At 54.9% G+C, this 55,763-nt stretch carries 64 protein-coding genes and 1 pseudogene (1 of these 65 cut by a window edge); 14 read left to right on the top strand and 51 right to left on the bottom strand.

Going from position 1 to position 55,763, the window contains the following annotated elements:
* The 7 genes from B3K78_RS03295 to B3K78_RS03265 all read left to right on the top strand — a co-directional run.
* Positions 1-415, top strand: the 3' end of a protein-coding gene (locus B3K78_RS03295; RefSeq protein ID WP_286694270.1) for a flavin-containing monooxygenase. The gene continues 908 nt to the left of window position 1, outside the view; only the last 415 of its 1,323 coding nucleotides appear in the window; the start codon falls outside the window, past its left edge; the stop codon is at positions 413-415.
* Positions 405-1,307: a bile acid:sodium symporter family protein gene (locus B3K78_RS03290; protein ID WP_204995079.1), complete on the top strand. Its 903-nt coding sequence runs from the start codon at positions 405-407 to the stop codon at positions 1,305-1,307. The genes B3K78_RS03295 and B3K78_RS03290 overlap by 11 nt, the downstream gene beginning before the upstream one ends.
* Positions 1,300-2,232, top strand: coding sequence for an SDR family oxidoreductase (locus B3K78_RS03285; protein WP_286694269.1), 933 nt, complete (start codon positions 1,300-1,302; stop codon positions 2,230-2,232). Before B3K78_RS03290 ends, B3K78_RS03285 begins: the two co-directional genes overlap by 8 nt.
* Positions 2,229-3,014 (top strand): SDR family NAD(P)-dependent oxidoreductase, encoded by a 786-nt coding sequence (locus B3K78_RS03280; protein WP_286694268.1) that lies wholly within the window; start codon positions 2,229-2,231, stop codon positions 3,012-3,014. Before B3K78_RS03285 ends, B3K78_RS03280 begins: the two co-directional genes overlap by 4 nt.
* A complete protein-coding gene (locus tag B3K78_RS03275; protein ID WP_286694267.1) occupies positions 3,014-3,745 on the top strand; it encodes a sulfite exporter TauE/SafE family protein in 732 nt (243 codons plus the stop codon). Before B3K78_RS03280 ends, B3K78_RS03275 begins: the two co-directional genes overlap by 1 nt.
* Before the next feature lie 48 nt (positions 3,746-3,793).
* Positions 3,794-6,157 carry a TonB-dependent receptor gene (locus B3K78_RS03270; RefSeq protein ID WP_286694266.1) on the top strand — a complete coding sequence of 788 codons (2,364 nt, stop codon included), beginning with the start codon at positions 3,794-3,796 and terminating at the stop codon, positions 6,155-6,157.
* Between the two features lie 116 nt (positions 6,158-6,273).
* A complete protein-coding gene (locus B3K78_RS03265) occupies positions 6,274-7,281 on the top strand; it encodes a cytochrome-c peroxidase (RefSeq protein ID WP_286694265.1) in 1,008 nt (335 codons plus the stop codon).
* Positions 7,282-7,346: 65 nt separating this feature from the next.
* Here the strand turns inward: B3K78_RS03265 and B3K78_RS03260 are convergent, their stop codons facing one another.
* The 16 genes from B3K78_RS03260 to lpxL form a co-directional block, all read right to left on the bottom strand.
* A complete protein-coding gene (locus B3K78_RS03260; protein ID WP_286694264.1) occupies positions 7,347-9,497 on the bottom strand; it encodes a PQQ-dependent dehydrogenase, methanol/ethanol family in 2,151 nt (716 codons plus the stop codon).
* Positions 9,498-9,580: 83 nt separating this feature from the next.
* The gene (locus tag B3K78_RS03255; RefSeq protein ID WP_286694263.1) at positions 9,581-11,017 is read right to left on the bottom strand and encodes a coniferyl aldehyde dehydrogenase; all 1,437 of its coding nucleotides are present in this window, start codon (positions 11,015-11,017) and stop codon (positions 9,581-9,583) included.
* Between the two features lie 158 nt (positions 11,018-11,175).
* The gene (locus B3K78_RS03250) at positions 11,176-12,024 is read right to left on the bottom strand and encodes a universal stress protein (RefSeq protein ID WP_204995072.1); all 849 of its coding nucleotides are present in this window, start codon (positions 12,022-12,024) and stop codon (positions 11,176-11,178) included.
* The gene (locus B3K78_RS03245; protein WP_286694262.1) at positions 12,024-13,517 is read right to left on the bottom strand and encodes a SulP family inorganic anion transporter; all 1,494 of its coding nucleotides are present in this window, start codon (positions 13,515-13,517) and stop codon (positions 12,024-12,026) included. Before B3K78_RS03245 ends, B3K78_RS03250 begins: the two co-directional genes overlap by 1 nt.
* A 178-nt stretch (positions 13,518-13,695) precedes the next feature.
* A complete protein-coding gene (gene rffA / locus B3K78_RS03240; protein WP_286694261.1) occupies positions 13,696-14,835 on the bottom strand; it encodes a dTDP-4-amino-4,6-dideoxygalactose transaminase in 1,140 nt (379 codons plus the stop codon).
* Entirely contained in the window at positions 14,835-15,728 is an 894-nt protein-coding gene (locus B3K78_RS03235; RefSeq protein ID WP_286694260.1) for a methionyl-tRNA formyltransferase, read from the bottom strand. The genes rffA and B3K78_RS03235 overlap by 1 nt, the downstream gene beginning before the upstream one ends.
* Positions 15,725-16,789, bottom strand: a complete 1,065-nt coding sequence (locus tag B3K78_RS03230) for a TDP-N-acetylfucosamine:lipid II N-acetylfucosaminyltransferase family protein (RefSeq protein ID WP_286694259.1) — start codon at positions 16,787-16,789, stop codon at positions 15,725-15,727. The genes B3K78_RS03235 and B3K78_RS03230 overlap by 4 nt, the downstream gene beginning before the upstream one ends.
* Complete coding sequence (rfbA, locus tag B3K78_RS03225) at positions 16,786-17,655, bottom strand: glucose-1-phosphate thymidylyltransferase RfbA (protein WP_286694258.1); 870 nt, start codon at positions 17,653-17,655, stop codon at positions 16,786-16,788. Before rfbA ends, B3K78_RS03230 begins: the two co-directional genes overlap by 4 nt.
* Positions 17,652-18,728 (bottom strand): dTDP-glucose 4,6-dehydratase, encoded by a 1,077-nt coding sequence (gene rfbB / locus B3K78_RS03220; protein WP_286694257.1) that lies wholly within the window; start codon positions 18,726-18,728, stop codon positions 17,652-17,654. Before rfbB ends, rfbA begins: the two co-directional genes overlap by 4 nt.
* A gap of 20 nt (positions 18,729-18,748) precedes the next feature.
* The gene (locus B3K78_RS03215; protein WP_286694256.1) at positions 18,749-19,681 is read right to left on the bottom strand and encodes a glycosyltransferase family 2 protein; all 933 of its coding nucleotides are present in this window, start codon (positions 19,679-19,681) and stop codon (positions 18,749-18,751) included.
* Between the two features lie 14 nt (positions 19,682-19,695).
* Positions 19,696-20,739: a glycosyltransferase gene (locus tag B3K78_RS03210; RefSeq protein ID WP_036256965.1), complete on the bottom strand. Its 1,044-nt coding sequence runs from the start codon at positions 20,737-20,739 to the stop codon at positions 19,696-19,698.
* Complete coding sequence (locus B3K78_RS03205) at positions 20,736-21,482, bottom strand: YrbL family protein (protein WP_286694255.1); 747 nt, start codon at positions 21,480-21,482, stop codon at positions 20,736-20,738. Before B3K78_RS03205 ends, B3K78_RS03210 begins: the two co-directional genes overlap by 4 nt.
* A complete protein-coding gene (locus B3K78_RS03200) occupies positions 21,479-22,519 on the bottom strand; it encodes a glycosyltransferase family protein (RefSeq protein ID WP_027874910.1) in 1,041 nt (346 codons plus the stop codon). The genes B3K78_RS03205 and B3K78_RS03200 overlap by 4 nt, the downstream gene beginning before the upstream one ends.
* Positions 22,520-22,619: 100 nt before the next feature.
* Positions 22,620-23,768: a glycosyltransferase family 4 protein gene (locus B3K78_RS03195; protein ID WP_286694254.1), complete on the bottom strand. Its 1,149-nt coding sequence runs from the start codon at positions 23,766-23,768 to the stop codon at positions 22,620-22,622.
* Positions 23,761-24,684, bottom strand: coding sequence for a mitochondrial fission ELM1 family protein (locus B3K78_RS03190; RefSeq protein WP_286694253.1), 924 nt, complete (start codon positions 24,682-24,684; stop codon positions 23,761-23,763). Before B3K78_RS03190 ends, B3K78_RS03195 begins: the two co-directional genes overlap by 8 nt.
* Positions 24,685-24,690: 6 nt before the next feature.
* A complete protein-coding gene (gene lpxL, locus B3K78_RS03185; RefSeq protein ID WP_204995056.1) occupies positions 24,691-25,581 on the bottom strand; it encodes an LpxL/LpxP family Kdo(2)-lipid IV(A) lauroyl/palmitoleoyl acyltransferase in 891 nt (296 codons plus the stop codon).
* 148 nt (positions 25,582-25,729) lie between these two features.
* Between lpxL and B3K78_RS03180 the strand changes: the two genes are divergently transcribed.
* Both B3K78_RS03180 and rpsT read left to right on the top strand, forming a co-directional pair.
* The gene (locus B3K78_RS03180; RefSeq protein WP_374961441.1) at positions 25,730-26,104 is read left to right on the top strand and encodes a diacylglycerol kinase; all 375 of its coding nucleotides are present in this window, start codon (positions 25,730-25,732) and stop codon (positions 26,102-26,104) included.
* Between the two features lie 130 nt (positions 26,105-26,234).
* The gene (gene rpsT / locus B3K78_RS03175) at positions 26,235-26,507 is read left to right on the top strand and encodes a 30S ribosomal protein S20 (protein ID WP_204995055.1); all 273 of its coding nucleotides are present in this window, start codon (positions 26,235-26,237) and stop codon (positions 26,505-26,507) included.
* A gap of 64 nt (positions 26,508-26,571) precedes the next feature.
* Here the strand turns inward: rpsT and proB are convergent, their stop codons facing one another.
* The 4 genes from proB to rplU all read right to left on the bottom strand — a co-directional run bounded on the left by proB (position 26,572) and on the right by rplU (position 29,601).
* Positions 26,572-27,702 (bottom strand): glutamate 5-kinase, encoded by a 1,131-nt coding sequence (proB, locus tag B3K78_RS03170; RefSeq protein ID WP_204995054.1) that lies wholly within the window; start codon positions 27,700-27,702, stop codon positions 26,572-26,574.
* A gap of 9 nt (positions 27,703-27,711) precedes the next feature.
* Positions 27,712-28,914, bottom strand: a complete 1,203-nt coding sequence (gene cgtA, locus B3K78_RS03165; protein WP_204995053.1) for an Obg family GTPase CgtA — start codon at positions 28,912-28,914, stop codon at positions 27,712-27,714.
* Between the two features lie 99 nt (positions 28,915-29,013).
* A complete protein-coding gene (rpmA, locus tag B3K78_RS03160; protein ID WP_204995052.1) occupies positions 29,014-29,271 on the bottom strand; it encodes a 50S ribosomal protein L27 in 258 nt (85 codons plus the stop codon).
* A gap of 18 nt (positions 29,272-29,289) precedes the next feature.
* Complete coding sequence (gene rplU, locus B3K78_RS03155) at positions 29,290-29,601, bottom strand: 50S ribosomal protein L21 (RefSeq protein ID WP_027874901.1); 312 nt, start codon at positions 29,599-29,601, stop codon at positions 29,290-29,292.
* Between the two features lie 271 nt (positions 29,602-29,872).
* Between rplU and B3K78_RS03150 the strand changes: the two genes are divergently transcribed.
* Entirely contained in the window at positions 29,873-30,832 is a 960-nt protein-coding gene (locus B3K78_RS03150; RefSeq protein ID WP_286694252.1) for a polyprenyl synthetase family protein, read from the top strand.
* 117 nt (positions 30,833-30,949) lie between these two features.
* On the top strand, positions 30,950-32,587 hold the full coding sequence (gene pgi, locus B3K78_RS03145) for a glucose-6-phosphate isomerase (protein ID WP_286694251.1): 1,638 nt from the start codon (positions 30,950-30,952) through the stop codon (positions 32,585-32,587).
* A 75-nt stretch (positions 32,588-32,662) separates the two neighbouring features.
* Here the strand turns inward: pgi and B3K78_RS03140 are convergent, their stop codons facing one another.
* On the bottom strand, positions 32,663-34,012 hold the full coding sequence (locus tag B3K78_RS03140) for a phosphohexomutase domain-containing protein (protein ID WP_286694250.1): 1,350 nt from the start codon (positions 34,010-34,012) through the stop codon (positions 32,663-32,665).
* Between the two features lie 3 nt (positions 34,013-34,015).
* The gene (galU, locus tag B3K78_RS03135; RefSeq protein WP_286694249.1) at positions 34,016-34,852 is read right to left on the bottom strand and encodes a UTP--glucose-1-phosphate uridylyltransferase GalU; all 837 of its coding nucleotides are present in this window, start codon (positions 34,850-34,852) and stop codon (positions 34,016-34,018) included.
* Between the two features lie 228 nt (positions 34,853-35,080).
* Between galU and fabA the strand changes: the two genes are divergently transcribed.
* Both fabA and fabB read left to right on the top strand, forming a co-directional pair.
* Positions 35,081-35,605, top strand: coding sequence for a bifunctional 3-hydroxydecanoyl-ACP dehydratase/trans-2-decenoyl-ACP isomerase (gene fabA / locus B3K78_RS03130; RefSeq protein ID WP_286694248.1), 525 nt, complete (start codon positions 35,081-35,083; stop codon positions 35,603-35,605).
* 65 nt (positions 35,606-35,670) lie between these two features.
* Positions 35,671-36,894, top strand: a complete 1,224-nt coding sequence (gene fabB, locus B3K78_RS03125; RefSeq protein ID WP_204995047.1) for a beta-ketoacyl-ACP synthase I — start codon at positions 35,671-35,673, stop codon at positions 36,892-36,894.
* A gap of 76 nt (positions 36,895-36,970) precedes the next feature.
* Here fabB and B3K78_RS03120 read toward each other — a convergent pair whose 3' ends face one another.
* The 5 genes from B3K78_RS03120 to B3K78_RS03100 form a co-directional block, all read right to left on the bottom strand.
* Complete coding sequence (locus B3K78_RS03120; RefSeq protein ID WP_286694247.1) at positions 36,971-38,161, bottom strand: molybdopterin molybdotransferase MoeA; 1,191 nt, start codon at positions 38,159-38,161, stop codon at positions 36,971-36,973.
* Between the two features lie 2 nt (positions 38,162-38,163).
* Positions 38,164-38,685, bottom strand: coding sequence for a molybdenum cofactor biosynthesis protein B (gene moaB / locus B3K78_RS03115; RefSeq protein ID WP_286694246.1), 522 nt, complete (start codon positions 38,683-38,685; stop codon positions 38,164-38,166).
* Positions 38,672-39,532, bottom strand: a complete 861-nt coding sequence (locus tag B3K78_RS03110) for a sugar nucleotide-binding protein (RefSeq protein WP_286694245.1) — start codon at positions 39,530-39,532, stop codon at positions 38,672-38,674. Before B3K78_RS03110 ends, moaB begins: the two co-directional genes overlap by 14 nt.
* Positions 39,533-39,611: 79 nt before the next feature.
* Positions 39,612-40,139, bottom strand: coding sequence for a single-stranded DNA-binding protein (locus B3K78_RS03105; protein ID WP_286694244.1), 528 nt, complete (start codon positions 40,137-40,139; stop codon positions 39,612-39,614).
* A 78-nt stretch (positions 40,140-40,217) separates the two neighbouring features.
* A complete protein-coding gene (locus B3K78_RS03100; protein ID WP_286694243.1) occupies positions 40,218-41,567 on the bottom strand; it encodes an MFS transporter in 1,350 nt (449 codons plus the stop codon).
* A 153-nt stretch (positions 41,568-41,720) separates the two neighbouring features.
* Here B3K78_RS03100 and uvrA point away from each other — a divergent pair, with 153 nt between their 5' ends.
* Complete coding sequence (gene uvrA, locus B3K78_RS03095; RefSeq protein WP_286694242.1) at positions 41,721-44,546, top strand: excinuclease ABC subunit UvrA; 2,826 nt, start codon at positions 41,721-41,723, stop codon at positions 44,544-44,546.
* A gap of 81 nt (positions 44,547-44,627) precedes the next feature.
* On the opposite strand, the gene rplQ is transcribed toward uvrA, so the two are convergent.
* From rplQ to B3K78_RS02975, 24 genes and pseudogenes are all read right to left on the bottom strand, one after another.
* Positions 44,628-45,017, bottom strand: a complete 390-nt coding sequence (gene rplQ / locus B3K78_RS03090; protein WP_027874887.1) for a 50S ribosomal protein L17 — start codon at positions 45,015-45,017, stop codon at positions 44,628-44,630.
* Between the two features lie 56 nt (positions 45,018-45,073).
* Positions 45,074-46,075 carry a DNA-directed RNA polymerase subunit alpha gene (locus tag B3K78_RS03085; RefSeq protein WP_027874886.1) on the bottom strand — a complete coding sequence of 334 codons (1,002 nt, stop codon included), beginning with the start codon at positions 46,073-46,075 and terminating at the stop codon, positions 45,074-45,076.
* Between the two features lie 33 nt (positions 46,076-46,108).
* Positions 46,109-46,729, bottom strand: a complete 621-nt coding sequence (gene rpsD / locus B3K78_RS03080) for a 30S ribosomal protein S4 (protein ID WP_027874885.1) — start codon at positions 46,727-46,729, stop codon at positions 46,109-46,111.
* A 23-nt stretch (positions 46,730-46,752) separates the two neighbouring features.
* Entirely contained in the window at positions 46,753-47,145 is a 393-nt protein-coding gene (rpsK, locus tag B3K78_RS03075) for a 30S ribosomal protein S11 (protein ID WP_022960548.1), read from the bottom strand.
* A 74-nt stretch (positions 47,146-47,219) separates the two neighbouring features.
* On the bottom strand, positions 47,220-47,576 hold the full coding sequence (gene rpsM, locus B3K78_RS03070) for a 30S ribosomal protein S13 (protein WP_027874884.1): 357 nt from the start codon (positions 47,574-47,576) through the stop codon (positions 47,220-47,222).
* A 132-nt stretch (positions 47,577-47,708) separates the two neighbouring features.
* Positions 47,709-47,825, bottom strand: a complete 117-nt coding sequence (rpmJ, locus tag B3K78_RS03065) for a 50S ribosomal protein L36 (RefSeq protein WP_084495682.1) — start codon at positions 47,823-47,825, stop codon at positions 47,709-47,711.
* Between the two features lie 32 nt (positions 47,826-47,857).
* On the bottom strand, positions 47,858-49,186 hold the full coding sequence (gene secY / locus B3K78_RS03060) for a preprotein translocase subunit SecY (RefSeq protein ID WP_027874883.1): 1,329 nt from the start codon (positions 49,184-49,186) through the stop codon (positions 47,858-47,860).
* Between the two features lie 13 nt (positions 49,187-49,199).
* Positions 49,200-49,634 (bottom strand): 50S ribosomal protein L15, encoded by a 435-nt coding sequence (rplO, locus tag B3K78_RS03055; RefSeq protein WP_204995350.1) that lies wholly within the window; start codon positions 49,632-49,634, stop codon positions 49,200-49,202.
* A gap of 12 nt (positions 49,635-49,646) precedes the next feature.
* Positions 49,647-49,823: a 50S ribosomal protein L30 gene (rpmD, locus tag B3K78_RS03050; RefSeq protein WP_027874881.1), complete on the bottom strand. Its 177-nt coding sequence runs from the start codon at positions 49,821-49,823 to the stop codon at positions 49,647-49,649.
* Positions 49,824-49,842: 19 nt separating this feature from the next.
* On the bottom strand, positions 49,843-50,355 hold the full coding sequence (gene rpsE, locus B3K78_RS03045; RefSeq protein WP_027874880.1) for a 30S ribosomal protein S5: 513 nt from the start codon (positions 50,353-50,355) through the stop codon (positions 49,843-49,845).
* A gap of 10 nt (positions 50,356-50,365) precedes the next feature.
* Positions 50,366-50,716, bottom strand: coding sequence for a 50S ribosomal protein L18 (gene rplR, locus B3K78_RS03040; protein WP_027874879.1), 351 nt, complete (start codon positions 50,714-50,716; stop codon positions 50,366-50,368).
* A gap of 10 nt (positions 50,717-50,726) precedes the next feature.
* Positions 50,727-51,260, bottom strand: a complete 534-nt coding sequence (gene rplF, locus B3K78_RS03035) for a 50S ribosomal protein L6 (RefSeq protein WP_027874878.1) — start codon at positions 51,258-51,260, stop codon at positions 50,727-50,729.
* 26 nt (positions 51,261-51,286) lie between these two features.
* Positions 51,287-51,682, bottom strand: coding sequence for a 30S ribosomal protein S8 (gene rpsH / locus B3K78_RS03030; protein ID WP_027874877.1), 396 nt, complete (start codon positions 51,680-51,682; stop codon positions 51,287-51,289).
* Positions 51,683-51,734: 52 nt separating this feature from the next.
* Entirely contained in the window at positions 51,735-52,040 is a 306-nt protein-coding gene (gene rpsN / locus B3K78_RS03025) for a 30S ribosomal protein S14 (RefSeq protein ID WP_027874876.1), read from the bottom strand.
* Positions 52,041-52,052: 12 nt separating this feature from the next.
* Positions 52,053-52,592 (bottom strand): 50S ribosomal protein L5, encoded by a 540-nt coding sequence (gene rplE / locus B3K78_RS03020; protein ID WP_027874875.1) that lies wholly within the window; start codon positions 52,590-52,592, stop codon positions 52,053-52,055.
* 13 nt (positions 52,593-52,605) lie between these two features.
* Positions 52,606-52,923 carry a 50S ribosomal protein L24 gene (rplX, locus tag B3K78_RS03015; protein WP_027874874.1) on the bottom strand — a complete coding sequence of 106 codons (318 nt, stop codon included), beginning with the start codon at positions 52,921-52,923 and terminating at the stop codon, positions 52,606-52,608.
* 34 nt (positions 52,924-52,957) lie between these two features.
* Complete coding sequence (rplN, locus tag B3K78_RS03010) at positions 52,958-53,326, bottom strand: 50S ribosomal protein L14 (protein WP_027874873.1); 369 nt, start codon at positions 53,324-53,326, stop codon at positions 52,958-52,960.
* A gap of 59 nt (positions 53,327-53,385) precedes the next feature.
* A complete protein-coding gene (gene rpsQ / locus B3K78_RS03005; protein WP_027874872.1) occupies positions 53,386-53,652 on the bottom strand; it encodes a 30S ribosomal protein S17 in 267 nt (88 codons plus the stop codon).
* 1 nt (position 53,653) lies between these two features.
* Positions 53,654-53,845 carry a 50S ribosomal protein L29 gene (rpmC, locus tag B3K78_RS03000; protein ID WP_027874871.1) on the bottom strand — a complete coding sequence of 64 codons (192 nt, stop codon included), beginning with the start codon at positions 53,843-53,845 and terminating at the stop codon, positions 53,654-53,656.
* Entirely contained in the window at positions 53,845-54,258 is a 414-nt protein-coding gene (rplP, locus tag B3K78_RS02995; RefSeq protein WP_027874870.1) for a 50S ribosomal protein L16, read from the bottom strand. The genes rpmC and rplP overlap by 1 nt, the downstream gene beginning before the upstream one ends.
* 11 nt (positions 54,259-54,269) lie before the next feature.
* A complete protein-coding gene (gene rpsC, locus B3K78_RS02990; RefSeq protein WP_027874869.1) occupies positions 54,270-54,944 on the bottom strand; it encodes a 30S ribosomal protein S3 in 675 nt (224 codons plus the stop codon).
* 13 nt (positions 54,945-54,957) lie between these two features.
* Positions 54,958-55,296 carry a 50S ribosomal protein L22 gene (rplV, locus tag B3K78_RS02985; RefSeq protein WP_027874868.1) on the bottom strand — a complete coding sequence of 113 codons (339 nt, stop codon included), beginning with the start codon at positions 55,294-55,296 and terminating at the stop codon, positions 54,958-54,960.
* Between the two features lie 25 nt (positions 55,297-55,321).
* A complete protein-coding gene (gene rpsS, locus B3K78_RS02980; RefSeq protein WP_027874867.1) occupies positions 55,322-55,597 on the bottom strand; it encodes a 30S ribosomal protein S19 in 276 nt (91 codons plus the stop codon).
* Positions 55,598-55,625: 28 nt separating this feature from the next.
* Positions 55,626-55,763: pseudogene (locus B3K78_RS02975) on the bottom strand (50S ribosomal protein L2); the annotation flags it as partial.

Genomic DNA, 55,763 nt, shown 5'->3' with positions numbered 1-55,763 from the left:
TTTGCAGGCGACCGGTTATCAGCTCCACTACCCATTTATCGACCGCAAGCACCTCAACTGGCAAGACGGCGGTGCGCCCTCACTGTATTTAAATGTGTTCCATCCCGAGCACCGCAATTTGTTTGTGATGGGCATGATTGAAGCAACGGGGCTTGGCTGGGAGGGTCGTAGCGAGCAGGCCGAGATGGTCGCTTTGTATATTCGTCAGCAATTAGTCGGCGGCAAAGCCGCCCAGCAATTGGAGCGCGACATCAAACGCCACTGTGGCCAGCGCCTCGATGGCGGCTATCGCTATTTGCAACTAGAGCGCATGGCCTACTACGTGCACAAAGACAGCTATCGGCGCAGCGTGAATCGGCATATTCAACAACTGCAACGAGACCTGCCACAGAGCGACGCCGCGTATGTACGCTGATATTCAAGTCGCGTTTAGCCCCCAGAGCCTGATCCTGCTTAACGGGATTCTAGCGGGCATGATCTTTGGTGTGTCCATGGGCCTGCGCCGTGACGACTTCGTTCGCGTATTGCGGCAACCCCACGCGCCCGCTGCCGGCTTGGTGGCGCAGTTTCTTCTACTGCCAGCAGCGACCTGCCTGGCGACAATCGCCTTCGCCGTGCCCGCAGAATTAGCACTGGGTATGATACTCATCGCCTCCTGCCCCGGCGGGACATTCTCCAATATTATGACCTGGCTGGGCCGCGCCAGTGTGCCCGTCTCGGTCAGCATGACCGCCGTTTCGAGCTTGGCGGCCATCGTGATGACCCCCCTTAATTTTGGCCTTTACGCGCAGCTCAACCCCGCCACCCGGGAGTTGCTGCGCGGCATTTCTCTGGAGCCAATGAATATCTTGCTGCTGGTCGCATTGGTACTAGTGCTGCCCATGCTACTGGGCATGGCCGTTGGCAAACGCCACCCTGAATGGGCCACCCGCGCCGAAAAGCCCATGCGCGCGGTCACCCTGCTGGTATTTCTGTGCTTTGTCGTGATCGCCTTCTCCCGCAACCAGCAGCTATTTATGGAGTACGCCGACCGCATCTTGCTGCTCGTTGCCCTGCAAAACGCTGGCGCACTGCTGCTTGGCGACTTGGCAGGGCGCGTTATCAAACTTCCCCAGGCCGAGCGCCGCGCCGTCACCATGGAGGTCGGCATACAAAATTCAGCACTCGGTCTGTCGATCATTTTCACGTTTTTCCCCCAGGCGGGCGGCATGATGCTTATCGCAGGCTTCTGGAGCTTCTGGCATTTGGCTGCCGGCCTTTGTTTGGCTTTTTACTGGTCGCGCAGCGCGGAGACTATTCATGCCTAAACGTATTCTCATTACCGGCGCCGGCGGCTATATCGGTCGCCAACTCAGCCAGCGACTCAGTGAAGATTACTCCGTGATTGGCGTTGATATTCGCCCTACTGACGACGCGAATCACATCCAGTGCGATATTCGCGACCCGAAGCTGGCTGACATTCTGAGCGAGCACCAGGTCAGCCACGTTGTGCACCTCGCCTCAGTACTCGAAGCCAGCGGCGACGAGCAGCGCGACTACGATATCGACGTGAACGGCACACGCAATGTTGTGCAATGTTGCCTGAAGGCCGGTGTACAACACCTCACCGTCACCAGCTCCGGCGCAGCCTATGGCTACCATCCCGACAACCCCAGCTGGATCGATGAAAGCGACCCGCTGCGCGGCAATGACGAATTTGCCTATGCCCGCCACAAGCGTTTGGTTGAAGAGTATTTAGCCGAGCAGCGCCGCGCGCACCCGGAGCTCAAGCAGCTCATTTTGCGCCCTGGCACCGTACTTGGGCGCCAAACCCACAATCAGATTACCCAGCTGTTTGAAAAGAAACGCCTGTTGGCTATTCGCGGCTCTGACTCGCCCTTTGTCTTTATCTGGGACGAAGACCTGCTCCGAATTGTGGAGAAAGGCATTATTGAATCCCAGGTGGGCATGTTTAATCTCGCCGGTGACGGCGCCCTGCGCATTGATGAAGTGGCAAAGCGTTTAAACAAACCCCTGTTGCGCTTACCTGCGGCGCTGCTTAAAACCGCTCTCGCGGTGGGCCATCGACTCGGCCTAAGCCGCTACCGGCCCGAGCAGATTAACTTCTTGCGCTATCGCCCGGTACTGAGCAATCGCCGCTTGAAAGAAGAATTTGGCTATCAACCGCAGTTGAGTTCAGCGCAAGTATTGGAACTGTTTATCGACCACGCCCGCGCCCGGGGGCAGCTATGAAGACAGTACTCATTACCGGTGCCGCCAGCGGTCTAGGCTGGGCGATGGCGCAACAGTTTTATCAACGCGGTGACTGCGTGTGGCTCGTCGACCGCGACGCCGAGGGACTGCAGCAACGCAGCGCAGCACTCGGCAACGAGCGTGTGCACACCGTTGTTGCCGACCTTGCCGATGCAGCCGCTATCGACGCTGTCGCTCAGGCCATCACCGCAAGTGGACGCCTGGATATCCTGGTGAATAACGCCGGTATTACCCACCGCTCTCTCGCCGGCCACACTGATCCGGCGGTGTTTAGAAAGGTAATGGCTATCGACTGGCAAGCCCCTGTATCGCTTAGCATGGCCTTACTCCCGCTGCTGCGACGCAGCCGCGGCAGTATCATTAACATTGGCTCAATGGCGGGCTGGATGCCGGTGCTCGGCCGAGCCGCGTATTGCAGCGCTAAATCTGCACTGAGTCAGTTCTTTGAAGTACTACGCGGCGAAGAACAGGACAATGGTGTGCACGTACTGATGGTCTACCCCGCCTTCGTGAACACCAATATCGAACAAAATGCCCTCGGTGCCGATGGCAACGCTGCGCGGCACGCACGCTCCACCCTCGGCGGCATTGGCGAGCCCGAACCGCTGGCCGCAGCAATTTTACAGGCCGCCGAACGGCGCAAACCACACTTGTTTCCCCATCGCGGCATTTGGTTGGCAAGCTTGCTGTGGCGCGTTGCGCCAACAACCTTCCACCGCCTAATGCGGCGCAAATTTGCCGTGGAACTGGAGCAGCATTAATGGACCCTTGGATTCTTCTGGCGATTTTCGTTTTTGTTGCCTACAGCATTGAAGCGATCACCGGCTTTGGCAGCATTGTTATCGCCCTATCACTCGGCGCCTTGTTGCTACCCATTGAGGCCATGCTACCCGTGCTGGTACCGCTGAATATCTGTATGACAGGCTACCTACTGGCCCGCCACCACCAGCACATTCATTGGCCCACCTTACTTAAGCTGATTCTGCCGTTAATGGTTAGTGGCACCTTGGCGGGCTATCTGTTGAGGCCCTGGCTCGGCGATCAGCTTTTGCAATTATTATTTGGCGCCCTGGTTGTCTGGTTTGCGGGGCGCGAGCTGCTGCGCGCCTATCGCGGTTTGAGCAGCCGCCGTCACGGCGCGCTGTGGACACGGGGCTGGATGCTGGGCGCCGGGATTACCCACGGCCTCTACGCCTCTGGCGGCCCGTTACTGGTCTATGCGTTGACGGGCACCCAACTTGATAAAGCGGCTTTTCGCGCCACACTGATCACCGTGTGGTTCAGCTTAAACAGCTTACTCACCGTCGTCTTCGCCATTGATGGAAGCCTCTACACCGCGCTACCCAAGGTCGCCGCAATTGCCCCGGTGTTAGTCGCCGGCGTCGTCGTAGGTGAATATCTCCACCACCGGGTAGACGAGCAACGTTTTCGCAATGTGGTTTACGCCCTGCTGCTTTTTACCGGTAGTTTGCTGATCATTACCGGCTTTTAAGCACACCAGAACACAAAAAACGATACATAATAAAAACGAGAAAACGCCATGACAACGCACAGCAATAGTAGAACGACCGCCCTAGGCATCCTTGCCTTAGCGCTGCTCAGCCCCAACGCCGAAGCCGAAAACCGCCCCCGCGTTTTAGAGGAGGTGGTCGTCACCGCGCAGAAGAGCCAACAAAGCCTGCAGGACGTTCCAATTTCAATCAGCGCCCTGTCTGGCGACTTTATGCAGGACAACGCCATCGGCGATTTGGTCGCCGTGTCTGCCTACGTACCCAATGTCAGAGTCGAGTTCACCAGCCCGTCCTCACCTCAGGTATTCATTCGCGGCTTTGGCACCAACAGTTTTAACCCCAGCTTCGAGCCTGCGGTAGGGCTGGTTCAGGATGAGGTGTTCTACGGTCGCCCCAGCTACTTCAGCGAATCGATGTATGACCTTGCACGGGTGGAAGTGCTGCGCGGCCCACAGGGCACGCTGTTCGGTAAAAATACGATCGCCGGTGTGTTCAATGTCAGCAGCCAAACTGTCCCCGCCGAGGAAGGCAGTGAAGGGAAGCTGAGCTACCGCGACGAAGAATACGGTGAACAACGTCTTGAGGCGGGCGTCGGGTATCGCTTTAGCCCCAGTCTCGGACTGCGCTTGTCCGCCATGAAGTGGCAGCGCGACGGCCGCCTGGAAAATACCAAACTCGAGCGAAAAGAGGACGACCGCGACCAAGACGCGCTGCGAGCAAAGCTCAATTGGCAACCGAGTGACCGCAGTGAACTGGAGTTTATTGCGCAGCAATCCGTCACCCGCGTTAACTTCTGGCCACGGCAGTTAATGAAGCTCGACGACGATACCCGAGACTATTTGCAAAACTTCGATCCCGAAATCGAAGATGACCCTTTCAACTTCCAAACCAGCTTTAATGAAGACGGCAAGCTCTACCAGCGCTCAGATAGCTTGGCCCTGCGCGGTAGCTATGACTTTGGTGAAGTGGCTGGCTTATCGCGACTGGACACCACCGCTGTCATCGGCCTGTCCTGGTTGGATGTCGAACAACGACAGGACCTGGATGTCTCCCCCGCCGATTTATTGACCTTGGACGAGGTCGACGATTATCGCCAACAAACTTTCGAGTGGCGCTTTAGCGGCGCGGCAGACAGCTTATTTGGGCTGGGTGGAAATGTTGAATTTATCGGCGGCCTGTATTATTTCCAGAGTGACTTTCGCATCATTGCCGACATTATTGCTGGCCAGGATATTGCCTCCTACGTGCTAACCAAAGATGCCCAGCAGCTACTAAGTGGCAGTAGTAATGTGCCCGGCAACCCTTTGGCCGGCACCTTGGCCGCCATCCTGCCGCAATTGACCAACCTACTTCAGGAAACCGATTACTACCGTTTTGACTATCGCCAGGACACCGCCGCCACCGCATTGTTTGGCCAGGTGAGCTGGGATATTAGCGAAAAGTGGGTACTTACACCGGGACTGCGCCTGAACCGGGAAACGAAGAAGTCCACTCCCACTGGCCAAGGCGTGTGCAGCAACCCATTGCTGCCCTGTATTACCGCAACCCTCACTGGCGGCCAGGACTACGCCCCCGGCGAGATTGAACGCACTGAAACCCAGTTATCCCCCAAGCTCACACTCAGCTACTTTTTGAACGACGACATTTCCTTTTTCACCAGCCTCTCCCGCGGCTTCAAAAGTGGTGGCGTTAATGCCATTTCCTTCACTGGCGAGCAGCTGGAGTTCGAGCCGGAAGAGGCGCAATCTTTCGAACTGGGCCTGCGTAGCCGCTGGCTCGATAACAGCCTACAGCTCAATATGACTGCCTACCGCATGGACTTTGATGACCTTCAGGTTCTTGCATTTAACGGTCTACTGTTCGACGTTACCAATGCCGCGGCTGCATTTTCCGAAGGTATCGAGAGCGAGATTCAGTGGCTCACACCCTATACCCCGCTCAGCATCAACGCCTCACTGGGCTACCTGCGCGCCCGTTACAAAAAATATGAAAACGGCCCGGCACCCATTAGCGATGGCATCGGCGCCAAACAAGACCTCAGCGGGAAACGCCTGGCTTTCGCGCCGGAGTTAACGGCCACAATAAGCCCAACGCTGGAGTATCAGCTGGGCAACCTTCTGCTGCGTGCCAGCATGAATATTCAGCATCAGGGTGAGCACTACACGGACACCGACCTGGACGACAATACGCGCATTCCCGACACCACAACCGTCGCCGCAAACCTGACACTGCGCAGTGACGAACAAGGCTGGGCGCTGACGGTTGGCGGCAAAAATTTAAGTGACGAGCGCAGCCTCAACCAAGTGATTGATACCGCGATGTTCCCGGGCACCTATAACCCAAGCCAAAACCCCGGCCGGAGCGTATTCGCCAGCATGAGCTACCAGTGGTAGGCAGCGACACTAACCGCTATTGCCAAATCCTATGAGAACGATAGATTTTTAAGATTTAATCTTAGCGATTCGAGCACGTATGATGCCTCCTTAATTTACCCAAGGAAGTAATACCCGTGCTTAACAACAGCGTTAAAAATACCCTCGCGGTCGTCGGCCTGTGCCTTGGCGGCCTTGCTACCAGCGCAACAGCCAACGCCGATGCCGCGCTTCGCGCCCAGGCACAAGCCTTTTTCAAACCACTGCCCGCGGCAATGCCTGGCAGCGAAAATGACACGCCCGAGCGCATTGCCCTAGGTGAACAGCTCTATTTTGAAACGGCGCTATCGACCAATGGTAGTCAGTCTTGCAACAGCTGCCACCAAGTGGACAACAACGGTGCCGGTGTCGACAACGAGCCCACCTCGCCAGGCGCGCTCGGCGAACGCGGCGGTCGCAACTCACCCACCTCGTTTAACGCCGGCTTTCACATTGCACAGTTCTGGGACGGCCGCGCCGCCGACCTGAAAGCCCAGGCAAAGGGCCCCATTCTCAACCCGGTAGAAATGGCCATGCCCGATGAAGCAACCGCTGAACAGCGGCTGCGTGACGCGGGTTACGCAACAGCCTTCGCCAAGGCCTTTCCCAATGCTGAGCCCGCGCTGAGCTACGACAATATGGCCGAAGCGATTGCCGCCTTCGAGCGCACGTTGATTACCCGCGACCGTTTTGACGAGTTCTTGGCGGGCGACGACCAAGCACTGAGCGCAGCGGAAAAGCAGGGCTTGAAAACCTTCATTAGCACGGGCTGCATCGCCTGCCACAGCGGCGCGACATTGGGCGGCACCATGTACCAAAAAATGGGTGTGGTGAATGCCTATACCAATACCAGCGACATTGGCCGTCAGGAAGTAACCGGCAAGGCGAGCGACCGCTTTGTGTTTAAGGTGCCAGCGCTGCGCGATATTTCACGCACCGCGCCCTACTTCCACGATGGCGCGGCCAAAACGTTGGACGAAGCGGTAAAACAGATGGCGTGGTTACAACTTGGCCGCTCACTCAGCGACGCTGACACGGCGAGCATTGTCACCTTCCTGAACGCATTGGAAAATACCCGGCCAGTAACCTTAAGTTCAGTTAAATAAGTTCAGCGAAATAAGCGCACAAAAAAACAGCGGCAAGAGCCGCTGTTTTTCCCTCTGCGGATAGGCTATTGCGCAGCGCCCCTTATCAAGCGCTTCTCGCCACGCTCGTGTCCTAAGCGCGCCTGCTCGACAACATAGTGCTTGATCGCGATGGCTTCATCGTTATCAATAAACTCACCTCTCGCGGGCATGCCCATGGAGGCCAACGCACCGTCGCGCACAATGGCAAGCCACGCGTCGTCGAGATCATTAATGCGGTAACGCAAATCGGAAATCAGCCCCGCACTAATGGCATTGCCGCCGTGACAGACCGCGCAGTAGAGGTTGAACAGCTCACGCCCTTTCGCAATGTCTTCATCGCTTGCCGCCGCCAATGCGGGCTTTGGCAGGGCTTGCTCAACAACAGGGATGCGCGGCAGTTCGGTATTGGCACCGAGCTTAAAGACCAGCACGCGGCTAATATTGATCATATTCCTCGGGCCAGATACCGCTCCGTAGGGCAGGCCACTGATACCTCCCCAGCCCTGGGCAATGGCAATGTACTGCTCACCATCAAGCTCATAGCTCATCGGTGCAGCCATCAAACCTCCCTGTACATCTTTTTGCCAAAGCAACTTCCCGGTATCGGCCGCGCGGGCGCGAAACTGCCCGTCCAAGTCTCCTTGAAATAGCAAGTTCCCCGCCGTGGACAGCAAGCCGCTGGCCGAGAAGTAGCCGCCCTCAATTCGCCAGGCATCGGTATTGCTAACAGGGTCCCTCGCGATCAGCACCGACTGCAGCAGCATTTCACCCATTGCCTTGCGTTGCTCTACTGTCACCTGGTCGGGCACCTCGAGCATTGCTTCAACAGCGTAGTTGGTATTCCAGGTGCCCTTGCGGTCCTTCGCGGAAAAGTCGTCTGAATAGATTGCCCCCGAACTCATCGCCGGAATGTACACCAAGCCGGTTTGCGGGCTGAATGACATGGGCTGCCAATTGTGGGCGCCACTGGGCGCGGGTCGCACCATGCCCGGGAAAGTACCATCGCGCAGGCCCGCGGCTTCCACCGGCCGCCCCGTTTCCATATCCACATGGCTCGCCCAGTTTACGGGCATGTATTTCTCAGCTGACAATAATTCGCCGCTGCGGCGATCGAGCACATAAAAGAAGCCGTTTTTCGGCGCTTGCATAATGACCTTACGCTCGACGCCATCAATCTCTAACTCGGCGAGAATCATGTGCTGTGTCGCCGTGTAGTCCCAACTGTCGCCGGGGGTCGTTTGGTAGTGCCAGACATACTCCCCAGTGTCAGCTTTCACGGCCACAATCGACGACAGGAATAAATTATCGCCTTTGCCATCACTGCGCGCTTTGCGGTTCCAGCTCGAGCCATTGCCAACCCCGATGTAAAGCAGATTCAGCTCGGGGTCGTAGGCGAAAGAGTCCCAAGCGGTACCGCCGCCCTTGCCATTTTCCCACCATTTACCGTGCCAGGTTTTGGCGATCATTTTCTGGGTGTCGTCTTCAAAGCCCTTTGCCGGATTGCCGGGCACCGTATAAAAACGCCAGTCCAGTTCACCGGTCTTTGCGTCAAAGGCACTCACATAACCGCGAACGCCGAGTTCGGCACCGCCGTTACCGATAATGACGCGGCCGTCGACAATACGCGGCGCACCGGTAACGGTGTAGGGGTCTTGCTGGTTTATTCGGGTATCCACCTGCCATTGCAGCTCGCCTGTGTGCCTGTCGAGGGCACTCAAGCGGCCATCATAACTGGCGACGTAAACAGCGTTGCCCCAAAGCGCCACCCCACGGTTAACCCCGTCGCAGCAGCCATTGACGCCGTAGTCCTTGGGAACCTTGGGGTCGAAGTGCCAAAGCAATGCGCCGTTACGTGCATCAAAGGCGAGCACGTGGCCCCACGACGCCGTTACATATAGCACGCCGTCTGCCATTAGCGGCGTGCTCTCAATGCCGCGACGCGTGGGCAAGTCGGCATACCACGCCAGGCCCAGCTCACTTACCGTGTCATCGTTGATCTGCTTGAGCGGACTAAAACGCTGCTCGGCATAATCACGTCCGTGACTCACCCACTCACCGGGCGCGGCAGCAATGATTCGTTCAGCATTAACAGGCTGGCTATCAGCGCTGACCTTCGTGTCAACGTCGCGGCTACAGCCGCTTAGGGTCATCGCGAGCAGCACAGTACTGCTCAACAGGCGCATTGCAGTCTTCATAGCAATTCCTATTTATTGGTTTTCTGGGAAGCACGGGGAGCAGCTACGCTCCCCTATTGAGACACTGGCTAAATGACGAGCGATCAGCCCTTGAGTTTTAGCAGCAGGTTGTAGAAGCGCGTGGCGAAATTGCCATAGGGTGGGCGCAGCCACTCCATCGGTGAGAAACCGGGCTGATAGTAGATCGGACGCAGCTTACTGAAGGTGATAAACCCTTCATAGCCGTGATAGTGACCCATGCCACTGCCGCCCACACCACCAAAGGGCAGATCGTGCTGAGCAAGGTGGAACAGCGCATCGTTAACCGTTACGCCACCCGACATGACCCGCTCAATATACATGTCGGCCAACTCGCGCTTCTTGGTGAAAGGGTAAAACGCCAGCGGGCGGTCATGGGCATTCACGTAGTCGACCACCTCGGACGGGGTGTCGTACTCCAACACCATTAACAGCGGGCCGAAAGTTTCGCGCTGGCGAATGGTCATTTCGGGCGTGGTGTCCAACACCAGGTGCAGCGGCAGTTTTCGCGCCTCGATATTCGCGTCTTGGTCGTTCAGGTTGATGACCGTTGCCCCCTTCGAACGCGCATCCTCAAGCGTCGCCTGTAATCGCTGCATCGAGCGGTCGTCAATAATTGAGGTGTAGTCTTGATGATTAATATCAGGGCAGTGCTTGGCAACGTAGCGTTTGGCCTCGTTCACAAAGGCTTCTCGTTGGCTGCTGTGCACGAATACATAGTCGACGTTGGTGCAAATTTGCCCGGCATTGAATTGCTTGATGAACATGATTCGTCCAACGGCTTTTTCAATCGGGTAGTCTGGGTCAATCACCGCAGGGGCCTTACCGCCTAGCTCTAACACCACTGGTGTCAGATTTTGCGCTGCGGCAGCCATCACCGACCTGCCGGTCTGGCCTGAGCCGGTAAACACGAGCAGGTCGAAGGGGATCTTCGAAAATTCGATACCGACACCGCCGGTTTCATCAAAAAACTGCAGCTTGTCTTCAGCGAAGTACTTGGCGGTCAACTCGCGAAGCAAGGCGCTCAGTGCGCGCGAGTTCTCAGACATTTTCACCATGGCGCGATTGCCGGCGGCAAAGGCTTGGGCAATGGGCACAAAGCTGAGGTTTACCGGAAAGTTCCACGGTACGATGATTCCCACCACGCCCAAGGGCTGGGGAATGACACGGTTGCGACCGCCGGGAAACATGGTGTGATCAACGTGGCGTTTTTGTACGCGCATCCATTTTTTTAGATGCTTGATCACATCGTTGATGGCATCGGTTACTGCGATGATTTCCGCAAACAAACTCTCGTGACGTGAGCGATTGCCATAATCCTGACAGATCGCATCAATAATCGCTTCGCGGTTGTCGCTAAGCATGCTCTTCAAGCGCTGAAGGTCTTGTTTGCGCTCGCTGTAGCTGGGCACTGGCGCGGCCAAATAGGCCTGGCGCTGTAGCTCAAATGCCTGGTGAAGTGGTACAGCAATCTCATTGACGGCGGGTTGTATTGCGTTCATAGCCTTCCCCTTGTTTATCGTTTTATCAGGTTTGGCGATCGCACAACGCTTGGCGGCGAGTTTTCACCCTCCAAGTGCGACCGAAATCATCACTTGAGGGCGATGTTACCGCCGAACACACCGCTAGGCGATGTGAAGAGCGGACAGATTCAACCCGCCTAGCGCAATAGCAGCAGCGGCTTTTGGGTCTTGCTGAGCATTTTTGCCGTAAAGCTACCCAACAGCACATCGCGAATGCGGTGGTGGCTGTACGCCCCCATAACGGTGAGATCGATCCCTTCTTTCGCCTGGTAACTGATGAGTGCCTCGTCGATCTTTCCCTGCAGCTGCACACTCTCGTGCGCTATGCCCGCCGCCGTGAGCCGGCGACTGCCATCCGCTAAAATCTCCGCCGCCCGTTTGTCGTCGCCAACGTAAACCAGCTTGCAGGGAATGTCTTTGAAGAGCGGGCTGGCGGCCACCATGTCCAGGGCCTTCTGAGACGCCTCGGTGCCGTTATAGGCAAGCATGACGTTCTTCGGTGCACTAAACGCACTGTTCACCACCAGTACCGGCCGGTGCAAGCCGCGAATAACACTTTCCAAATGCGCACCTAACTGCCCCGCGTGATGCTCCTCTCCGCGCACGCCCATCACCAGCACGCGGATATCTTGCTCGTTCTCAATCAGCGATTCCTGCAGACTGCCGTGGCGCTGCCAGCACTCAACCTGTTCCACGCCATCTGCATGCACCCGTTCTTCGGCTGCCTTGAGCATCAATTTACCCTTCTGCATCAACAGCCTGCTGCGCTCTTGCTCAACCCGGGTGAGCTCTTCCAGCAGCTCTTCCTGACTGCCAAGGCCAATACTGCCGCTTAAATCGGCCACCGCCGCCTGCGGGCGATGTTCAAGATTGTGCAGCAGCTTAACCGGCGCCTGAACGCGGCTGGCGATCCACGCCGCGTAGTCGCACACGGCAGTGCTAAGTGCGGCGCCATCAATGCAGGCCAAGACATAGTTATCCGTCATCAGTGGGCTCCCAGCACTTTTTCAATTTCTTCGGGTTTATCGTGAATACCAAAGCGATCGACAATGGTTGCCGTGGCATCGTTTAAGCCAATCAACTCGACCTCTGCACCTTCTCGGCGGAATTTGATGACCACCTTGTCCAAAGCGGCAACGGCAGAAATATCCCAAAAATGGGCGCGGCTCAGGTCTATGACCACCTTATCAAGGGCTTCCTTAAAGTCAAAGTTTGCCGCGAAGCGATCCGCTGAATTAAAGAACACCTGACCGACGACACGGTAGTTGCGCTGGCCGCCGCCCTCTTTGAGCACGCTGTCCACATACATGAAGTGGCTGACCTTATTGGCAAAGAACAGCGCCGCGAGCAGCACACCCGTCAGCACCCCGAAAGCCAGGTTATGGGTCCATACCACAACCGCCACCGTGGCAAGCATAATAATGTTGGCCGACAGTGGGTTAGTCTTAAGCCCCTTGATGGAGGACCAGTTAAAGGTGCCGATCGACACCATAATCATTACCGCCACCAGCGCTGCCATCGGAATACGCGACACCCAATCGCTGAGAAAAACCACCATCGTCAGCAACATCGCCCCAGCAAAGAAGGTCGACAAGCGGCCTCGGCCACCCGACTTAACATTGATAACCGACTGACCGATCATGGCACAGCCCGCCATACCGCCGAGCAAGCCCGAGAAAATATTGGCAATACCCTGGCCTTTACACTCGCGGTTCTTATCGCTGCCCGTGTCGGTGAGGTCGTCGACGATCGTTGCCGTCATCAGCGACTCCAGCAAACCCACCACCGCCAACGCGGCCGAGTAAGGAAAGATGATCTGCAGTGTTTCCCAGTTCAGCGGCACGTCTGGCCACAGGAACATAGGCAGCGTGTCGGGCAGCTCACCCATGTCGCCTACCGTGCGAATGTCCAAACCGACAATGAGGCTAAATGCCGTGAGCGTCAGGATACATACCAATGGCGACGGAATAACCTTGCCCACTTTAGGCAGTAGCGGGAACAGGTAAATTATCCCCAGACCCGCCGCCGTCATAGCGTAGACATGCCACGTTACGTTAGTGAGTTCGGGCAACTGCGCCATAAAGATCAAAATGGCCAGGGCATTCACAAAGCCGGTGACCACCGAGCGCGACACGAAGCTCATCAGCTGGCCTAGCTTTAGGTAGCCTGCAATGATCTGCAATACCCCGCAAAGCAAGGTCGCGGCTAGCAAATACTGCAAGCCATGCTCCTTAACGAGGGTAACCATCAGCAGCGCCATCGCCCCCGTGGCCGCCGAGATCATCCCCGGGCGGCCGCCGACGATGGCAATGACCACCGCGATACAAAACGACGCATACAGGCCGATTTTGGGGTCTACGCCCGCGATGATGGAAAAAGCGATCGCTTCGGGAATCAGCGCCAGCGCAACCACTAAACCAGCGAGGATATCGGCGCGGATATTGCCGAGCCAGTCTTCTTTTTTCGACAGTAGTAACATGAAAAACTCGATTTCTTTGGGGGTAATTTCAGGGCTGTCGACACAATGGCCGCAGCGAGCCGAAGAGGCATCAAGCCAGCTCCGGCGAGGAATTTTCGGCGATTATACAGAGATTGACCGGGGGCTTCCTCCGGTCATTGTGGGGAAATGTCGCAGCCAGCGGCGGCAGCGGGCGCAGCTATGCGAAGAAGTCATTCACCGCCCGGCAGACCCGGTCGATATCCGCTACCGACATTCCGTAGTACAGTGGCAGGCGCAATAGGCGCTCGCTCTCGCTGGTAGTATAGCGATCGGCGCCATGAAAACGGCTGTATTGACTGGCGGCATCGGCAGAGTGCAGCGGCACATAGTGGAAAACAGCGAGGATGCCTTGAGCCTTTAAATGTGACAGCAGTTGCCCGCGCTGTGCTAGGTCAGCCACCTTCAGATAAAACATATGGGCGTTGTGATCACAATGAGAAGGAATCGTCGCCAAACTGACCACCCCCTTCTGAGCCAGCGGCGCTAGCAATTCGTAATATCGCTGCCAACTTTGCAAGCGATGTTCGGTGATTTGCTCAACACGCTCTAATTGCCCCCACAGGTAGGCAGCCTGCAGCTCACTGGGCAAATAACTGCTGCCGACATCCACCCAGGAATACTTGTCGACCTCGCCGCGAAAAAATTGACTGCGGTTAGTCCCCTTTTCTCGAATAATCTCCGCGCGTTGCGCAAATTTCTCGTCGTTAATGATAAGTAGGCCGCCTTCGCCGCCGCTCGTCACATTCTTGGTTTCATGGAAACTGAAAGCAGATAGATGCCCGTGGGTGCCGACAGCTTGGCCGCAGAAGCGCGACTGTACGGCTTGAGCCGCGTCCTCAACCACATACAATTGATAGCGCGCCGCCAGATCCATAATGGCATCCATCTCACAGGCAACACCGGCATAGTGAACGGGGACAATCGCCCGCGTTTTTTCCGTAATCGCGGCTTCGATCAACGTCTCATCAATATTCATGGTATCCGGGCGCACATCGACGAAGACGATTCTAGCCCCGCGCAGGGCAAAAGCATTTGCGGTACTAACAAACGTGTAGCTAGGCATAATAACTTCATCGCCTGGCTGAATATCGATTAGCAGCGCCGCCATTTCCAGAGCATGAGTACAAGACGGCGTAAGCAGCGTCTTTGGCACTGCTAAGCGCTCTTCAAACCATTGCTGGCACCGCTTACCAAACTGGCCATCGCCGGATATTTTGTCGCTGGCCATTGCCTGCATCACATACTGCTGCTCGTTGCCTGTGAGCGGCGGGCGGTTAAAGCTAAGAAAATCTTTCATCAACAGCCCTCAAAGCGCGTACGAAATTTTAATTTGCCCAGCAAGGACGCCCCCTGTTCATCGCGCAACTCGGTAATTTTTAGCAAGCCGCTGCCACACACTACCACCGGGCACTTCTCTTCCATAAAAATGACTTTCCCCAGGTGAGCCTGGCGATTTTCAACGTTGACATCAGCCAAGGCGACAGCGTCCAGCAGCCGTACAGGAAGCCCCCCCACCAATGCCGAGGCCCCTTTATAGGGGTAGCCCACCGCATCGATAAACCGCCGCAGCTCAACAGCAGAACGGGAAAAATCTACCCGGTAGTCTGCATCATCACGCCATAAGCTATAGCTGGCATTGGCCTCATCCTGCGCCTCCCCTTGCAGGCTGCCTGACGTAAGAATGGCGCCGCCCACCTCGACCACCAGTTTGGCGTACAGCGAAGCCGCCTGATCAATGGCGTCGGCAATTTTAAGTGGATAAGTAATCGGCGTAGCCGCTTGGGCAACGATATCGCCGCGATCATACTGATCAGCCGCCAATAACGCCGTAACGGCAATTTCATCACAGCCATCAATAAGCATATTGACCAGGGGCGCAAAGCCGCGATATCGCGGCAGCGGCGAGTCGTGAAAAACAATTAGCTTATCGGTTTCATCGATCAGCCAACGCCAGCCAATAGCAAAAATTGCGTCACACTGCTCGTCAACACCATACAAGGCTCCTCCACGCGCACAAAACGTCAGCGACGAGGCTTTGCAATAATCTTCGATATCATCAAAGGCATCGTACTCAATCGCGGCATCACGAGCCGCCATAACATAGCCGACTGCTTCGCCACCAAAGGTCTCGAAAAATGCTTTCAGAGACTGCAGCCCCTTAGCGCCAATAATGTGAAACCCTACTTTCATGACGGCTCAAACATCTCCCGGTATTGCGAGACCAAGTTATCCTCGGAGAAAACGCTCGCAACCCGCTGCTTATTGCGCTGCGCCACTTCGGGCGCAATATGGTTGAGGTCGAAATCTTCTATATCAAAGACTTTGATGCCCTCTTCTGCGAACAATGCCCAAGGTGTAATGTCGCTGCGCATGTACACTTTTTTCCCCAAGCCCAACAAACTGATTTTATTACCCATAGCCTGTTGACGGCGGTGGTTAAACACGGCGATATCCACCTCACTCAGCAAACGAACATAGTCATTGAGGGGCATGAAGCCCGTGAGGGCCTGGAATTTATCGCCAAATATCCTCTGCCCTTCAGCAATAACCGCATCAGCATAGCGCTTACGACCATAGGACAGCGGCGCAACGACACGAATATTTTCCCCAGCAAAAGGCGCTATGCGCTCGAGAATCTCCAAGTGCTCATTGCGCGGGTCAGCGGAATTACCCACCAAGATCACCGTCTCTGTGGAGCTTTCTCCAGCGCTGACTTCAGGTAGGGGCTTATACAAATTACTTGAGTACATGAAGCAACGATGCGCCTGTCCCGAAGCGCCATACCACTGCCTGGCCAACGCAATATCGCCATCAATATAGCTAACAAGGTGGCCGATGCGCCGAATAACAAATGCCCGCACGCGCTCAAAAATATTTGCACGTAAGCTGCGTTTGCGGAAGATAAAATGATAGAGGTCAGCCCCCCACATAATCCAATAGCACTTCTTGAGCACCCAGTATTGCAGCGCCAGTATTTTAACGAGGTCTTTGGCAAACAAGCCGTGTAGAAATATCTTCTCGGCAGACTTAAACTCGGTGTAATAGAGTTTAAGCAAAGCAATGCGGCCTATCGACTTAGGCACCAGGACAACATTTTCACGCGCATTGACGACAAACTTATCGTCCTCCCGAATTATAAATCGGTGCTCACTGCTATCGAAATGCTGCTCAACGAAATCGATGAAAGGCTCGGTAAACTTCTGAGCATTCATGCAGTGAACAATGCGCGCTGCGCCGCTAGCTGTGTTCATTCATGCTCCAGCAGCGATAGAAGGTAATCACCATATCCACTTTTACCCAGAGACTGCCCCAAGCGTTCAATATCCGCATTGCTCAGCCAGCCGCGGAAATACGCAATTTCTTCCAAGCAGGCGATCTTGTAGCCCTGCCGCGACTCAATGGTTTCAACGAAGTGCGCCGCCGCTAACAGACTGTCATGGGTGCCGGTGTCTAGCCAGGCAAAACCTCGCCCCAATAACTCGACTTGAAGATCCCCACGCTCAAGGTAAGCATTGTTGATGCAGGTAATTTCCAGTTCACCGCGTTCGGAAGGTTCTATCTGCTTGGCAATATCCACCACATCATTGTCGTAAAAATACAAGCCGGTAACCGCAAAGTGACTCTTCGGCTTTTGCGGCTTTTCTTCTATCGACAGCGCCCGTCGCTGCTCATCAAACTCGACAACACCAAAACGCTGAGGGTCTTTAACTTGATAGCCAAATACGGTTGCGCCTTTGCCTCGCGCAGCCGCGGACTCAAGCATTGGCCGAAACCCTTGGCCATAGAAAATATTATCCCCGAGCACTAAGCATACGCTGTCATTGCCGATAAATTGCTCGCCAATAATAAACGCCTGCGCCAAGCCCTCCGGTTTCGCCTGTACTGCATAGCTCAGGTGAATGCCAAAATCACTGCCATCACCCAACAAGCGCTGAAATGATGATTGATCTTCAGGGGTGGTGATGATCAAGATGTCACGAATTCCCGCCAGCATTAACACCGATAGCGGATAATAAATCATCGGCTTGTCATAGACTGGCAGCAGCTGCTTAGACACCCCTTTGGTAATCGGGTGCAATCGGGTGCCGCTGCCCCCGGCTAATACGATCCCCTTCATGAAACGTCTCCGTCTCCAACGCCTAGGCGCTGCCTCTGATAGCTACCGTCCTGAACACGCTGGCACCACTGCGTATTTTGCAAGTACCAATCTATAGTCTTGTTCAGGCCACTTTCAAAACTCTCTACCGGCACCCAGCCCAACTCGCGCTCGATTTTGCCTGCATCGATGGCGTAGCGCTTATCATGGCCAGGACGGTCGGTAACAAAACAAATCAACTGACGATAACTGGCGACACCTGGGGGGGGTTGCGGACACTTTGCATCAAGCAAATCACAAATACGCTCCACCACCTCAAGGTTCGTTTTTTCATTGTGGCCACCGATGTTGTAAGTCTGGCCAACCGCTCCCTTTGTGAGCACCGTCACCAGTGCTCGGGCGTGATCTTCCACATACAACCAGTCCCGCACTTGATCGCCCTTGCCATATATCGGTAGCGCCTTTCCTTCCAGCGCATTAAGAATCACCAGCGGGATCAATTTCTCTGGGAAGTGATATGGGCCGTAGTTATTAGAGCAATTCGTCAGCATAACGGGCAGGCCGTATGTGCGACCCCAGGCGCGCACTAGGTGATCAGAGCTCGCTTTACTCGCTGAATAAGGCGAGCTAGGGGCATAGGGCGTCTGCTCTGTAAACAACTCTTCTGGTCCTTCGAGGTCGCCGTAAACCTCGTCGGTAGATATGTGATGAAAACGGAACGCCGGTTTGCGTTCTTCGTCTAGGCCAGACCAATAGCCGCGCACGGCCTCGAGCAGCTGGTATGTACCAACGATATTGGTTTCGATAAATGCTGCAGGGCCATCTATCGAACGGTCGACATGGCTCTCCGCCGCCAAGTGCATTACCGCGTCAGGCTGATGTTCTCGAAGTACCCGCGCCATCGCCTGGCCGTCACAAATATCGAGTTTTTCAAACTGGTAACGCGGATTTTGTTCTGCACCGGGCAGTGATTCTAGATTGCCCGCGTAAGTTAGTTTGTCGACATTGACGACGCTGTGATCAGTGTTTGCTAGCAGGTGCCTCACAACAGCCGAACCAATAAAACCAGCGCCGCCGGTGACCATTATTTTCATCGTCGTTTCTCGTCTAGGGCCTATGCCCCTTCAATTTTCTGGTAGCTGTCGGTGGTTGCCCCCATCAGCCCACTCAACACCCCTGCATTGCGCGACATTTTCATCAGCGCCTTGTAGTACGCCACGCGCTGAAACAATACAGCGGATAGCAATACCAGCAGGCCGTTTAGCGCGACTTGGAAAGTCGCCGACAGCAACAAACCCACCGCCGAACGGCCGGCTTCGCGTTTTCGCCGAGACAAGGTGATACCCGCGCGATATTTCCGTTTCGCTAACCAACGGCTGCTCAACCTTGATGTAGGGATCTCTTCATGAACACGCGCCTCTGCGCACTCAAAAATTTCCACGCCACGCTCTACCGCTGCACAGAAAAACAGGGTATCGGTGCCGCCAGCCAGCGGGCGACTCTCATCAAAGCGCAGGCCCAGCTCTTGGGTCACATAAATCGGTATCAGCACATTGTTTGTGGCGCAACTGCCCAGTGCTGTACCCGTTGGGCGCCCTTTATCAAAAAAGATCTTCCCCATATATTGGGGTGCCCCTTGCGGCAGCTCGGGCACTACCGCGCCGTGCACAACGGCTTTGCCACCGAGCGACAGAGCATAGCGGTAAAGTTCACATAGCCAATCGGACTCCACCCATTCGTCATCGTCGATAAATACCAAATAGTGGGCACCGAGCTGATGGGCAACATCTATAGCCCGATTGCGAGCAAGCGGGATACCCCGCCGAGGCTCGTGCTCATAATGCAGCGCAACACCCAGTTTGGTTTGCCAATCGCGACATACCGTTTTTGCAGACTGCTGAGGGTCGTTATCAATAACGCTGACGATAACCTCCGTCCCCTCGGGAGAAGCCATCGCCGCAATACTGGCCAACGCCTTCGCCAGCAGCTTTGGCCGCTGGCAGCTGCAGATGGCAATGTTCATTCGCACTACGCTGGTGTCAGTCATCATCTGCAAGCCTGTTAGCGCTGCTCAGCAATGCGGCGGTAAAAATCGAGGTAGGCATCCACGATGACCTGGCGGCTGTATGTTGTGGCATAAACCTGCGTCGCATTTTCTACCAGCCTCTCGCGAAGCGCTGCATCTGTCAGCGCAAGGTTCATCGCTTCACTAAGCTGGCCGACGTCGTCAATATCCGTCAGTAAACCCGAGTAGTCATGTTCAATTACCTCGCCGGGGCCCTGAGAGCGGGTGGCAATAATTGGGCAGCGATGGGCAAAAGACTCCATCACGATTGAGCCCAGACCTTCATGTCGCGAGGGGCAAATAAAGGCATCGACGCTGCGCATAAGCGCAGTAACATCATTCCGCCAGCCCAAAAAGCGAACACGCTTATCCAGCCCCAGTTCACTGCACAGCGACTTTAAGGCCTGCTCTTCCGGGCCGCTGCCAGCCAGCCACAAGACTGCGTCGGGCACATTAACCAATGCGCGCAGCAGGGTATCAAAGCCCTTGTTTACGTGGAGACGCCCTGCAGCGAGTAACAGTGGAACATCAGCAGGCGTGTCAAAGCTGTCTCGCGGCAGAGGCTCGACCGGGGTTTCATCGGCGAAATTGGGAATGTGAACCACACGCTCCTCGGGCATTCCCCCCTCGATCAGGTGCTGACAAATTCCTTTGCTGATCCCCACCCAGTAGTCAGCCTGCTGGTAATACTTCAGTTTGTAATAATGGCCGAGCCGGTTCACCAGTACGTAATCACCCTTTGGCGTTGCGTCACTGGCGCGCCCCATCCAGGTCATGACCACGTCCGGCTTGAAAGCACGCAGACGGCGGCGATACACCCAGGCGTCGTAAAAATCGAATTTACCGCCAAAGCGAAAGCCCTCTGCTTCCACGCCCTGGCTACGCAGGGCGTCCAGGCGGTGAGCATGGCGGCGAATAAAAGCGCGCTCGTGAATACTGCCCGATGCCTGCAGTGCGGCACTCAAGCGTACAAAAAAGTTTTCGGCACCGCCGTGCTCGGCGCCCGCTAGAACTTGGGCGATGCGCAGGGATCCACTCATGATGCGTCAGGGTCCTTCATATTTGTCGACGAGGGCACAGCCTCGTTCTGGCTGAGCCCATCGTGAAACAGCAAGCCATGGGTGCCAGGGAAACTGTCTCGACTTCGGGTTTGAATCAGAGTGTCTATTCTCTGGTGGAAGTTATCGATTTTCCGCTGCGTCTTTTTCTGCTGCAGCGCTCTTGGCTGCCACCGCAGCGGAATCAGGTTGGAGCTACCGAGGCCGTCAATCACAACCAGCCGGCGAATATTCTCGCCGGCCTCGCTAACGTCGCGCTGCACGACAACATTGTGAACAAGAATATCGCGCGACGGCACGCAATGCGCGAGCCAATGCTTGCATAGCACGTCAACCGCGGCCTGGCAGCCTGGCGTATAACCACGCTCCCAGACATATTGTTTCAGGGTGATGGAAATGCGCCCATCACTGTCGCGAATGAGTTCCGAGCTAAGGCCGCGCCCCATGTCGGTGTCGACAAAGCCAAAGCAGCGACTAACGTGATCGAAAATACTCTCCGGATAGTGGCGCTCAAAGCCCTGCATAACGTGAAACTCTTCCAAACTGTCATCAAAACTAGACAGTGGCTTGAGGTTCTTGGGAAAACCCTTTTTTCGACGACAATCCTCGAGCGTGAAGTCGGGACGCCTCACTTTGATACAGCGATCGGCATCAGCGGGGTCGATAAAGCACAGTCGATTCCCGCCCTGTGCAAAGGGTTTCTGCGAGCTCAGCGCAATTGTCATTTCATCGACCCGTCGAGGTGGATATCCCGCGCCCACACATAGTCATGGCTGAAGGGGATTCCCATACTGGCTTCAACGATATATTGAGCATAGAGCCGTGAATTCATTTCCTGGTGGTAGAACTGCCGCGCCCGTGATGCCCAGTGCTGCCGTTTAGCATCGTCAAAATGAAACTCGCGAATTTTCGCCAGCAGATCATCTTCATCATTAAAATAAACGGCGGACTCTTCGGGAAGAAGCTCGTCGAAGCGCGGGCCACTGTGGGTGAACTGCAAAATGCCATTGCCCGCCAACTGCGCCATTCGCGCGGATGAATACCAATAGTCACCCTCTTGGCGGTTCAGGTTTAGCCCCATTTTTGTTTCGGCCAAGGCGCGATCGTAGTCGCGCCCCCACACCGGCGCCTCGCCAAAACTGCCATAGGTTTTGAAATTCATTTGGTCTTTTACCGCCTCTTTTATACGGCCGACCATTTCAAGACGCTGGGTAAATTTGGTGGCATTACTACAGAACAACAAATCGATGGGCAGATCAGTTTTCCGCGAGTTATCCAACACCTCAACGGAGGCTTCCACGGGGTTAGGCATGTGATAAAGCCGCGCACCAATGCCTTCAAATTGTTTGAGCTCGCGCCGACCCGTAGAGACGAAAACGGCATCACTAACCGAGGCGCGCGAAGCGATACGCTCAACATTGCTGGGCACAAACAGCGGGTCATTATTGCAGTGGGCAATAAAGCAATTCGGAGCGAGTTTTTTTACCTCTCGCAGAGTGTCGTTACTGATCATGTCGCAATGACCGGCGATGACAAGGTCGGGCTCCATCGCATCGACCATCTCCAGCAAGCGCTTGTTGGCCTTGCCCACCCCCAGATCGCGAATGCCCAGCGGCGCCTCAAAGGCAGCGATATCTCGGTCGCTGAACGTTTGCAGGTAGTGATCGTTCTTAATCAGACCAAAGCTGAGTTTCTGCGCCCAACTCACCCGAGTCTGGCCGTAGCGGCGCAGCTGTTGATAGGCGATGTGCAGTACTCTCATAGTTATCTCGTTCTTGTCATTGTTGCGCGGCATTGCTGCCAGGGAGTGCCGCCCTGGAGCGGCCGACTATATCACCACCACCTCGCGGCGTCAGGGCGCGCTAGTGGGCAGAATTGCCAAGTAATTGCTCGTACACATTCAGGGTGCTGGCCACTTGGTGATCCAAATAGTATTCAGGCGGCAGACTAATCTGATTGTTGGCCTCTAACAAATCGGCAACACGCGCCGCAAACGCCACCACATCGTCGGCAGGGACGAGCCCCTGACGAAAACCGGCGTTCAGTGACTCACTTGCGCCACCGCGGTCATAGGCTACCACCGGCGTACCACAGGCGAGGGACTCTGGCACCGTGCGACCGAAGGGTTCTTCTTTGTTAGAAAGATGACACGTAACAGCAGCCAAGCGATAGAAATTGGCAATATCACTGCGGTGACCAACAAAGGTGACGGCCTCGGTAAGGCCCAGCGACTCACGCATGGCAAGCAGTTCTTCTAAATAGTGCTGCTTGCCGGGCTCGGCATCTCCCACCACCACCCCGTGGACATCCGGACGCAAGCTCACTAAACGGGCCATCATTTGCAGGAAGGCCTCTTGTCCCTTCCACCGCGACAGCCGCCCCGGCATTAATATTATCGGCTTGCCATTGAGCTGCGGATACTCCGAAAACAACGCCTCCAACCACTGACTATCGGCATCCTGACGAACGAAGGCCTCGGCATCCAAGCCCCGCGGAATCAGCGTTATCTTGCTTTCGGGAATCTGGTAATTATCGACCATGTAGCGCTTAACGCAATGTGAGATGGCAATACAATGCTCCGCCTTTGCCATAATGGCACTGTAAGCGTTTACCGAATACATACCGTGAAACGTGCTCACCAAGCGGGGGCGGCTAGCCGGGTCCATCTTTCGCCACGCCAACCAGGCTATCCAGGCCGGCACACGCGAGCGCACATGGATCACATCCGCCTGCAGTGTTTCCAACAATCGCCGCAGGGGCCGAACCTGCCACAGCGAGCCCAGGGACTTGCGATGAATGGGCATGGTAATATGCTGGCTACCTTCGGCCTCTAGCTGCTCGACCATGCGGCCACCGTGAGAAATGACTACCGATTGATGACCCAGACGAACCAGCTCTCGCGCAAATTCGACGGTACCACGCTCAACGCCGCCGGAATTTAGCGCGGGCAGCAACTGCACGACCTTGAGCACGCGGGGGCTCGCCTCGCTCTCGTTAACAGCATCAAGCATGTTTTTTTCCTTCTAAGGTGTTGAGCAGCCAATCGGCGGCACGATCTGCCTCCCAAACCTGTTCAGCAGGGGGTGGCAATGGCTCGCCAGCGGACCAAGACTCATACCCCTTGGCCAGACCTGCCGCCAGCACGCTAGCCATACTTCGCGTTACCCGCGAATCTCGCAATGGTGGAAGCGCTAACAAGCCGGTCGGAACCGCCGAGGTAATACTCTCGTAGACCATCGACACGCTGTCGCGACTGACCCAGGCCTCGGCAACTGCGGCTAACTGCGCTCTCAGCCACCCGGGTGGGCAATCACTGAAGGGCAAGGTATCTATATTGGCCACCGCCTCTGACGCCAATGCTTCCAGTAGGCCGGGCGGAGTACGCGGCGAGTCTGATACGGTCCAATGCAAGTCTGAGCTGGCGTTGGCAATCGCCAGCACCTGCGCTAATACTGCGTCGTTATCCCAGGCGAAGTGTTTGTTTACCCCGCCCAATACAATCAAGCCACGCCGCTTATCCCTGTTTTCAAAAGTCGGCTGCATAACATTGAGCACGCCCCTAGTAACCAGTATTTTCGGTGATACCGGCGGCGCATCATGCTCGGGAATAATCGCGGCATCAAATAAGCATCGCGGCAGACTGGGCTTCATTAATACCAAAGAGCGAGCGCCGCTCACCTTCGCGGTCCACAGCAGGGGCAGGTGACAACGACTCCCGGCGGCCACCACCCAATCGGGGAGCGAGCTGGCAGCGAACTGCCCGCAAAGCCCGCTGCGGCCAGCCTTGCGAAACCCCTGCTGAGAAATATCCAACCAGTGAATTTGGCACGGTACTTTTGCCTCGAGCCGCTCGGCAAGCCCGCGCAACTGATTTAGGTGGCCGGGGCGCCCGTCAGTGATAAACCACAATCGCAAAGTCGTCGCCATAGGGCCTCAATACACCTTCGCAGCGCCTTCGGGGCGCGTTTTGAAACGGCGATGGACCCACATATACTGCTCCGGCGCTCGGCGAATATTCTCTTCAATCACAGCGTTCACCGCCCGCGCATCGGCATCGGGATCGCCACTGGGAATATTTTCCAGCGGAATGGCCTCCAGGCGAATTCGGCGCCCTTTCTCTAAGCGCTGTTGGTCGATATATACCACTTTCGCGCGCCCACCCTTAGCCAGGGTAGACGTCGCCACGGTAGTGGCGGCAGGGTTATTGAAAAACTCAACAAATGCCGCCGACTTGCGGCCGTAATCTTGATCCGGCAGGTAGAACAGCCGGTTCCCTTTGCGAAGGGATTTTAGTGCGCGTTTAAAATCGCGCCGGTGAATCGGCTCACCATAACGCCCGCGCGCTCGACTCAAAATCCACTCGATCACCGGGTTCTTTTGCTTGCGATAGAACGAGTCAGAACGCTTACTGCGCGCAATTAAGGCTGCGCTCAAATCGATAAAGGTGAAATGCGCGCCCAATACGATGACGCCCTGGTCGTCGCCGTCGAGATGCTCTTCACCGACGAATTCCAACTCGACGCCCAGCTTGTCAATTGGGGTAAACCACGTTCGCAGCATTTCGAGCAAACCGATACCCTGATCCTGCATGGTTTTTTTGAGCAGGCGACGACGTTCCGCCTCGGTAAGTTCCGGAAAACACAGCGCCAGATTTCGCGCGGCAACATGGCGTCGACCACCGGCAAAATAGTAAAACAAACTGCCCAGCAGCTTGCCGACAAGGTAGTTCAATCGCTGAGGCAACTTTGCCAGCACGAACATAAATGCCACACCCAGCCAGGTTGGCCAGTAGCGCGGATGTAAGAGTTGTCTCTGAATTGTCATCGTCCTGCTATTACACTGTGTCTTCTCGGCAGGCGGTTCTACCGGAGCTCGCGCGCCTACGCCCTTATATAACAGCCCTGCATAAGCATAGCGCTGAGTATTGTACACCGATTGAGACACAGACCTGGCTAACAGCTGTGAAATTACCATGATGAATAAGCCCGGCCGACACGGCCTCTGGCGACTGATTGACGCCACTCTCTATTCTCGCAAGGGGCTCGCCGCCGCGTGGCGCCATGAAGAGGCCTTCAGACAAGAGTGCATGCTGGCCGCCATCCTGCTACCCGCAGCGTTTTGGCTGGGGGAAAATGCGATCGAGCGCAGCCTGCTCATTATCCCGGTTTTGCTGGTCTTGATCGTCGAGCTGATAAACTCGGCGATAGAAGCAGCTATAGACCGTATTGGCACCGATCGCCACCCACTCTCTGGGCAGGCCAAAGATATCGGTTCAGCCGCCGTGATGATTAGTCTGATGCTTTGCGTAACGTGCTGGGGCCTGCAGATCGTCGAGCGATTGCGCTGAGGGCCAGGCGGCCTCACCTTCCCTCGCAAATAATCCCCAGCCAAGCCCCGTTTTCCCTTGACATAGGCGGCGCAAAACTGAATAATCCACGGCCTAAATTTTCAGCGCAAGTTCTAGAGGAGTAATAAGGGTGGCAAATTCCCCGCAAGCAAGAAAACGCGCACGTCAGGCGGAGAAACGTCGCACTCATAACGCCAGTCTGCGCTCAATGGTTCGCACTTACCTGAAGAAGGTTATTGCTGCAATCGAGTCTGGCGACCAAGAAGCGGCAAAAGCAGCCTACGCAGCCGCAGTACCTGTTCTTGACCGCACTGCCGACAAAGGCATTTTCCACAAGAACAAAGCTGCTCGTCATAAGAGCCGCCTGAACGCTCGCATTAAAGCCATGGGCGAAGCTGCGTAAAACCAGCAAGCCAGGCATAAAAAAACCCGCTTTATGCGGGTTTTTTTATGCCTGGCATTTTCGGTTACGACATCACGACCATATTATCGCGATGGATCAGCTCCGGCTCAGCCAAATAACCCAAAATCTCGGCGATCTCAGCAGTCGGCTTGCCAGCAATTCGAACAACCTCGTCCGCACGGTAATTAACCAAGCCCCGCGCAACCTCCCTACCTTCCGCATCAATACAGCTCACCAAATCACCGCGCTCAAACTGCCCCCGAGCGGCAACCACTCCAACAGAAAGGAGACTGCGCCCCTGTTGGCGCAATACCCGCGCCGCGCCGTCATCCACCACAACACTGCCACGCAGCCGCAACTGCCCCGCCAACCATTTCTTGCGTGCCGTCATCGGCGGCTCCTTGGCAAGCAACAAAGTACCCAGCGCCTCCCCCGACAGGGCGCGGGACAGCACATCGGGCTCACGCCCGCCCGCGATCAGGGTATTTGCACCCGAGCGCGCCGCCAAACGCGCCGCCCGCAACTTGGTCATCATACCGCCACGCCCCAAACTCCCGGCACTACCACCGACCATCGCATCCAGAGACTTATCGGCAGCATCGGCTTCACTGACAAGCTCAGCCTCGGGGTTGTAGCGGGGGTCACTGCTATACAGGCCGCTCTGGTCCGTCAGGATCAGCAGCGCATCAGCATCAATTAAGTTGGCAACCAGCGCAGCCAAGGTGTCATTGTCACCAAAGCGGATTTCATCGGTCACCACGCTATCATTTTCGTTGACGATCGGCAGCACGGAAAGCCCCAGCAGGGTCAACAAGGTGCCCCGAGCATTCAAGTAGCGATCCCGCGCGGAAATATCGTCATGCCCCAACAGGATTTGCGCCGTCTGTAAGCCGTGCTCTCGGAATCGCGCCTCGTAAGCCTGAACCAAGCCCATCTGCCCCACAGCCGCCGCTGCCTGCAGGTGATGCAGGTCCTCTGGGCGGCGCGACCACCCGAGACGGGTCATTCCCTCGGCTACCGCCCCGGAAGACACCAGCACAATCTCACAGCCTTTTGCTCGCAGACCCGCTATCTGCGCCACCCAGGCGTCCAGGCCTTCAACGCAGAGCCCCTGACCATCGTTGGTAAGCAATGCCGAACCGATCTTTACAACAATACGCGTCGCACGCGAGAGCTGCTGCCGTCCCTCTGTCACGCCATCACCTCAAGGCCTGTAGACCACTTCAACATCATAATCATCATCGTCGCCGTCATCGCCATCATCTTCATCGCCGTCAGCCTGCTGGCGCGCCTTTCTGGCTGCATGCAATGCCGCAATACGGTCACGCGCCTCTTGCTGCATTGCCTCCTGAATTTCTCGCTCGCGCTCCGCAGCGTCCGGGTCCTCACTCAAGCGCTCGGCCTGCGCCTCAACAAAGGCCAGAATGTCCTGACAAAGGCGCTTGGTATTCTCAGCGGAGATTGCCGCAATTTTGTATACCGGCCCTTCCCACGCCAGCGCATCAACCACCGCCTGACAGCGCGCCTCGCGCTCCTCCTCTGGCAGCAGGTCAATTTTATTCAGCACCAGCCAGCGATCGCGATTAGCCAACAGCGGGCTAAACTGCTTGAGCTCTTCGGTGATCACCGAAACCGCCTCTTCAGGCGTAGAGCCATCGTAGGGCGCCATATCAACAATATGCAGCAGCAAGCGAGTCCGCGTTAGGTGTTTCAGAAAACGAATACCAAGGCCAGCCCCGTCGGCTGCCCCCTCCACCAGACCGGGAATATCCGCAATCACGAAGCTGCGATGGGGCTGCACACTCACCACCCCCAGATTGGGCACCAAGGTAGTAAAGGGGTAGTTGGCAACTTTTGGCTTTGCCGCAGACACCGCGCGAATGAAGGTCGATTTACCCGCATTCGGCAAGCCTAACAACCCGACGTCAGCCAACACCTTCAGCTCCAACCGCAGGCTTCGTATCTCGCCGTCGCTGCCGCGCGTAAACTGGCGCGGCGCGCGATTGGTGCTGGATTTAAAGCGCGTATTCCCCAGGCCGTGAAACCCGCCCTGAGCGACCTTTAGCTCATCGCCCGCCTCGATAAGATCCCCCAAGACCTCGCGAGTGTCTTCATCAATCACGGTTGTCCCTACCGGAACGATCAACACCAGATCCTCGCCGCTCTTACCCCGACAATTGCCACCACGCCCAGGCTCGCCAGACTGAGCCTGATAATGCTTTACAAAGCGGTAGTCCACCAGGGTATTGCTGGCGGAGTCTGCGCGCAGAATAATGCTTCCGCCATCGCCGCCGTCTCCACCATCCGGGCCACCTCGGGGTATATATTTTTCGCGACGAAAACTGAGACAACCATTGCCCCCGCGCCCCGCGGCTACGCGGATTACCGCCTCATCGACAAATTTCATTACCTTAACCTCGGTGACTGACACAGCCCGTTATGTTGTGTACAGAAACAAAAAAGCCCCGTCAACCGACGAGGCTTTGCGAACCAATAGAGCCGGAAATTACGCAGCGACGATGCTGACAAACTTGCGGTTCTTAGGGCCTTTAACTTCAAACTTCACTACACCGTCTGCTTTTGCAAACAACGTGTGGTCTGTTCCGCAGCCTACGTTTTCGCCCGCATGGAACTTGGTGCCACGCTGACGCACGATGATGCTACCTGCGCTAACAGCCTGACCGCCGTAGCGCTTAACACCAAGGCGTTTACTCTCGGAATCGCGTCCGTTACGGGTACTACCACCAGCTTTCTTGTGAGCCATGAGTCTCTCCTCGTATTCTTAGCCGCTGATACCAGTGATTTTCACTTCCGTGAACCACTGGCGGTGACCGGCTTGTTTCATGCTGTGCTTACGGCGGCGAAACTTAACGATTTTCACCTTAGCGTGACGACCTTGAGAGATAACCTCTGCAGTCACTTTACCACCCTCAACATAGGGCGCACCGATTTTGAGTTCTTCACCGTTCTTAACCATCAGTACTTTATCAAAAGTAATGGCTTCACCAGTGGCGACTTCAATTTTTTCCAACTTGAGGGTTTCACCCTCAACTACACGGTGCTGCTTACCACCGCTTTCAATAACTGCGTACATGGGCATAATCTCCAAGAGCCTGCTTGCAATGCATATTGAGTGTTTGGCCACCACCAGCTTTTACCGGCCGTGGGACAAGTCCAGGCACCGCTGCAACCTCACTTTTAAGCCGGGCTGGGCGGTTTTGCTTCAGGGGCGCGAATTTTACTGGCTTCAGCCAATAAACACAAGTGCTTTATCCAGCGTTCAGCCTCAGGTACGCTCAACTTGACAGCCTAGCCCACCCCCCATACGATGCCAGCCGATTCCACCGCCGCAAGTCAATAAGTCCATGCAACATATCCGCCAGGTCGTAGATAGCGAGTTCAACTCCGTCAACGATTTTATCGTCGAGCAATTGCACTCCCGAGTCGCCCTTGTGGAGAACATTGGCCACTACATTATTGATGCTGGCGGCAAACGCCTGCGCCCCCTTCTCAGCCTGCTGAGCGCCGGCGCGCTCGGCAAGATTGACCACGACCACATTCGCCTAGCAGCCGTTATTGAATTTATCCACACAGCGACCTTGCTGCACGACGACGTTGTAGACCTTTCTGCACTGCGCCGGGGACGACCGACGGCCAACGCTGAATTCGGCAATGCACCCAGCGTGCTGGTTGGCGACTTCCTTTACTCACGCGCGTTTCAGGTATTGGTTAGCATTGGCAACATGCCGCTCATGGCATTACTGTCTGACACGACCAATACCGTTGCCGAGGGAGAGGTACTTCAGCTCGCGAGGGCAGGCAACCCCGACACCGATGAAGACACTTACTTCAATGTCATTCGCAGCAAAACCGCTGTGTTATTCGCGGCCGCGTGCTCGGGCGCCGCGCTGCTGTCAGAACAAAGTAGCCAACAACAAGCCCTGTATGACTACGGCTTAAATCTCGGCATTGCCTTCCAGCTGATTGATGACATTCTGGACTACGAAGGCGACCCCGCCGAGACTGGCAAGAATGTCGGCGACGACCTGGCAGAGGGCAAACCGACCCTGCCACTGATTTTCATATTGCAGAACGGCAGTGCCACACAAAAGCAGCAAGTTCAACGCGCCATTAGCGAAAAGTCGGCGGACGAGCTTGACAGCATTGTTGCAGCCGTTAAGCAAAGCGGCGCTCTAGACTATTGCCGAGATGCTGCCCAGAAATACAGCCAGGCTGCTATTCATGCACTACAGTCCCTCCCGCCGAGCGCCCACAAAGACGCTCTTAGCAAGCTGTGCGAACTGGCCCTTCAAAGAAAAAGCTAGGCAGCGGTCGCAAAAGGACGGCGATTTCATATAACGGTATGAATATTGCGTTATTATCGGCAGTAATGGGCTGCGATAATGCGAAGAGCGCCCACCACGGAAGAACGGGAGAAATCAGTGGCACCAGCAACACCGAGTCGCCGAGGCGAAATCTGGCAAACACTCGCCTCACTCAAGAGTGCGTGCTCAAAGCAACCATTAAAACAACGCTTCGCCGAACATGCGGATCGCAGCACGCAATTCAGCACGGAGTTGGGCGCCCTGTTTATCGATTACTCAAAGCAGCATATCGATAGCGACATTGCCAAGGCCCTGCACGCCCTCGCCCTCGATGCAGGCGTGCCCGAAAAGCTTAACGCTATGCGCAGCGGCGCGCTGTGCAACAACACCGAACAACGCAGTGCAAATTACGCCGCACTGCGAACGTGGGCGTACTCCCAACACAGCAGCGACCCCGCGATTCACACAATGTACGAAAATATGGCGGCGATCAGCGCAGGCCTGCGCAGCGGCGAACTGCGCGGCTGCACCGGCAAACCCTACAGCCATATCGTCAACATCGGTATCGGCGGCTCTGACTTTGGCCCGCGCCTGTTTACCGAAGCCCTGAAAGAGAGTGCAGAAGCCGCTTTTGAATGCCGCTTTTTAGCCAATATTGACCCGAGTTGCGCCAACGAAGCCCTCGCCGATTTGCCCGCCGAGAGCACCCTCTTCATCGTTGCCTCGAAATCTTTCGGCACGCAAGAAACCTTAGCCAATGCCGCAGCGGCAAAGCGCTGGTTGGAACAGGCTCTACCGGGGCAGGATATCGGCAGGCATTTTATTGCCATAACCGCCAACCCCGACGCCGCCGCCAAGCTGGGGGTTGCACCAGACCTCACCCTCGCCGTGCCGAGCTGGGTAGGCGGGCGCTTTTCCGTTTGGTCTGGCTTTGGCCTTATCGTCGCCGCCAACTACGGCTGGCCCTGCTTCTCGGAAATATTATTAGGCGGCGCGGAAGTTGACGAGCACATGGCAAGCAGCAGCCTCGAGAGCAACCTGCCCGCTACACTCGCGCTATTGGATGTGTGGTATCGCAACAGCTGGAATATCAGCTCTCACGCCATCCTGCCCTACTGCAACCGCCTCAAGCAGCTCCCCGACTATCTCCAGCAGCTGTTTATGGAGAGCGCCGGAAAAACGGTGGACCGTAGCGGCGACGCCCTGCCGCAACAGAGCGGCGGCGTAATATGGGGTAGCGAAGGCACCAATGGCCAGCATTCCTTCCACCAATTACTCCACCAGGGCAGCGACATCATTCCCTGCGACTTTATTGCCGCGCTCAAAAACAGTGGCAAAGCTCTCGACCAACAGCAAGCCTTACTCGCGAACTGCTTTGCACAAAGCCTGGCGCTTATGCAGGGCAAATCTGCCAAAGAGGTGGAGCAAGAGCTACTACGGGACGGCTTCAGCCCTGACGAGGCAGCACAACTTGCCAAACATAAAGCCATGCCAGGCAACCGCCCCAGTACCACAATTTTGATGGACGAGCTCAGCCCCCGCGCACTCGGCAATTTGATCGCGCTGTACGAATATCGACTGATCTGCGCGAGCTTCATCTGGGACATCAACCCCTTTGACCAATGGGGGGTAGAACTTGGCAAGCAGTTAAGCCACCAACTACTGGGGAGCCTCCGAGGCGACACAGACAGCGACACCACCCCCGACAGCTCGACAGCGCAACTCATCGAGCGAGCCCGACGCGCCAATAGCTAATAACCGGACGCACTCACCACAGAAACAAAAAAGCCGGGCTATGCCCGGCTTTCTAACAAGCAACAGAAACCGCGCTTATAGCTGGGTTAGCAGCTCCTCAGTTTTCTGCTTCATCAGCGCCATGTCCGCCTCACTCTCAACGTTCAAGCGTACAACCGGCTCGGTGTTGGACATGCGCACATTAAACCGCCAGCCGTCAAAATCCATACTCAGACCGTCGGTATAATCAACGCTGCTTGCCTGCTCGGCATATTTTGCTTCAATGGCAGCAATACTGGCGCGCGCATCGTCGACCTCGCGATTAATTTCACCACTGCAGGGAAACTTGGCAACGCGCTCTTCGACCAGCGACGACAAGGCCGCAGACCTCACCGACATCAGCTGAGTAACCAGCAACCAGGGAATCATGCCACTATCGCAGTAAGCAAAGTCCCTGAAGTAGTGGTGGGCACTCATTTCACCGCCGTAGACCGCATTTTCCTTGCGCATTCGCTCTTTAATAAAGGCATGACCGGTTTTGCTCTGTACCGCCTCGCCGCCGCGCGCCTGAACAATATCGACGGTGTTCCAGGTTAAACGCGGGTCGTGAACCACTTTTTCGCCTGGAGCATTCAGCAGGAAAGTCTCGGCAAGCAAGCCCACAACGTAATAGCCTTCGATGAACTCGCCGCGCTCATCGAAAAAGAAACAGCGATCAAAGTCACCGTCCCAGGCAATACCCAGGTCAGCACCGTGCGCCTTAATGGCATCAATAGTGGGTTGACGATTCTCCACCAAAAGAGGGTTCGGCACGCCGTTCGGGAAGTTGCCATCAGCTTCGTGATGAACACGAATAAATTCAAACGGCAAATGCGGTTCCAACAGATCAACCACACGCCCAGCGCCACCATTACCGGCATTGACGACGATTTTGAGCGGCTTGAGGGCAGATACATCTACGTAGCTCAACAAGTGCTCGACATAGGCCGCACTCGTATCAAGCGACTGAAGCTGGCCACGCACCGCTGCCGGGGCTGAAAATTCGTTCTTCTCAGCAAGGGCTTTAATATCCAACAGGCCAGTGTCGCCGCTGATTGGCTTCGACTCCTCACGCACGAACTTCATGCCGTTATAATCTTTGGGATTATGACTCGCGGTGACGGCAATACCGCCATCCATTTCTGCATGCGACGTGGCAAAGTAAATTTCTTCTGTTCCACACAGGCCGATGTCGTACACATCGACCCCTGCATCGCGCAAGCCGTTAGAAACGGCTGCTTTTATTGCCTCACTACTCAGGCGAATATCGTGCCCAACGACAACCTTCTTCGGCTTGATCACTTCAGCAAAGGCGCGACCAATGCGATAGGCAATATCTTCGTTGAGCTGATCGGGGATGCGACCGCGAACATCGTAGGCCTTAAAACAGCTTAGTTCTTGCACCATGAATCAACCCTGCCCGTCTTGATAGATGTTTTCGTAGACGTAGTTTGTCGCTTCGATAAATCCGGGCACGCTGCCGCAGTCAAATCGGCGGCCTCGGAATTTATACGCCAGCACGCAGCCGTTTTGCGCCTGGGTCATCAGTGCATCTGTCAGCTGAATTTCGCCGTTTTTACCCGGAGGAGTGTCGCGCAAAATATCGAAAATATCGGGCGTTAGAATATAGCGACCAATAACCGCGAGGTTACTCGGCGCGTCTTCAGCCTTGGGCTTCTCAACCATATCTTTTACTCGGTAGAGGCCACCACCCATATCATCGCCAGCAATAACACCGTATTTCTCGATGTTCTCCATTGGCACTTCCTGGATGGCGACAATGCTACAGCGGAACTGGTTATACAGCTTCACCATTTGCGCCATCACACCATCTTCGCCCGGATTCACGCACAGGTCATCGGAAAGAATAACGCCGAAGGCCTCATTGCCCACCAGGCTTTCACCGGTAAGAATGGCGTGCCCCAAGCCTTTCATTTCGCGCTGGCGCGTCATCATAAAAGTGCCTTCGCTCAACACTTTCCGAATACTGGTCAGGTAGGACTCTTTGCTGGTGCCCGCTATTTGGTTTTCAAGCTCAAAACTAATGTCGAAGTGATCAGCAATGGCGCGCTTACCGCGACCCGTTACCAGAGCAATTTGCTTAAGCCCCGCCTCAATAGACTCCTCAACACCGTACTGAACCAGTGGCTTGTTGACGATCGGCAGCATTTCTTTGGGCATCGACTTCGTCGCGGGTAGGAAGCGGGTACCGTAGCCGGCAACCGGAAAGAGACATTTCCTGATCATATTACTTGTGCATCCTGTGTTTTTTTTGAAATAGCTCAGTCCGTAACGAGCCTTGTGAACGAATTTTCCCAGCAGTGCAGCAGATTCGCAATCACCGCGTAGCCTACTTTGCCCTGCTTACCAAATTATTACAGCAATGATCAGGCCAATGTTGACATTTTTGTGTGCTCAGCAGGCCCTTATGCTACTATGCGCGCTACAAATTTCTCACTGGCAAGTCTTTTTCTTATGTCTCTTACCCATAAAAATAGCTTTACAAAAGAAGAACTCATTGATTGCGGCCAAGGCCGGCTCTTTGGCCCGGGCAACCCCCGCCTTCCCGTCGACAATATGCTCATGTTAGACCGCATCACGCATATTAGCGGCGAAGGTGGCGAATACGGCAAAGGCCAACTGATCGCCGAGCTCGATATCAACCCCGACCTATGGTTTTTCGACTGCCACTTTGTTGGCGACCCGGTCATGCCCGGCTGCCTGGGGCTCGATGCCATGTGGCAGCTGGTGGGCTTTTTCCTCGGGTGGCGCGGCAACAGTGGCAAAGGCCGCGCGCTGGGTGCCGGCGAAATTAAGTTCACTGGACAAATTTTACCCGACACCAAACTCGTTACCTACACACTCAACTTCAAGCGACTCATTGAACGCAAACTGGTTATGGGTATCGCCGACGGCGAGGTCGCTGTCGACGGGAAAGTTATCTACACCGCTAAAGATCTGCGGGTTGGCCTGTTCAAAGACGACGCCAGCTTCGCGTAATAACAATGCCACTAGCGTGGCAAACAAGACTCACTGACAGAACAAACATACGCTACGAGGTAGACATGAAACGTGTTGTAGTTACGGGGATGGGTATCGTCTCCAGCATTGGCAACGACATCAAACAAGCTTTGGCTTCGCTCCAAAATGGTGCATCCGGCATCACACATAACGACACCTACAAAGAAATGGGCTTTCGCAGCCATATTTCAGGCTCCATTAAAGACCTGGATTTAAAAGCCCACATTGATCGCAAGCAACTGCGCTTCATGGGCGACGCGGCAGCCTATGCTTACATCGCCATGCAAGAAGCGATTGCCGACTCCGGACTTGAAGACAAGGATATCGACAACGAGCGTACTGGCATTATTGCCGGCTCTGGTGGTGCCTCTTCCGCCAACCTCATTGAGTCTGCCGATACACTGCGCGAGCGCGGCGTAAAACGTATTGGGCCCTACCGGGTTACCCAAACCATGGGCAGCACCGTATCTGCCTGTCTGGCCACCCCCTTTAAAATAAAAGGTGTGAACTACTCTATCTCTTCAGCTTGCGCCACCAGCGCACACTGCATTGGCAACGCTGCTGAACTGATTCAGCTGGGCAAACAAGATGTTGTTTTTGCCGGCGGCGGCGAAGAAGAACACTGGTCGCTGAGCTGCCTGTTTGATGCCATGGGCGCGCTGTCTACGAAGTACAACGACACCCCCCAGCAGGCCTCCCGACCCTACGACGCTAACCGCGACGGCTTTGTTATTGCTGGCGGTGCCGGCATGATCGTTCTGGAAGAACTCGAGCACGCCAAAGCGCGCGGCGCAAAAATTTATGGCGAATTAGTCGGCTACGGCGCCACCTCCGACGGCTATGACATGGTTGCCCCGAGTGGCGAAGGCGCGGCGCGATGCATGCGCCTGGCCCTGCAAAATGTCAGCAGTGAGGTCGACTACATCAACTCACATGGCACCTCGACGCCGGCCGGCGATATGCAGGAACTCAAGGCCATTAAACAGGCCTATGGCGAACACCCCATCCCCGTTATCGGTTCAACCAAGTCACTGGCTGGGCACTCTCTGGGGGCTACCGGCGTTCAAGAAGCCATCTTCTCGCTACTGATGATGCAAAATAACTTCATTGCCGCTTCCGCCAATATCGAGGAGCTGGATTCGGAAGCCGCCGGCATTCCAATTGCGACAGAAAAGCGCGAAAACGTGACGCTCAATACCATTATGTCTAACAGCTTTGGCTTTGGTGGCACTAACGCGAGCCTGGTGTTTAGTCGAGTTAACGACTAACCCAAAAGCACTTGTGCATAAAAAAGCCCGCTTCTGCGGGCTTTTTTGTATGCCAAGTACGGTTATTCTTTTCGCTCTAGGCACCCAACTCAGCGAAAGAAAGACAATCGATAACCTCTCCACGCCCAAAGGTCGTACCCGGCGGCACAATTGCCAATGCATTCGCCCACGCCACTGAACTTAGCGCCCCGGAGCTTTGCTGCGGATGCAAACTCAGCACGCCCCCCTTCAGGCGCACACGCAGATACTCCTGCCGACTACCTGGCTTTCGCCATTCGAAGTCCGCCGTCGCCTGAACGACGTCGGGCATCGGGTCGCTGATGCCTTGCATGGCCAACAAATACGGCCTGACGAGCAGGCAAAAGGTGACAAAACTCGACACCGGGTTGCCCGGCAAACCAAAAAACGGCACGCCTGCAATTCGGCCGTAGGCCAGGGGCTTACCCGGCTTAATCGCCAGTTTCCACACCTTGAGCTCACCCAAGCGCTCTATCTGCGCCTTAACATGATCCTCCTCACCGACAGAGACACCACCACTGCTTATTACCACATCGGCCAACTCAGCCGCTTGAGCCAAGGCCCCCGCAGTCGCCACTGCCGTATCGGGGATAATTCCCAGGTCGATAAGCTCACCGCCCATTGCTGAAATCAGCGCAGCCAGCATCGGCCGATTGGAATTATAAATTTGCGCTGTGCCGAGCGCCTGGCCGGGCTCTCGCAATTCATCCCCGGTCGACATCAAGGCAACTTTTAAGCGTTTGCCAACGCGACAGGCCGGCACCCCAACGGAGGCCAACAAGCCGAGGTCCGCGGCGCCTAGCTTGCGACCGCGTGCTACAACAACAGCCCCCTTAGCGATGTCCTGGCCACACGGGCGAATATGCTGGCCAGATACTGGCGTTATCGCAATCTCAACGCCCTCATCGGATCGCCGGCAATCCTCCTGAGCAACAACACAGTCTGCCCCCGGCGGGACAACCGCACCGGTAAAGATTCGCGCCGCGGTTCCCGGCAGCAAGGCATCGGGGGCATGGCCCGCCGCTATACGCTGGCTGATAGGCAGGGCCCGCCCTTCGGCAAGATCAGCGACCCGCAATGCGTAGCCGTCCATCGCGCTATTGGCCGCCGGCGGCACATCTGTTGCCGCGACAATATCCTCCCGAAGAATGCGCCCAAATGCGGCATTCAGATCACAGCACTCATCCCCACACAGGCTCGCATCTGCCAGTAACTCAGCCTGTACGTCCGCCACCGGGCGCAGCGCCATTATTAGTGACCTCTACGAGTAGTTAACACACCCACAAAATTGCAGGGGCGATGACGGCTATCGAGCTGCTCCGCGATAAGCCGCGTCCACGCGGTTCGGCACGCCCCCGTAGAACCTGGCATGCAAAATATCACGGTATTATTAGCGAAGCCGGCAAGGGCTCGCGACTGGATGGTCGACGAACCAATTTCCTCGAATGACACGGCGCGAAAAACCTCGCCAAAGCCTTCAATGTGCTTGTCAAAAAGTACCGATACCGCCTCTGGCGTGGAGTCCCGCCCAGAAAATCCGGTACCGCCAGTGACCAGCACAGCGTCAATGTTTTCATCGGCGATCCAAGCGGATAGTGCAGCGCGAATTTGATAAATATCGTCTTTCACGATCTGCTTATCCGCCTGCCGGTGACCGGCCTCTTGCAGAGCAGTACATAGGTAGTGCCCAGAGCTATCAGAAGCCTCATCTCGGGTATCCGATACGGTCAGCACCGCGATCGACAGAGCTGAAAACGCGTCAGAGGCGCTCATCGCAATCATCCTCACAAAGGGTTTTAATCATTTTTGGCAACCAGGATCGCCACGCTAATTGCTTAATACCGAAATTACGCAATAAACGCTCACAGCGGAGTACCCGCGAATCCGTTACCCACCCCCAGCCATCGCCATCAATTGAAATATCGGGGGGAGTCGCCAGATATTGCCCGGCATGAGCGTAGGCCACTTCGGCAAAAGCATAGGCGCTAGTGGCACCGCTGCTTTGATAGTGATAGATACCCCGGCACAGCGCACCACAGGAAAGCTGGTCAATCATTGCCGACAACACCCGGGCAAGGTCACCAACCGGCGTCGGAGCACTCTGCTGAGAATCATCAAGACCAAGCGCTTGGCCCGCTTTAAGCGCCTTGATAAAGGCGGACAGTAAATTATCACCGTCGGTCGCAATAAGTGGCCCCGTGCGCAGGATAAGCGCCTGCAAGGGCGCGGATAGCAGCTGCTCTTCCATTGCCGCCAGACGGACAGCATCCTGACCTTGAGGAGCTGGGGTGGCATTTTCTGCCACCGGCTCTTCGCGATCCAATGCCGCGACAACCCGGGCATCACTCAGCCCCAAATAACACCGCAGTTTCGGACCTACAGCACTTATTAGCTCCGCCTGAATATCAACGACGGCGTCGGTGACGGGTTCGCCCGGTGTTAAAAGGGCGTTAACGAGAATCGCACCGTCGGCCAAGTGCGGTTGCGCCAATAATTCAGAGGGCTTTAGTTGCAGCAATTCCCGGCCCCGGGAGTTCAGCTGCGCTTGCAGGGCCGCCGCTAACGCGGAGTCTTCACAGAGTAGTAACACGCTCACCGTTTCGCCCACTGCCGCCTTCATCTAGACATTGCACAACACTTTTCTGGGACGTTAATCCCGCCGCCGTCCCATCGGCGCTCACTAACTGCGAAGACATCTCTTAGAACGGAATATCGTCATCAAAGTCGTCAAAACCAGGAGCAGGAGCGTTTTGCTGAGCGGGCGCTTGCTGTTGCGGAGGGGCTTGGCGCTGCGGAGCTGATGGAGCAGGTGCTGCTTGGCGACGCTGCTGAGGCGCCTGCGCTTGGGAGTAGCCATCGTCGCCATAACCACCAGACATGCCACCACCGCTACGGCTGTCGAGCATTTGCATTTCAGCAGCAACAATCTCGGTGGTGTAACGGTCTTGGCCACTTTGATCCTGCCATTTGCGAGTGCGCAGAGATCCCTCAACGTAGACCTTTGAGCCTTTTTTCAAATACTCACCCGCGATTTCAGCCAGCCGATTGAAGAACACCACCCGGTGCCATTCTGTACGCTCTTGCGGCTGGCCAGTTTGCTTGTCCTTCCACGTCTCACTGGTCGCGATGGTGACATTTGTCACGGCTCCCCCAGAAGGCATATATCGAGTCTCTGGGTCTTGGCCAAGATTCCCCACCAAGATAACTTTGTTGATACCTCGCGCCATGCGCACTCTCCTATTATTACTGTCTGCGGCCTGCCAAATGACAGTCACCACTATACCGGATTCTGCCGGAACCCGTCATTAGTCCCGGCGGTAAAGCTCAGCGGGCAACTGAGCTAAATCAAAGCCCTTGGATACTCGCAGATAGGCCTGGCGCTCGTCCTCAAAGACCGTCACGTCTAATGTGCCCGGCAGACACAACACCTCGTTTCGCAAACGCTCATACCCCCAACCGCCCTGCGGCCAGCTTAGGGTAACGCTAATATTCTGAACAGGAAGCACCATGCCGACGGTACACGCCAGCCACAGTAAACCGGCAAGACCCGCCGCAAGAAACACTGCAGCTTCTCCCCAGTGTCCCAGCACCCATCCCCCTAGCGCACCGCCGCAAAACGCGCCCATGAATTGGAAGCTGGCAAAAACGCCCATCGCCGTGCCCTTGCCCCCCGCATATACGCTGCGACTCAACAATGCAGGCAACGATGCTTCGAGGTAGTTAAAAGCCGTAAAGAACAGCAGCAACACTGCCAAGACCGAAACCAAAGAGAACGGCAATACCGACGCGAGCAGCAATACCCCCGCCAAGAGGGCGATCGCAAGGCGCAAAATCAGCGCCTGCCATGACTTTTTCTCGGCAACAATTAATGCCGGAACCATCAATACAAACGCGGCGGCCATAACAGGCAAGTACACCATCCAATGCTCGGCAGGCGCCAGCCCCAGCTCCGTAAGGCGGGCTGGCAACACCAAAAATAGTGCCATCATGGCCATATGCAGGACGAAAACCCCCACATTCAAACGCATCAAAGACGGACTGCGAATACAGCGCAACAACAAGCTTGCCAGTGGTCGGGCGCTCGGGTCGCGAGACTGGATGCGCGAGGACGGCACCACAAAGACGGCCACCACCACGCCAAGTATGGCGAGCGCCGAGGTCAACAAGAATAACGCCGGAACACCAAAGCTGGCCGCGACGCCGGGGCCAACCACCATTGCTACTGCGAAGGAAACCCCAATGCTGACACCGATGGCGGCCATCGCCTTACTGCGGTGCTGCTCTCGCGTTAAGTCGGCAACGGTCGCCGTAAGCGTACTGGCTATTGCCCCGGCCCCCTGCATAAGCCGACCAAATATCACCGTAAATATCGATTCAGCAGATGCTGCAAGCACACCGCCAGCGGCGAACAATAATAAGCCCGCCACGATAACCGGCTTGCGACCAATCCTGTCCGACAACATACCGAGTGGAATTTGCAGCACAGCCTGCCCAAGGCCATAGATACCCAGCGCAAGACCAACCAAAACCGGTGTGCTAAAAGCGTAGTCCGCAGCATAGAGAGGTAAAACCGGCAGCAGCATAAACAAGCCGAGCATGCGGAATACGTATAAACAGGCCAACGCTGCAACAGCGCGACGCTCCAGCGCAGACATGGAGGAGTTCAAGTGCGGAAAATTCCCGAGCGGTAATCAATGAAGTAACCGCCAGTAGTCTACCAGTTTGCCGCCCCCTAAAAAACCAGTTGGCCTTTGCGCCGCCTTGATTCCGCCCCGTATAATGTTGGGTTTGTTTTATCGGGGTTTGTAATGGATCGGATTATCGTTCGCGGTGCTCGCACCCACAATCTGAAGAATATCGACCTGGAGATTCCCCGCGACAAGCTGGTTGTCATCACCGGCTTGTCTGGCTCTGGCAAATCGTCCCTAGCCTTTGACACGCTGTACGCCGAAGGCCAGCGGCGCTACGTTGAGTCGCTGTCGACCTATGCACGGCAGTTCCTGTCCATGATGGAAAAACCCGATGTCGACCACATCGACGGTTTGTCGCCAGCCATTTCAATTGAGCAAAAGTCGACCTCTCACAACCCGCGCTCGACCGTGGGCACCATCACCGAGATCTACGACTACTTGCGCCTGCTGTTCGCCCGCGCCGGCGAACCGCGCTGCCCCGATCACGACGCGCCACTGGCCGCACAGACGGTGAGCCAAATGGTCGACACCGTTTTGTCTCTTCCCGAGGGCAGCAAGATGATGATGCTCGCCCCAGTGATCAAAAACCGCAAAGGCGAACACCTTCATGTGCTAGACAAACTGCGCAGCCAGGGTTTCGTGCGTGCGCGTATCGACGGCATCGTCGTCGATTTGGATGACGCCCCCACGCTCGATAAGAAAAAGAAACATTCCATAGACGTGGTAGTCGACCGCTTCAAAGTGCGCGGCGATTTAGCCCAACGCCTGGCCGAGTCTTTCGAGACCGCCCTGGAGCTCACCGACGGCATTGCCAGCGTTGCCGACATGGATGACCCAAGCAAAGCAGAGCTTAGCTTTTCCGCTAAATTTGCCTGCCCTCACTGTGGCTATAGCTTAAGCGAATTAGAGCCCCGACTGTTTTCCTTCAACAGCCCGCTTGGCGCATGCGGCAGCTGCGACGGACTCGGCGTTAGACAATTCTTTGATGAGTCACGCATTGTGCAGCATCCCGAGGCCAGCCTCTCCACAGGGGCGATCCGCGGCTGGGATCGGCGCAGCGTTTATTATTTTCATATGTTGAAGTCACTGGCCGAACACTACGATTTCGACATTGACGCGCCCTTCGAATCCCTGAGCAAAGCAAATAAGCAGCGCATTTTGCACGGCAGCGGTAACGAGGAGATCAGCTTTACCTATATCAATGATCGCGGCGACAGCTTCCAACGCAAGCACCGCTTCGAAGGCGTTATTCCCAATATGGAACGCCGCTATCGAGACACCGAATCGCAGACCGTACGCGAAGACCTGAGTAAATTCCTGAGCACTCACGCGTGCCCGGACTGTCAGGGCACGCGGCTGCGCAAGGAAGCCAGACATGTCTTTATCGAGGAGCAAACGCTGCCCGATATTGCCTCGATGCCGGTGGGCGCCGCCAAACAGTATTTCGAAAATTTAGCGCTGAGCGGTCGCCGGGCACAAATAGCTGAAAAAATATTGAAAGAGATCAACGACCGCCTGCGCTTTCTGGTGGATGTTGGCCTGAATTACCTGAGCCTCGACCGCAGCGCCGATACCCTTTCAGGGGGTGAGGCACAGCGCATCCGTCTCGCCAGTCAGATCGGCGCAGGCCTCGTAGGCGTGATGTATATCCTGGATGAACCGTCGATAGGCCTGCACCAACGCGACAACGAACGACTTCTCAACACCCTGCGCCACCTGCGCGATATCGGAAATACCGTCATTGTTGTTGAACATGATGAAGACGCGATACGCACTGCCGACCACATTATCGATATCGGCCCCGGGGCAGGTGTTCACGGCGGCCAAGTCGTGGCAAAGGGAAGCTTGGACGACATACTAAGCAGTGAGCAATCCCTTACTGGCGATTATTTGTCCGGGAAACGCTGTATCGCGATCCCCACAGCGCGCCACCAACCGGATGCCGAACGCTACATTCACCTAGAAGGCGCCATAGGCAACAACCTCCAAGACGTCGACTTGCATATCCCCCTGGGCTTGATGACCTGCATTACCGGTGTCTCAGGCTCAGGGAAATCAACGCTGATCAACCACACCCTGTACCCGATTGCGGCGACTGTGTTGAACGGCGCCACCACGCTGAAACCCGCCCCATATAGCGACATCAAGGGCTTGGATCTCGTCGATAAATGCATCGACATCGACCAGAGCCCAATAGGCCGAACCCCTCGCTCCAACCCAGCGACCTATACCGGAATCTTTACCCCCATCCGAGAGCTTTTTGCCGGCACTCAGGAGGCGCGATCCAGAGGCTACAAAGTTGGCCGCTTTAGCTTTAACGTCAAGGGCGGCCGCTGCGAAGCCTGCCAAGGTGACGGGGTTACTAAGGTAGAGATGCATTTCCTGCCAGACATCTACGTCGCCTGCGAGGTTTGCCAGGGCAAACGCTATAATCGCGAGACACTCGACATTTTATATAAAGGAAAAAACATCCACGAAGTGCTGGAGATGACCGTCGAAGACGCCAACAGCTTCTTCGAAAATGTGCCAGCTATTGCGAAAAAGCTTCAAACGCTAATGGACGTCGGCCTGAGCTATATTCGCCTGGGCCAGGCGGCAACAACCCTGTCAGGTGGTGAAGCGCAGCGCGTAAAGCTTGCCAAAGAACTCTCCAAGCGCGACACCGGCAAAACCCTTTACATTCTCGATGAGCCAACCACCGGCCTGCACTTCGAAGACATTCAACTGCTATTGACGGTACTCCACCGGCTGCGTGACCACGGTAACACCGTGGTGGTCATCGAACACAATCTCGATGTTATTAAGACCGCCGACTGGCTTATTGATCTGGGGCCCGAAGGCGGCAGCGGTGGCGGTCAAATCATCGCCGAGGGAAGCCCTGAAACACTTGCACAAGTTGCCGCGTCCCACACCGGGCGCTTTTTAAAACCCATGCTCAAGTAATACGGCAAGCTATTACTAATCAACAGGCATAAAAAAAGCCGGCATAGCCGGCTTTTTTATGCTGTCGAAACAGCGAAGAGCTTACTCTTCGTCGTCTTCGATCTCATCCGCAACTGGGCGATCAACTAGCTCGACGTAAGCCATAGGAGCTTTGTCGCCAGTACGCAGACCACACTTCATAATGCGAATGTAACCGCCTGGGCGAGCCGCGTAACGCGGGCCAAGCTCGTTGAACAACTTACCCACTGCCTCGTCGCTACGCAGACGCGCAAAGGCCAAACGGCGGTTTGCAACACTATCTGTTTTTGCGAGAGTAATCAGTGGCTCCGCGTGACGGCGAAGTTCCTTGGCTTTAGGCAGAGTCGTTTTAATCAATTCGTGCTCTACCAATGAAGCCGTCATATTGCGAAACATCGCTTTGCGATGCGAGCTATTGCGGTTCAGTTGACGGCCGCTATGACGATGACGCATGGCTTTTTCCTTTAATAAACGTTGCTATCTCAGCAAAATAATCTTCGGTTCAATGCTTACGCAAGAACCCGGTCGTCGTTTCTCAGGCTAGCCGGTGGCCAATTGTCTAGGCGCAAGCCCAAAGACAAGCCACGAGAAGCCAATACATCTTTGATCTCAGTCAGAGACTTCTTGCCGAGGTTCGGCGTTTTCAGAAGCTCAACTTCGGTACGCTGTACCAGGTCACCGATGTAGTAAATATTTTCAGCTTTCAGACAGTTCGCACTGCGCACGGTCAACTCGAGATCGTCGACTGGGCGAAGCAGGATAGGATCGACTTCGTTCTCTTCACGCGAGGGCTCTTTCTCACCTTCGCTTTCAAGATCAACGAACACCGCCAGCTGCTGCTGAAGAATAGTCGCCGCGCGACGGATCGCCTCTTCAGGATCAATGGTGCCGTTGGTTTCGAGATCCAGTACCAACTTGTCAAGGTCGGTGCGCTGCTCTACCCGCGCATTTTCTACAACGTAGCTAACGCGGCTGATTGGGCTGTAGCTAGCATCCAACTGCAAACGACCGATAGAGCGTGTCTCTTCCTCGCCACCGTTGCGAACGTCGGCGGGGACATAGCCACGACCGCGAGCAACCGTGAGGCGCATATTCAGCTCGCCACCAGAATTCAGGTTGGCGATGACGTGATCCTGGTTGACGATTTCAACTTCATGGTCAGTCTGAATATCACCAGCAGTTACCGGGCCTTCGCCTTTTTTGCTGAGTGTTAATACAGCTTGGTCTTTACCATGAAGAATCACCGCCACTTCTTTCAGGTTAAGCAGGATTTCGATAACGTCTTCCTGAACACCTTCCATTGCGCTGTATTCGTGCAACACACCGTCGATTTCAGCTTCGGTCACCGCACAACCAGGCATTGAAGACAGCAAAATACGGCGCAAGGCGTTACCCAGGGTATGCCCAAAACCACGCTCAAGCGGCTCCAAGGTGACTTTCGCGCGAGTTTGACCCTGCTCTTCAACCTGGATCACTCGCGGTGTTAAAAATTCATTCACTGCACTTTGCATAGATCACCTGTAGTGAGAATGTCCGGAAATAACTTACTTCGAGTAAAGCTCAACGATCAGCTGTTCATTGATCTCTGAAGACAAGTCGCTACGGTCTGGTGCATTTTTGTAAACGGCTTCCATTTTGTCGCTGTTTACATCAATCCAAGACACGTCGCCGCGCTGTGCTGCAAGTGCAAGTGCGGACTGAACACGAAGTTGCTTCTTCGCTTTTTCACGCAGGCTAATCACGTCACCAGGCTGAACCTGATAAGACGGTACGTTAACGGTCTGGCCATTAACGAGGATACCTTTATGTGATACCAACTGACGCGCTTCGGCACGAGTAGAACCGAAACCAATACGGTATACAACATTGTCCAAACGGCCTTCGAGGTATTGCAGCAGGTTTTCACCAGTTGCGCCCTTCTTGCTTGCCGCTTTCTTGTAGTAGCTACGGAATTGCTTTTCCAGAACACCGTACATACGACGAACTTTTTGCTTTTCGCGAAGCTGAACGCCGTAGTCGGACAAACGTCCGCGACGCGCACCGTGCATACCGGGAGCGTTTTCGGCTTTGCACTTAGAATCCAGAGGACGAACGCCACTCTTCAAAAACAGGTCAGTGCCTTCCCGTCTTGCTAATTTACAGCTCGGGCCTAAATATCTAGCCATGTTAACTATTCCTCAACTGTTAATTACACGCGACGTTTCTTGGGAGGACGGCAACCATTATGGGGGATGGGCGTCACGTCTGTGATGTTGGTGATCTTGTAGCCGCAGTTGTTCAAAGCGCGAACAGCCGACTCACGGCCAGGTCCGGGACCTTTAACTTCTACGTCAAGATTTTTAAGACCGTAGTCTTTCGCAGCATTACCCGCGCGCTCTGCTGCAACCTGTGCCGCAAAGGGGGTGCTTTTACGCGAACCGCGGAAACCACTACCACCAGCTGTTGCCCAGCTCAGAGTGTTTCCTTGGCGGTCTGTAATGGTGATGATGGTGTTGTTGAATGACGCATGAATATGCGCGACGCCATCGACAACGGTCTTTTTGACCTTCTTGCGAGGCGCTTGCTTGCCTGGTTTAGCCATGTTTACTTCCTGCTTCTAATATCAACACTACACTAGTGGTGTAGCTACACTAAAGGCGCTTTGCTGCTTCGCAATTACTTGCGAATCGGCTTACGTGGACCCTTGCGAGTACGCGCGTTAGTTTTCGTACGCTGACCACGCAGGGGAAGACCCTTACGGTGACGCAGCCCACGGAAACAGCCAAGGTCCAGCAGACGCTTGATGTTCATAGATACTTCGCGGCGCAGATCGCCTTCTACCGTCATTTTGGCAATTGCGTTACGCAGTGAATCGAGCTGCTCTTCAGTCAGGTCAGCGATTTTCGCGTCTTCCGCAATGTTGTTGCCCGCGCACAATTTTTTAGCAGTTGTGCGACCAATTCCGTAGATATAAGTCAACGAAATAACGGCATGCTTGTTATCTGGTATGTTAACACCCGCAATACGAGCCATTCAGATTACTCCAATTAAAGCTTTAACTTTTAACGCTTGACAAAATCTGGCCAGATGAACAGACCCCGCGCGAAAGGCGCCGTAGTCTATCTACAACCGGGCCGGGTTTCAAGCCCAGCGACCAAATTTTGCTCAGCCCTGCCGCTGCTTATGACGTGGCTCTGCGCTACAGATAACGCGAACAACACCTTTGCGACGAACGATTTTGCAGTTGCGGCAAATTTTCTTTACCGATGCACGAACTTTCATGACGACACTCCAAACAAATTGCTGCGCCGCGATTAGCGGGCGCCGCTACCGTAATTTTTCAGGTTAGCTTTTTTCATCACCGAGTCGTATTGGTGAGACATCATGTGCGACTGTACTTGTGCCATGAAGTCCATAACCACGACCACTACGATCAGCAGCGATGTACCACCCAGATAGAACGGAACGTTCCACATAACTACCAAAAACTGTGGCAGCAGGCAGACACCGGCGATATATAGCGAACCAAACATTGTCAGGCGAGTAAGCACATCATCAATGTAACTTGCCGTCTGCTTACCAGGGCGAATACCTGGCAAAAAAGCACCTGAACGCTTCAAGTTATCCGCGACTTCATCCGGGTTAAACATCAACGCGGTGTAGAAGAAGCAGAAGAAGACAATCAAGGCTGTAAATAGAATGATATTGAGTGGTTGACCGGGGCCAATAGCCAATGCCAACTCTTGCAGCCACTCCATACCCTCATTACTTTGTCCTACCCACTGCGCGATAGACGCAGGAAACAGCAGAATCGAGGATGCGAAAATAGCAGGTATAACACCGGCCATGTTCACCTTCAGAGGCAAATGGCTTGACTGAGCCTGATACATCCGATTGCCGCGTTGCTGCTTGGCGTAGTTCACCGTGATGCGGCGCTGGCCACGCTCGATGAAGACCACCAAGTAAATTACCGCAACTGCCAGAACCAAAATCGCCAGCAACACCAGTACATTCAACTCGCCTTGACGAGCCTGCTCTAAAGATTGCCCAACAGCCGAAGGCAGCCCTGCAACAATACCGGCGAAAATCAGCATAGAAATACCGTTACCGATACCTCGCTCGGTGACTTGCTCGCCGAGCCACATCATGAAGACAGCGCCCGTTACCAGAGAAACCACCGCGGTGAAGTAAAAGCTGATATCCGCATTAAAGGCGAGGCCCTGGTTAGCCAGGCCAACCGTCATACCTGTCGCTTGCAACAAGGCCAACACCACCGTCAAATAACGGGTGTACTGACTGATTTGTCTGCGGCCGGCTTCACCTTCCTTCTTAAGGGCTTCCAGCTGCGGGCTCACGGCGGACATTAGCTGCATAATAATGGATGCAGAAATGTAAGGCATGATACCCAAAGCCAGAATACTCATGCGCTCTAGTGCACCACCAGAGAACATATTAAACAGGCCAAGAACCGTACCCTGATTTTGATTAAACAGGGCGGCGAGTTGATCCGGGTTGATGCCGGGCACCGGAATGTGGGTGCCGATGCGATAGACAATTATCGCCAACAACAGAAAACGAAGGCGAGCCATAAGCTCGCCTAGTCCGGACTGCTTTCCAGTTGTCAAAGGACTGGATTTCGCCATGGGTTATAGTTCCCTATTCTTCGACTTTGCCGCCAGCTTTTTCGATAGCTTCGCGGGCGCCTTTAGTCACAGCCAAACCTTTAACTGTAACAGCCTTGGTCACATCACCAGAAAGAAAGACTTTCGCTCTCTCGATGTTGTTTGACACCAGGTCGGCACGCTTCAACGCATCCAGATCGACAACATCTTCGCCAACAGCATTCAGCTCAGAAGTACGAATCTGTGCGGTTACAGAGGCCATGCGAGAAGTAAAACCATACTTCGGCAGGCGTTTCTGCAAAGGCATTTGGCCGCCTTCGAAACCGGGACGTACGCTACCACCTGAACGAGACTTCAGGCCTTTGTGGCCACGACCCGCAGTTTTACCCAAGCCGCTACCGATACCGCGTCCGACCCGCTTGCCGTCTTTAACACGACCTGGGGCGGGGCTCAGCGTGTTTAAACGCAACTCGCTCATTTTTTAACCCTCAACACGAATCAGATAGTTAACTTTATTGATCATGCCACGTACTGAAGGAGTGTCTTCCACTTCGACAGTGTGACCAATGCGACGCAGACCCAGGCCCGCAACGCAGGCTTTGTGAGCCTTCAATCGGCCCGCTACTGAGCGGACCTGTGTAACTTTAATCTTGCTCATAATGAATCCTGCCCCTTTTTTAGCCCAGGATATCTTCTACCGATTTGCCGCGCTTCGCTGCGACTTCTTCAGGAGAAGAGATACTTTGCAGTGCCTTAATTGTTGCACGCACTACGTTTACCGGGTTGGTAGACCCATAGCACTTGGCGAGTACGTTGTGTACACCCGCAATTTCAAGCACAGAACGCATCGCACCACCGGCGATAACACCAGTACCTTCTGACGCCGGCTGCATGTAGACCTTAGAGGCCCCATGAACACCTTTTACTGCGTATTGCAGGGTATCGCCCTTGATATCCACCTGGACCATGTTGCGGCGAGCCGCTTCCATTGCCTTCTGGATGGCGACAGGCACTTCACGAGCCTTGCCGCGGCCGAAACCAACTTTGCCGTTGCCGTCACCTACCACGGTCAGCGCGGTGAAGCTGAAAATACGACCGCCCTTGACCACTTTGGCAACACGGTTAACCTGAACCAGTTTTTCCTGGAGGCCTTCTGTGTTTGCTTTGTCTTTCTGCTCGTTGTACGCCATCGCCTAAACCTTAGAATTCCAATCCGCCTTCACGGGCAGCATCTGCCAGCGCCTTGACTCGACCGTGGAAACGGAATCCACTGCGATCAAAAGCGACCTTTGTTACACCCGCAGCCTTAGCACGGTCTGCAATCAGCTTGCCAACGCCAGCCGCTGCACCGATATTGCCACTTGATGCGCTACGCAACTCTTTGTCCAGTGTCGAAGCACTGGCAAGAACGCGATCACCTTCTGCTGCAATCAGTTGCGCATACATATGGCGCGGAGTGCGATGAATGCACAGACGAACCGCTCGCAGTTCGCGCATTTTAGCGCGAGCTCGGCGTGCACGACGTAATCTTGAAACTTTCTTATCGCTCATATGCTAGCCTTTACTTTTTCTTCGCTTCTTTACGACGAACAACTTCGTCTTCGTAGCGAACACCTTTACCTTTATAGGGCTCGGGCGGACGGAAGGCGCGGATTTCCGCGGCAACCTTGCCGAGAACCTGCTTATCACTACCTGTCAGAACAATTTCCGTCTGAGAGGGAGTTTCTGCTTTAACCCCTTCGGGCAAATCGTAGTCAATGGGGTGGGAGAAACCCAGCACCAAATTGACAGACTTACCGCTTGCTTTGGCACGATAACCAACACCGTTCAGGATCAACTTACGCTGAAAACCTTCGCTGACGCCGATCACCATGTTGTTGGCCAAGGCGCGAGTGGTTCCCGCCATTGCCCAACCATTTTTTGCACCTTCACGGGCAGCAAATACAAGCTGACCATCTTCTTGTTTAACTTCGACGGACTCGTGCAGCGGCATGGACATGTTGCCATTCTTGCCTTTAACCGCAATGCTGTCGGCGCCGAGTGTGACTTCAACCCCTTTTGGGAGAGCCACTGGACTTTTCGCTACTCTGGACATTTTAGAAAACTCTTCTAACCGTCGATTTAGAAAACAGTGCAGAGCACTTCGCCACCAACACCCGCTGCACGTGCAGCGCGGTCTGTCATCACACCACGGCTGGTGGAGACAATGGCAATACCCAGTCCGGCACGTACTTCCGGAAGATCTTCTTTACCCGCATAAGCGCGCAGACCTGGGCGGCTAACACGCTGAATTTCAGCGATAACCGGTTTACCTTGAAAATACTTCAGCTCGATGCTCAGAGTGGCTTTACCAGCGTTATCGTCTACACGAGAACCGGCGATGTAGCCTTCCTGCTCAAGTACATTGGCTACCGCCTTTTTCAGCTTAGAAGAAGGCATTTGAACCTCAGTCTTCCCAGCCATCTGAGCGTTGCGGATGCGGGTCAGCATATCCGCTAAAGGATCTTGCATGCTCATGTTTTGCTCCCATTTATCGCCGCGTTATCGCGCGACAGCAAAATTCTCAATCTTACCAGCTGGCCTTAACCAGACCAGGCACATCGCCACGCATCGCAGCTTGGCGCAGTTGGTTACGGCACAGGCCGAACTTGCGGTAAACACCGTGAGGGCGACCAGTTACCTGGCAACGACGGCGCTGACGAACAGGGCTCGCATCACGCGGCAGCTTCTGCAGCTTAACCTGGGCGTCCCACTTTTCTTCATCGCTTGCGTCAACGCTGGCGATAATAGCCTTAAGTTCAGCACGCTTAGCGGCGTATTTGGCGACTGCGCGAGCACGTTTTACTTCGCGCGCTTTCATTGACTGCTTTGCCATATCCCTAACCCCTTAAGCTTTGAACGGGAAGTTGAACGCTTTCAACAACGCTCGACCTTCATCATCGTTACGCGCTGACGTGGTGATAGTAATATCCAAGCCACGTAGGGTATCGACTTTATCGTAATCAATTTCCGGGAAAATGATCTGCTCAGTCACACCCATCGCAAAGTTACCGCGACCGTCAAATGACTTAGGGCTGATACCACGGAAGTCACGTACACGAGGGATAGCAACAGAGATCAAGCGATCCAGAAATTCATACATACGCTCACGGCGCAGCGTGACTTTACAGCCAATCGGCCAACCGTCACGAATTTTAAAGCCCGCAATTGATTTACGCGCTTTGGTTACCACAGGCTTTTGACCGCTGATTTTCTCAAGGTCAGCCAGAGCAGCTTCCAATACTTTCTTGTCGCCCGCGGCTTCACCCACACCCATGTTCAGAGTGATCTTGGTAATACGGGGAACTTCCATCGCGTTAGCGAGACCCAGCTCTTCAATAAGCTTGGCGCGCAACTCGTTGTTATACAGTTCGCTTAATCGTGCCATTTTCTAATAACCCCTACGCGTCGATCGCTTCGCCGCTGGATTTAAATACGCGGGTCTTAGTGCCGTCTTCAGCAACTTTGAAGCCCACCCGATCCGCTTTATTCGAAGACGGATTATAAATCGCGACGTTCGACACCTGGATAGGCGCCTCTTTCTCAACGATACCGCCGGCCACACCCAGCTGTGGGTTTGGACGTTGGTGCTTCTTGATCATATTGATGCCGGAGACCAGCACGCGATTTTCGTCCAGTACTTTCTGTACCTTGCCGCGCTTGCCTTTGTCTTTACCGGTTAAGACGATAACTTCGTCTTCACGTTTAATCTTGCGCATTATGCTGACCTCAGTCTTCTCTTCAGCGAACCAATTACAGTACTTCAGGTGCCAGAGAGATAATCTTCATGAACTTCTCACCACGCAGCTCTCGCGTCACCGGCCCAAAAATACGAGTACCGATAGGAGCCAAACTGGCGTTCAGCAGTACTGCTGCATTGTCGTCGAACTTAATCAGCGAACCATCGCCGCGACGAACGCCTTTCTTGGTGCGAACTACGACCGCTGTCATTACCTGACCTTTTTTCACTTTGCCGCGAGGAATTGCCTCTTTGACAGTGACTTTGATCAGATCGCCGACACGAGCGTAACGACGGTGTGAGCCGCCAAGCACTTTGATGCACATAACGCGACGCGCGCCACTGTTATCTGCAACTTCCAAATAGCTTTCTGTTTGAATCATTTCTTACTCCAAAGCAGTCAACTGTGCATCAAGCCATTGAACACAGGCCGCCGGCCAAATTAAATCTGCTTAGCCGTCTCTTCAACGCGCAGCAAAGTCCATGACTTACTCTTAGACAGCGGACGCGTCTCACAAACTGTTACCACGTCCCCAGTCTTGCACTCATTATTCTCATCATGAGCGTGGACTTTAGAAGAACGGGTCAAGTACTTACCGTAGATTGGGTGTTTCACACGACGCTCTACCAGTACAGTGATGGTTTTATCCATCTTGTCGCTAACTACCTTACCGGTGGCGGTACGAGCGCTCTTTGCTGCTTCTGACATTTTAATTACCTGCCTTTTCCTGGAGCACAGTCTTAATGCGCGCGATTTCTTGACGGGTCTGCTTCAGCAGATGCGTCTGCGCTAACTGGCCGGTACTTTTCTGCATGCGCAGCTTGAATTGCTCTTCGAGCAACTTCAGCAGCTGGGCATTGAGCTCGTCTACTGACTTTTCGCGTAATTCAATAGCGTTCATTACATCACCACCCGCTTAACAAATTGGGTTGCTACCGGAATCTTAGCTGCTGCCAGTGCAAAGGCTTCACGCGCCAGCTCTTCGGGCACACCTTCTACTTCATACAGCACTTTACCGGGTTGAATTTGGGCAACCCAATATTCAACGTTACCCTTACCTTTACCTTGACGAACCTCGAGAGGCTTCTCAGTAATTGGCTTATCCGGGAAAACGCGGATCCAGATTTTACCGCCACGTTTAATGTGACGAGTCATGGCACGACGAGCTGCCTCGATCTGGCGAGCGGTGATACGACCGCGTCCGACTGCTTTCAGGCCGAAATCACCAAAGCTGACCCGGCTGCCGCGTTCTGCCAGACCGCGATTGCGGCCCTTCTGTACCTTGCGAAACTTTGTGCGCTTCGGCTGTAACATGTGCGTAACCCTTACTCTGAACCTTTCTTAGCCTTGGCTTCGACTGCTTCGTTTCTGTTCCCCAGGATTTCACCCTTGAAGATCCAGACCTTGACACCGATGATGCCGTAGGTAGTCGCTGCCTCGTATGTGGCGTAGTCGATATCTGCGCGCAGAGTGTGGAGAGGTACACGACCTTCCCGGTACCACTCAGTACGTGCGATCTCAGCACCACCAACACGGCCACTAACTTGTACTTTGATGCCTTCCGCGCCTTGGCGCATTGCATTCTGTACCACACGCTTCATCGCGCGACGGAACATAACGCGGCGCTCAAGCTGCTGTGCAACATTCTGTGCAACCAGCTTCGCATCAAGATCCGGCTTGCGAACCTCTTCAATGTTAATGTGCACGGGTACAGACATGCGCTTGCTGAGCTCTTTGCGCAGCTTCTCAACGTCTTCACCCTTTTTGCCAATAACAATGCCAGGGCGTGCAGTGTGAATAGTAATGCGTGCGGTTTGTGCCGGACGCTCGATCACAATGCGGCTAACAGAAGCGTGCGCCAACTTCTCTTCCAAGTATTCGCGAACTTGGATATCAGTCACCAGCTGTTGCGCGTACTGTTTGCTGCCGGCATACCAGACAGAGTTGTGATCTTTTACAATTCCGAGCCGGATGCCGGTCGGGTGTACTTTCTGACCCATTTGGTCTCTCCTACTAACCTTCGCCGTCGGCTACTTTAATCGTGATATGACAAGACCGCTTCAAGATGCGATCGGCCCGGCCTTTTGCACGGGGGCGCAGACGCTTCATCGTCATACCCTCGTCGACAAAGATTGTCGAAACTCGCAACTCATCAACATCAGCACCTTCGTTGTGCTCGGCGTTGGCGATTGCAGAGTTCAGCACCTTCTTAATGATGCCGGCTGCCTTTTTGGAGCTAAACGTCAACAAATCCAGCGCTTCTTCTACACCCTTGCCGCGAATCTGGTCAGCAACCAAACGGGCCTTCTGGGCGGAGATACGTGCGCCTTTTAAACGTGCCGCTACTTCCATCGTTTATGCCTCTCCCAGCCCAAGCTTAACGCTTGGCCTTTTTATCAGCCACGTGCCCCTTGTAGGTGCGAGTCGCGGCGAATTCACCCAATTTGTGCCCAACCATATCCTCGGTAACCATCACCGGAACATGTTGACGACCGTTGTGTACCGCGATGGTTAAACCAACCATCTCGGGGAGAATCATAGAACGACGCGACCAGGTCTTGATCGGACGACGATCGTTTTTCTCAACCGCTGTCTCTACCTTCTTCAAAAGATGAAGATCGATAAACGGTCCTTTCTTCAATGAACGTGGCACAAGCTAATCCTCTTTACTCTGACTGCGCTTATTTTCTGCGATCACGCACAATCAGCTTATCTGTACGCTTATTTTTACGGGTCTTATACCCTTTAGTCGGAACACCCCAAGGAGTTACAGGATGACGACCACCAGAGGTACGACCTTCACCACCACCATGTGGGTG

Origin of the sequence: Spongiibacter sp. UBA1325, assembly GCF_002306875.1 — a bacterium.
Lineage (GTDB): Bacteria > Pseudomonadota > Gammaproteobacteria > Pseudomonadales > Spongiibacteraceae > Spongiibacter > Spongiibacter marinus.
The sequence above is the reverse complement of the archived record's forward strand: the minus strand, read 5'-3'. Positions and strand labels throughout refer to the sequence as shown.

Excerpts from the sequence above, each read along its gene's own strand:
- B3K78_RS03140 (WP_286694250.1), bottom strand. The coding sequence starts at position 34,012 with ATGGTGCAAGAACTAAGCTGTTTTAAGGCCTACGATGTTCGCGGTCGC.
- rplQ (WP_027874887.1), bottom strand. The coding sequence starts at position 45,017 with ATGCGTCATCGTCATAGCGGCCGTCAACTGAACCGCAATAGCTCGCAT.
- rplU (WP_027874901.1), bottom strand. The coding sequence starts at position 29,601 with ATGTACGCAGTTATTGAAAGCGGTGGTAAGCAGCACCGTGTAGTTGAG.
- B3K78_RS03270 (WP_286694266.1), top strand. The coding sequence starts at position 3,794 with ATGACAACGCACAGCAATAGTAGAACGACCGCCCTAGGCATCCTTGCC.
- rplR (WP_027874879.1), bottom strand. The coding sequence starts at position 50,716 with ATGAGCGATAAGAAAGTTTCAAGATTACGTCGTGCACGCCGAGCTCGC.
- B3K78_RS03250 (WP_204995072.1), bottom strand. The coding sequence starts at position 12,024 with ATGACGGATAACTATGTCTTGGCCTGCATTGATGGCGCCGCACTTAGC.
- rpmC (WP_027874871.1), bottom strand. The coding sequence starts at position 53,845 with ATGAACGCTATTGAATTACGCGAAAAGTCAGTAGACGAGCTCAATGCC.
- fabB (WP_204995047.1), top strand. The coding sequence starts at position 35,671 with ATGAAACGTGTTGTAGTTACGGGGATGGGTATCGTCTCCAGCATTGGC.
- rpsM (WP_027874884.1), bottom strand. The coding sequence starts at position 47,576 with ATGGCTCGTATTGCGGGTGTTAACATACCAGATAACAAGCATGCCGTT.
- rplE (WP_027874875.1), bottom strand. The coding sequence starts at position 52,592 with ATGGCACGATTAAGCGAACTGTATAACAACGAGTTGCGCGCCAAGCTT.
- rplN (WP_027874873.1), bottom strand. The coding sequence starts at position 53,326 with ATGATTCAAACAGAAAGCTATTTGGAAGTTGCAGATAACAGTGGCGCG.
- fabA (WP_286694248.1), top strand. The coding sequence starts at position 35,081 with ATGTCTCTTACCCATAAAAATAGCTTTACAAAAGAAGAACTCATTGAT.
- rpsD (WP_027874885.1), bottom strand. The coding sequence starts at position 46,729 with ATGGCTAGATATTTAGGCCCGAGCTGTAAATTAGCAAGACGGGAAGGC.
- B3K78_RS03280 (WP_286694268.1), top strand. The coding sequence starts at position 2,229 with ATGAAGACAGTACTCATTACCGGTGCCGCCAGCGGTCTAGGCTGGGCG.
- galU (WP_286694249.1), bottom strand. The coding sequence starts at position 34,852 with ATGATCAGGAAATGTCTCTTTCCGGTTGCCGGCTACGGTACCCGCTTC.
- rpsN (WP_027874876.1), bottom strand. The coding sequence starts at position 52,040 with ATGGCAAAGCAGTCAATGAAAGCGCGCGAAGTAAAACGTGCTCGCGCA.
- B3K78_RS03235 (WP_286694260.1), bottom strand. The coding sequence starts at position 15,728 with ATGAAAGTAGGGTTTCACATTATTGGCGCTAAGGGGCTGCAGTCTCTG.
- rfbB (WP_286694257.1), bottom strand. The coding sequence starts at position 18,728 with ATGAAAATAATGGTCACCGGCGGCGCTGGTTTTATTGGTTCGGCTGTT.
- rffA (WP_286694261.1), bottom strand. The coding sequence starts at position 14,835 with ATGAAAGATTTTCTTAGCTTTAACCGCCCGCCGCTCACAGGCAACGAG.
- rplX (WP_027874874.1), bottom strand. The coding sequence starts at position 52,923 with ATGCGCAAGATTAAACGTGAAGACGAAGTTATCGTCTTAACCGGTAAA.
- B3K78_RS03255 (WP_286694263.1), bottom strand. The coding sequence starts at position 11,017 with ATGAACGCAATACAACCCGCCGTCAATGAGATTGCTGTACCACTTCAC.
- rpsC (WP_027874869.1), bottom strand. The coding sequence starts at position 54,944 with ATGGGTCAGAAAGTACACCCGACCGGCATCCGGCTCGGAATTGTAAAA.
- moaB (WP_286694246.1), bottom strand. The coding sequence starts at position 38,685 with ATGAGCGCCTCTGACGCGTTTTCAGCTCTGTCGATCGCGGTGCTGACC.
- B3K78_RS03190 (WP_286694253.1), bottom strand. The coding sequence starts at position 24,684 with ATGGCGACGACTTTGCGATTGTGGTTTATCACTGACGGGCGCCCCGGC.
- B3K78_RS03100 (WP_286694243.1), bottom strand. The coding sequence starts at position 41,567 with ATGTCTGCGCTGGAGCGTCGCGCTGTTGCAGCGTTGGCCTGTTTATAC.
- B3K78_RS03215 (WP_286694256.1), bottom strand. The coding sequence starts at position 19,681 with ATGACTGACACCAGCGTAGTGCGAATGAACATTGCCATCTGCAGCTGC.
- B3K78_RS03195 (WP_286694254.1), bottom strand. The coding sequence starts at position 23,768 with ATGCTTGATGCTGTTAACGAGAGCGAGGCGAGCCCCCGCGTGCTCAAG.
- uvrA (WP_286694242.1), top strand. The coding sequence starts at position 41,721 with ATGGATCGGATTATCGTTCGCGGTGCTCGCACCCACAATCTGAAGAAT.
- lpxL (WP_204995056.1), bottom strand. The coding sequence starts at position 25,581 with ATGACAATTCAGAGACAACTCTTACATCCGCGCTACTGGCCAACCTGG.
- B3K78_RS03205 (WP_286694255.1), bottom strand. The coding sequence starts at position 21,482 with ATGACAATTGCGCTGAGCTCGCAGAAACCCTTTGCACAGGGCGGGAAT.
- B3K78_RS03290 (WP_204995079.1), top strand. The coding sequence starts at position 405 with ATGTACGCTGATATTCAAGTCGCGTTTAGCCCCCAGAGCCTGATCCTG.
- B3K78_RS03245 (WP_286694262.1), bottom strand. The coding sequence starts at position 13,517 with ATGTTACTACTGTCGAAAAAAGAAGACTGGCTCGGCAATATCCGCGCC.
- B3K78_RS03275 (WP_286694267.1), top strand. The coding sequence starts at position 3,014 with ATGGACCCTTGGATTCTTCTGGCGATTTTCGTTTTTGTTGCCTACAGC.
- B3K78_RS03210 (WP_036256965.1), bottom strand. The coding sequence starts at position 20,739 with ATGAGTGGATCCCTGCGCATCGCCCAAGTTCTAGCGGGCGCCGAGCAC.
- rpmA (WP_204995052.1), bottom strand. The coding sequence starts at position 29,271 with ATGGCTCACAAGAAAGCTGGTGGTAGTACCCGTAACGGACGCGATTCC.
- rplP (WP_027874870.1), bottom strand. The coding sequence starts at position 54,258 with ATGTTACAGCCGAAGCGCACAAAGTTTCGCAAGGTACAGAAGGGCCGC.
- B3K78_RS03285 (WP_286694269.1), top strand. The coding sequence starts at position 1,300 with ATGCCTAAACGTATTCTCATTACCGGCGCCGGCGGCTATATCGGTCGC.
- B3K78_RS03200 (WP_027874910.1), bottom strand. The coding sequence starts at position 22,519 with ATGAGAGTACTGCACATCGCCTATCAACAGCTGCGCCGCTACGGCCAG.
- B3K78_RS03085 (WP_027874886.1), bottom strand. The coding sequence starts at position 46,075 with ATGCAAAGTGCAGTGAATGAATTTTTAACACCGCGAGTGATCCAGGTT.
- rpmD (WP_027874881.1), bottom strand. The coding sequence starts at position 49,823 with ATGAGCAAGATTAAAGTTACACAGGTCCGCTCAGTAGCGGGCCGATTG.
- rpsE (WP_027874880.1), bottom strand. The coding sequence starts at position 50,355 with ATGGCGTACAACGAGCAGAAAGACAAAGCAAACACAGAAGGCCTCCAG.
- B3K78_RS03150 (WP_286694252.1), top strand. The coding sequence starts at position 29,873 with ATGCAACATATCCGCCAGGTCGTAGATAGCGAGTTCAACTCCGTCAAC.
- rplF (WP_027874878.1), bottom strand. The coding sequence starts at position 51,260 with ATGTCCAGAGTAGCGAAAAGTCCAGTGGCTCTCCCAAAAGGGGTTGAA.
- B3K78_RS03180 (WP_374961441.1), top strand. The coding sequence starts at position 25,730 with ATGATGAATAAGCCCGGCCGACACGGCCTCTGGCGACTGATTGACGCC.
- B3K78_RS03120 (WP_286694247.1), bottom strand. The coding sequence starts at position 38,161 with ATGGCGCTGCGCCCGGTGGCGGACGTACAGGCTGAGTTACTGGCAGAT.
- B3K78_RS03105 (WP_286694244.1), bottom strand. The coding sequence starts at position 40,139 with ATGGCGCGAGGTATCAACAAAGTTATCTTGGTGGGGAATCTTGGCCAA.
- cgtA (WP_204995053.1), bottom strand. The coding sequence starts at position 28,914 with ATGAAATTTGTCGATGAGGCGGTAATCCGCGTAGCCGCGGGGCGCGGG.
- rfbA (WP_286694258.1), bottom strand. The coding sequence starts at position 17,655 with ATGAAGGGGATCGTATTAGCCGGGGGCAGCGGCACCCGATTGCACCCG.
- rpsK (WP_022960548.1), bottom strand. The coding sequence starts at position 47,145 with ATGGCTAAACCAGGCAAGCAAGCGCCTCGCAAGAAGGTCAAAAAGACC.
- rpsH (WP_027874877.1), bottom strand. The coding sequence starts at position 51,682 with ATGAGCATGCAAGATCCTTTAGCGGATATGCTGACCCGCATCCGCAAC.
- rplV (WP_027874868.1), bottom strand. The coding sequence starts at position 55,296 with ATGGAAGTAGCGGCACGTTTAAAAGGCGCACGTATCTCCGCCCAGAAG.
- rpsQ (WP_027874872.1), bottom strand. The coding sequence starts at position 53,652 with ATGTCAGAAGCAGCAAAGAGCGCTCGTACCGCCACCGGTAAGGTAGTT.
- B3K78_RS03230 (WP_286694259.1), bottom strand. The coding sequence starts at position 16,789 with ATGAACACAGCTAGCGGCGCAGCGCGCATTGTTCACTGCATGAATGCT.
- B3K78_RS03110 (WP_286694245.1), bottom strand. The coding sequence starts at position 39,532 with ATGAAGGCGGCAGTGGGCGAAACGGTGAGCGTGTTACTACTCTGTGAA.
- secY (WP_027874883.1), bottom strand. The coding sequence starts at position 49,186 with ATGGCGAAATCCAGTCCTTTGACAACTGGAAAGCAGTCCGGACTAGGC.
- B3K78_RS03260 (WP_286694264.1), bottom strand. The coding sequence starts at position 9,497 with ATGAAGACTGCAATGCGCCTGTTGAGCAGTACTGTGCTGCTCGCGATG.
- rpmJ (WP_084495682.1), bottom strand. The coding sequence starts at position 47,825 with ATGAAAGTTCGTGCATCGGTAAAGAAAATTTGCCGCAACTGCAAAATC.